The sequence below is a fragment of the Shewanella sp. 1CM18E genome (genome assembly GCF_023161665.1).
Classification (GTDB): domain Bacteria; phylum Pseudomonadota; class Gammaproteobacteria; order Enterobacterales; family Shewanellaceae; genus Shewanella.
Window position 1 is genome coordinate 57672 of the sequence record NZ_JALNTW010000002.1, and the last position, 57671, is coordinate 115342.

The window sequence follows — 57671 nt, forward strand, 5'->3', positions numbered from 1 at the left end:
TATTCCCTTGTGAGGCTGTTCAACGCAGAAGTAGGCAGCCAAAAACGCTCCAGAAGGGCGAGTTTTAGCGATTCTGATGCTGTGACTCTTACAAACAAAGAGGGAGCTTGAACCTAGTTCAACTATGCCCTTCACTCGCAGCGAATGTCATTAAAGCACGACTATATGGATATAGAAGGTAGAGTAACGCAGGAGCAGTTACCAAGGAGCACTTAATGATCTTGCCTCAAAACCGTTAAACTCTCGCTGAGCGACCAAATCTTTATACTGATAGGTATAACCTAGGTTAATTAAGGTTAGGTCATCACACAGGTAATCAAACTGGTAGGCAGAGACCTAAGATAGTACGTGCTTAACTTTAATACTGTTACGAAATGCACTCGGCGTGCAGCCTTTAATAGACAGGAACTGGCGATTAAAATTCGATGTATTATTAAAGCCACATTGGTCACTGATCACTGCAATAGGATGATTAGAATTAATGAGTAATTTACAGGCTTTGCCAATGCGTAATTGATTTATAAAAGTCGTTAAAGTTCGCTCTGTACGCTTCTTAAAAAAACGGTGAAAATGATTGGTACTCATATGCGCGATTTCAGCGAGTTCTTCTGCATAAATAGATCGCTCAAAATTATTATAAATATATTCAATTACTCTATCTAACTTATCTATCCCCACATCGGTACGATGGCCAAATGTAAAAAAGCTACTGGATAATGTTGCAACTAACGGATCAGCTTTCATTACATTTAATAAAGTTACTAACTGAACATAACGATTGAATGGATCTGCACTATCCATTGCCAAAAACAGCTCTTGCGCCCTTCTTGTACATTCTGCCCCAAACAATAGGCCCCTTGATGACAAGTCGAGCATAGACTTTAACTCTGTAAACTCCTTGTGTTCATCAATTAACCCCTCAATCCAAAGCTTAGGGATCTGCGCGACATAAACCGTTTGTATCGTTCCGTCACTATTCTCATCGGTATGCCATGTATGGGGCATGTTAGGCCCAACAAGCACTAAGTCTGCACCAGTATATTCTTCTATATTGTCACCAACATAGCGCAAACCAGAAGAATTTAATGTTAGGCAAATTTCATATTCTGGGTGGTAGTGCCAATTGAAATCAATATTGGCTAATTCATACTTTACAAAGCGCCACGAACAATTCGCCGATGGGATCACTTTTTCACACATAGGTTTCATTTTTTATAAATCCATTTATTTAGCGCATCCTAGCGATTAGGAACCACAACACCGTTTACATTGTTTGTTTAAGTTAGCTGTTGACCATGAATGTTATTCATAAAGTCGAATTCTAACTAGGGATAACCGATTGAATACTAGACTTAAGTTGAATAATCTTTTTGATTATATCTAATGAGAAAGTGGTCAGTTTTACATTGCAAAAATGGCTTTATAGTTAACAGCGCTAAATTCAAGCTAAGCCCAACCTAAGCTCAAGCCAAAATAAAATGTTAGAAAATAGATATTGCCAAAAACAAATACCGATAAAAATCAATAAATCACCTTACAAACCTGCCGCCAGTCTTATATAAGAATTAATACCTGATTTGAACTGAACTATCGATTACGCTGCCGCTTTTCGAAAATGTGTTAACGCTATTTGTTTAAAGTAGCCTTGGGCTTTTGCAATAAATTGTGGGTCAAGCTGGTTGTGTGGCATACAAAGCTTATCATTGCGGTAATCCATGCCAGCAAGTAGTGCATACCAAGAGGGACTAAAATAGGCCAGCTCAGCATCAAAACGGTACAGTAATGCGTCAAAGTCTTTTCCTGAACGCCAACAAGACAAAATTGACGCGAGTCGGGGCTGAATATGCGCTTTACTGGTGACCTGCTGCCAATAAGGGCTGTCTCTGCGAGGACTCGTGACATAGTGAGCGTGAATATACTCTTTTACCCCGAGCACTAACTGCGTTAGTTGCCGATTAAAGGTTGCACGAGACTCGGCTTGTGTTTCAACAAAGTCTGTCGTGGTCAAAACTTTTACAAATGACTCAATGCTCCATTGAGTAACCATTAATGCGGTTGCTTCTAAAGGTTCAACAAAACTATGAGATAACCCAATTGCCAAGACATTTTTTGTCCAAGGGCTAGAACGCATGCCTACTTTCATTTTTAAATGCTTAAAATCTACTGTAGTTGGATCAATATTTAGCTCTGCTGCTAACTCCTGCTCTGCTTCTCGCTGCGTTAAATGCCTAGAGCTATATACATAGCCATTGCCCGTCCTCGACGTCAGTGGGATCTGCCACATCCAACCGGCAGATAAAGCTTTTGACATTGTGTAATGCTTTGTTTGTTGCGGCTCCATTTTAGTGCTTACGGCAACAGCTGCATCATTAATAAGTTCAGTAGAAAAAGACTCAAAATCGACACCAAGCGCTTTTTCAATCAATACGGCTCGAAAGCCACTAGCATCAAAGAAAAAGTCAGCACTTAGCGCTTCACCACTTTCGAGATTGAGCTTTGCGACATTTCCATCTTGGGCCAACTCGCTTGCAATTACCTCATCAACTAAATGAGCAACACCTTTATCTAGTGCGTACTGTTTGAGCACCTTCGCGAGTTTTGTTGCATCAAAATGATAGCCATACTCAAGTTCTACAGGTAGAGCTTTATGCGGCTTGGGAGCTAAATTCATCTGTGCAAGCTGACCTGTAAGAAAAAAGTCATCACCAGTTGTGTGTGGGCCAACTCCGCGACGCCTTGCATTAGCAAGGTGGAAAAATACTTCGGCAGGTTTAACGTCAAAGGAGGTATAAAACGGGTGAAAATAACGGCTTCCCGGCACGCTCCAGTCGTCAAAGTAGATACCCGTCTTAAAACTCGCATCACAGTGAGTCATCCAATCACTCTCTGTGAACCCTAGCGACGCCATAAAGTGCTTTAAATACGGTGTGGAGCCTTCACCAACACCAATGGTTGCAATCTGGCTCGATTCAATGAGGGTGATATCTAGTGAAGCGCTACTTTTGGCATTTGCTAACGCAGCAGCAGCCATCCAACCTGATGTGCCGCCACCAACAATGACTATTTTCTTAATCGTTTCCATTTTATCGACTCCCAAATATTGATAACTCACCAGCTGGATAACGAAGCAGCTTTAGATAAAAACTCGCGTGATATTAGGCGTTCCGAGGCATACTGTTAAAACTACAAAAGGAGAGCTAATCTCAGCCTCTCCTCGTACAACAAATACCGATTAATTTGCAGTTACTAGAATTGGTAGCTGGCACCCAAATAGTAACGTGAGCCAAATTCAATGGTATTTTGAGTTAAGTCATAGGTAGTATCACGTGACTGAATGACTTCATTGGTTAAGTTAACCCCCTCAAGCGTAAGATTGAGGTTTTCTAATACATGCCAAGTAATAGAAGCGTCCCACTGGCTGTAGTCATCATTTAGTACAGTATTTAACGCACCAACACCTTGCCACTCTGTACGCCAGTTGTAGGCAACACGGGCAGTGATGTACTCATTCTCATAAAATACTGAGCCATTAAATGAGTTTTCAGATACACCAGGCACCATCTCTTTCTCACCAGCAGCATTAGTTTGTTCGCTATCAACATAAGTATAATTACTTAAGAAGCCCACACCGGAATCCCAAGTATGTTGCAGCTGCAGCTCAACACCGGTTACAGAGCCGTCACCACTATTTTGTGGACGTGTAACGCGGCACTCATCCCACAAATCTTCGCTTGGGCCACAAGTTTCAACGTATTCAGTGCTTTCAACCACATTGACAACGTTGTCAATTTCTTTGACAAAAACGGCTGCTGATAGCAAAGAAGACGGTGAGAAATACCACTCAACACCAATATCGGCTTGATTTGATTCGTAAGGCTGCAAATTAGGATTACCGCCATTTGCGCTGCCAATATTCGTTGCGATATTTAACCCAGGTTTCAAATCGCTATAGTTATTACGTGCCATCACTTTTGACGCTGCACCACGTAAAATCAAATCATCAGATAAGTTATAAGCAATGTTTAAACTGGGTAACCAATTATCGTAATCAACTGTTTCATTGAAAACATTGCCATCCGCATAACCCGTCGACTTTTGCTCTGTTGTTACATAGCGAACGCCTAAATTACCGCGGTAATTGTCACCCGAAAAATCAACTTGTGCATACAGTGCTAACATTTCTTCTTCAACAGAAAAGGTATTACCTTTATTGAGCACTTCAACCAGTTCGCCGTTTTGATATTTTTGGCTAATAAAGTCCCACCATTTGTTTTCATCTAGATAAGCGTATGAATTAAGCGTATTGCCAGATGATTGAGAATGAAGACCGCTTAATACACCGCCACTCCAATTTGCTAAGTTACCATCAGGTACAAAACCAATGATTTCACTCGGGTTACGGTTATAGGCCTCTCGAGAAAAGTCACTGGTGTTGTACTTAATGCCAGAAGCTATATTGTCGATATAATCATTATCAAGCTCGAAAACCACATCAAATTGTGCATAGGCAATATCATGATCTTGAAGCGAACTTTCATAATTTGCTTCTTGTGCATGTTTAAACTGCGACGCATCGGTTGCATCAAGAGAAGTTAACTGAACTTGATAAGGTCCTGTCGCATCGTAGCTAAAGCCACCATCGACACTTCCTTGACCATTTGGAAATGCTGGGTCACCAATTTTATCGCCTTCGTCAGTCGCAGGGATCCACCAAGAAGATGAGCCGCCTTGAGTGCCACCTTTAGATGTTGATTGGCCAACCACACCACTTAACGTATAACCATCACCACTATACTTACCGGTTAGGTTTAGCACATCTGCTTCCATATTAACGGCATGTCGCACAACAGGGTTATAAATGATTGACGCATAAGCGGGCTGGATTGTTGCTGACTCTGTGCCACCTAATGAGTTATTAACAACATTTGTCGCTTCTGAACCACGAGCGCTTACGGTTAAAAAGTTATGGTTAACATGCGGGTTATCAAACTCAAAATTAAAGTAATCTAAGGTCAATTCAAAGTCTTCAGTTGCCATGAACTGTAAAGTAAGTTGAGCACTAGTACGCTCACGCTCTGCTCTAAAGGCTTGAGAGCCTATGCCCCATGCACCAACAGCGGCCTCTTCACCCGTTTGATCATTGGCTTCAAAATAGGGGTAATAGCCACTTAACGATTCTAATACTTGACGGCCAGAAGTGAGCTTTTCGAATGAATACGCAGCTAAAATACCAAAACGCTCATCTTCATCTTTCCAACTTCCTAAAAATGCCGCTCCGGGGTCATTTTCTTCATACAAAGAGCTGCGAGCCACTTCAGCGGAAATCATATAAGTATTGGCATCTAAATCGAGCGGCTTACGAGTTTGCAAATTAACAGTACCACCTAACGCTCCCTCTTCAATTCTCGCTTCAGGCGATTTATACACTTCAACACCTGAGATCTGCTCTGCCCCCACAAGCTCCATATTGAAGGTTCTAGTAGCGGGCCCTAAGTCATACCAAGATGTATTTGCAACGGATTGACCATTTAGCAAAATTCGAGATTGCTCCGGCGCAGTACCACGAATCGTCACGCCACTGACCTCACCGTATTGACGATCAACTGTTACCCCGGAGATCCGCTGCAACGCATCACCGACATTTTTATCTGGAAACTTACCGATATCTTCAGCAGTGATAGCATCGACAACAGAATTTGCAAAACGCTTAGTATTGAGCGACTTTTGCAGCGAGCTACGCATGCCTTTGACCTCAATCACCTCAATATTATCATCCGCTTGCGGCCCCTCAACCGCCAGAACAGGGCTTGAAGCCCCCATCAACACACCTGTGACACAAAGTGCCAAACTAGAGCGCTTAAACATTTTTAAATTATTATTAGCTTTCATGGTTATTCCTGTATTCCCTACACGTCCAATGTTAAAAAACCATTACTAACTTATACTGCTCCCCTTATTATTTTAGGTACATTTCACCTAAGTAATGATACTTATCTATCTTAGTTGCTGAAAAAACCGACCAAAACAACATGCGATGTAAAAACAATGTAAACAAACAAGTGCGTTAATTGCGCTAACAATTCACTGGTAATGCACATTATTAGCTCAAGTTGTACGTTAAATATTGCACTCATATCGTGATATAAAAACTCATTCTGTAATTGCTAATACTGCAGTCGAACATTTATCTCGCTCGTAATTTTATGATTTCTAGACCTAGCAACTTCACTTTATCTATAAGCTCAGTTTTATATCGCTAGAAAAAAATCCTTGCTAACGAATTAGAATTTGAAGTTTATAGGTTTTCACCCTAGCTAAACTTAGACGCCTAACAGGCTTTACCACAAATAAAAGCAAAATCATTAATAACAACGGCTAAAAAACGATTAAAACACCTCCCAAAAGCCAATGATTGAATAGTATTACCATTTGATAATTACGTATCTCTACTCAAATAAAAGCTAGGCAATATATAACCAACTAACAATACTCGCTCGATCCAAACTTTATTAATCAACAGGATTTAGCACAGCAAAGGATGCTGTTAATGAATAAGAATTTATTTTTAGTAGGGATTGTTCTACTTACATTTTTTGTGGTTTCTTTTATAACGAATATTTTAGGACCAATATTCCCATCACTCGTTAGTGATTTTAATATTAGTCTTGCTATCGCAGGTTTTTTACCTTTCTCATTTTTCGCTGCTTATGGCGTCATGTCGATCCCAGCCGGGGTTTTAGTCGATAAATACGGTGAAAAAGCCGTGCTTTATATCGCTTTTTCTATGGCCGCATCTGGCGCATTACTCTTCGGCTTATTACCAAGCTTCTCTATGGCAATGCTGTCACTTTTCCTCATTGGTTCAGGAATGGCGATGTTACAGGTAGCGATAAACCCTCTATTAAGAGTTGTAGGAGGAGAGGAGAACTTTGCTTTTTACTCTGTTTCGGGACAACTGCTTTTTGGCGCCGCAGGCACACTTAGCCCATTGGTTTATAGCTACTTCGTTACAGGCCTCAATAGCCAATCAGCACAAGACCCTATAATTAATTTACTGTCCAACGTCGTACCAAGTGACATGAGCTGGTTATCTATGTATTGGCTTTTTGCAATCATTTCTATTGCTATGCTGCTAATAATCTCTCGCGTTAATTTTCCTACAGTTGAGCGCAATAGCAGTGAATCAGTCGGTACTCAGGCTGTTTATAAACAACTATTTAAGAACAAAACCGTGATTTTATTCTTTATTGCCATTGCCGCCTATGTAGGAGCAGAACAAGGGGTGGCTAATGCCATGTCATTATTTTTACAACAGCATCACGGGCTTGATCCTGTTACCCAAGGTGCAGCAATCGTTAGCCGATTTTGGTTGATGCTTACCCTCGGCTGCATTCTAGGGCTAGGGCTTGTTAAGTTACTCGATAGCAGGCTTGTACTCGTTGGCTTTTCGCTTTGCGCTATCCTCTCTTTGACCGCTGCAATTCTAGGCCCAACGTCGATTAGTGTTATTGCCTTCCCGCTTGTAGGTTTCTTCCTGTCTGTTATGTGGTCAGTGATTTTCTCTTTAGCCCTAAACTCTGTTAAACACCACCATGGTTCGGTTGCAGGGATCTTATGCACTGGCATTATTGGTGGTGGATTAGCCTCACCTCTTGTTGGTTTTATCGCAGATATTAGTGGTGACCTTAGACTTGGGCTACTAATCGTTTATGCGATGCTTTTTTATATCCTCAGTATCGGCTTTTGGGCCAAGCCTTTAATCACAAACAAAACCATACAAATATTTAAATCCAAAGGAGAAACAACAAGCAATATTTAAGTAAGTAATGACGCAGTGTTAGGTTTATTTCACTAAGTATCCATCTTATTCACTCTGTAAAAAGCAGAGTTATGACTAGGTTTAATATGAGTTTTCCTTCAATTGTCACCCTTGATATTGGTGGCACTAAAATCAATGCAGGCCGTTACGTTAACGGTGTAATCGAAGAATCACATTCATTTGAATTTCGCGCTAGCGCAAGCTCAGAAGATATTGAAGATTTTATTATTCACTGCATTGATACTTTTTTTATACACAGCACTGTCGGTATTGCCATCGGGGTGCCTTGTATAGTTGATACTCAGCTAGGGGTGGTATACGACGCTGTAAATATTCCAGCATGGAAAGAATTTGCGTTAAAGCAGCGATTGGAGCGCCATTACAACATTGAAGTTTATATTAATAATGACGTGAACTGCTTTACCGTAGGCGAGCACCTGTTTGGCGCAGGCAAGGGCTATAACGATATTATTGGATTGTGCTTAGGTACTGGTGTCGGTTCAGGTTTTGTTATCCAAAATCAATTATATCAAGGCCATAATTGCTCAGCAGGCGAAGTCGGTGAAATAGGTTATCTCAACTCTACCATTGATGATTATTGCTCTGGACGCTTCTTTGAATTGCAGTTTGGCATCAATGGCGCGCAGCTAGCCCAATCAGCTCGAGCCGGTGACAAAGAAGCCATTGATGCTTTTGAGCAATTCGGACAGCACTTATCCCATGCAATATCTCACTTACTTCTGGTGGTTGATCCACAAGTGATCATTATTGGCGGCTCTGTGGCTAAATCCTTTGACCTTTTCATCAAAGGGGTTTGGAACGGGCTGGCAGCGTTTCCTTATCAAAAGCTGGTTAGTAACCTCGTCATCGCGCCCTCCAGCCTAAGTGATAGCGCCTTACTTGGCGCAGCACAATTACATTTGGCCTCTAAAAGGTAAATACTATGCATAAAAAAATAATACTCACAGGTTTACTTTCGCTCTACTCTGTTACGACTTACGCTGAAGTCACTTACACAGAGCAAGCAACATTTACTCAGGCTAGCTTAGACAATTTAGCGCGTAATCTTGAAGTTAAGCATGAATTTGTCGACTCTTATCCAGAAAAATGTCCCAACAATCTTAACGAGTGCTACCGCTCTAAAATCCACCTTAAATATCCCCATGACTATCAAACTAAACTTGGTAATTGGGCTATTTACTTTAGCCAACTAACGCCGGTGCAAACTGTAAACTCAAGTGAATTTACCATCACTCATATAAATGGCGATTTACATAAAATCACTCCTACTGAGCAATTTTCAGGCTTTAATGCAAATCAAGCTATCACAATCGATTTTTATAGTTATGGCACTCAAATAACTCGCTCAGAGTTTATGCCTAACTACTTTCTGTACAGCGAAGGATTAAATGCTACGGTTATTGATAGTACGCGGACTGAAATCCACCCTGAAACAGGCTTAGAAACCCAAGGTTACCTATTACCTTTTACTGACAAGCAAGCACAGTTTAAATTATCGAAAACCGATAATACCCAGTGGGCAAGCGCTCAGCAGATTTACGCAACCACCCCAGAAGTGCCGCAAGGTTTAAATCTTAGTGCCCGCTTGATCCCTCAACCTGCATCTATTGAGATCACCTCAGATAAAACTGTCGATTTATCTAAAGGGTTGAGTTTTACGACCACTGGCGTGTCAACTACAGTGTTAGCCCCGGCAATTGAACGCTTAAATCTAGTTGGTTTAAAAACCTCTAAAGATGGCTTTCCTGTCAATATCATTGTTAATAGCAAAGCTAGTAATAGTAATACATCTGAAACAGCTGAAGATTACAGCCTCACAAGCACTTCCTCAGCTATTACTATTAAAGCAAGTTCTAATACTGGAGCGTTTTACGGACTAATGTCGCTAGCAGGCTTGGTAAGCGTAGATCAGCATATTATCCCTAGCCTAAAGATTAACGACTCACCGAGATACCGCTTTAGAGGACTGCATATTGATGTAGCGAGAAACTTTCTATCGAAAAACTTTCTCATAAAAACAATCGATCAAATGGCGGCCTACAAACTAAATAAACTTCACTTACACCTCGCTGATGATGAGGGCTGGCGTATCGAAATCCCCGGACTTCCTGAACTTAGTGAGGTTGGCGGAAAACGCTGTTTTAATGCGCCAGATAAGTGCTTAATGCCACAGCTTGGCAGCGAAATAACCGGAAACAGTCAAAGTGATGGCTACTATAGTGTAGAGGATTATCAAGACATTCTCGCCTATGCCAAAGCTCGTCATATTCAGGTCATTCCTTCCCTCGATATGCCGGGCCATAGCCGCGCAGCTATTCATGCAATGGAAGCCCGATACCAAAAATACCTCGCAAAAGGCGATGTCGAACTCGCGCAGCAATATCGTCTCGTAGAGCCCGAAGATAAAACCCAATATAGCTCAATTCAGCACTATTCAGACAATACGCTTAACGTCTGCTTAGATAGCACTTATCACTTTATTGATAAAGTGATTGCTGAAGTACAAGCAATGCACCAACAAGCCGGCACACCATTAACGACTTATCATATTGGCGCGGATGAAACCGCTGGTGCTTGGTTGGAGTCCCCTTCCTGCGATAAATTAAAGATAGAGCAAGCAGAAAAAGTGGCCGGGTTACACACGCTAAACGGTTACTTTATTGAAAGAATATCAGCGATGCTTGCCGCCAAACATATTAAGGTGGCAGGTTGGAATGACGGCATGGGCGAAACTCGTCCTCAAAACATGCCTAACAATGTACAAACTAACTCTTGGTCACTTTTGTTTGAAAAAGGTCATATTGCAACCCATCAACAAGCTAATTATCGCTGGGACACAGTGATCTCAACACCTGAAGCAACCTATTTTGATTTTCCTTATCAAGCACACCCTGAAGAGCGCGGTAACCACTGGGCTGCACGACATATCAGCACTCAAAAGGTGTTTGAATTTATGCCGGATAACTTACCAGCCCACGCCGAGTTTTGGTTTGACAGTACCGGCCACCCTTACCGCTCTGATGACAGCCAATCCTCCCTAGATCAAGGAGTCCGCTACAAAGGCGTACAAGGACATTTATGGAGCGAGATGCTAAGGAGCGATACGCAAGCAGAATACATGCTCTTTCCCCGTTTACTTGCGCTAGCAGAACGCGCTTGGCATAAAGCAGAATGGGAATTAGATTATAACTATTCGGGAATCATCTATGATGAAAACAGCGGTCACTTTAACGAAAAAGCGCAGCAGCAACGTGCCCAAGACTGGCAAAGTTTCGCCTATGTTCTCGGTGCTAAAGAACTTGCTAAGCTTGCAAAAGCCGACGTGTTTTACCGCATTCCAACTGTTGGCGCCACTGTAGAGAATGGCTACTTAAAAGTGAAAACCCCTTTCCCTTATATCGAAGTTGAATATAGAACAATTAAAGCGGGTACCGTTCAGTCAGCAAACAAGAACTGGCAGCCTTATACACCAAGTAGCAAGGTAACAGGTGCAATTGAAGTCAGAGCTATAGGAGCTGATGGCGTGCGAAAAGGCCGGACATTGAATTTGTAACTTAACCCATGATTTGCGCTGTACTAATGTGTTTATCTTTAGAAAACAAAAAACTTAAATAACAAAAGCCCACTATTGAGTGGGCTTTTTAGTTGCAAGCTCTGTCCCGTCCTGAGATAAGTTAAAGTTCAATGCTTACAAGATTAAATATTTGAAACTGAAGCTACTCTTCGAGCGTGTTTAAATATTTGACTAATTGCACTAGATCTTCCGGTGTTTTGCCTGGATTTTTAACCAGATACTTGCCGTTAACAACAATTGATGGCACACCACGAATTTCAGCTAATTGCGCTTGAGTGTCGTAATTCATCAGCGCTAACTTAGCATCGGTTGATTGCATCGCAGCTTCAACATCTTTGCCATCAAGACCTTGGCTTACAAAAAAGTCTTTTAGTTGTTCTGGGCGAGTAAATGCGCCTTCTTTTTCATGAATTCGAGTAAATATATTGCCATGGACTTGTTTAGTTACACTGAACTTTTGCGCTAAATAATAGGCTTCTTGACTTAAAATCCAGCTTGTACGACCAGCGCCAACTGGAGTACGTTCAAACTTAACATCATCACCTAAAAGGTGCGCCGTTTGTTCAAAAAATGGATCTTGGCGGTAACAGTGACCACAGTTATATGAAAAGAACTCACGCACAATGGGTTTTGTGCTTTCTGGGATCCCTGCGATTTTAACGTAATCCACACCTTCAACATAAGTGGTAGCCGCTGCAACTTGTAACGGTAACCACAGCATAGCAACCATAAAAATGTGACTAACCGCTTTGATTAATAATTTCATATTCATCCTTAATTGCTATTGTGACTTTAACTACACCTTTTGAGATGCCGCGAGCTTTAAATATTTTTGAGTTAGCGTATTTAAGAGTTTTAGAATTATTGAGCCAAACCAACTCTCTATTCACATGCTTCTAGCATATCCATAGGATCGCTAAATTGATACTCAAAATTAAGCTCTTCAACCAATCGTTGACTACAAATTAGCTTACCCGTTGCTGATGATAAAGCATGGTGATCTATCACCTCTTCCAAAAACTCAGGAGCTGTTAAGCCAAGCATATTAGCTGCTTTTACATAAAAAGCCTGTCTCGTTGGATGCTCCGGTGCGCACACATTATAAATACCACTGCCGCTAGACTCAAAAATCAACTGACTAACAGCCGCAATACAATCATTTAAGTGCACAATATTAACTGCACTCGTACCACCAGCAAGATCTTTTTTAGCCGCCAAGAATCGTCCAGGGTGTCTTTGAGGCCCAACAAGACCAGCAAAACGAACCACGCACATATTCGGCTTATCAGAAAATACTTGCTCAGCTTGTAATAACTTTTCACTAACTGGTGAGTGTGCCTGTGCGTCTTTTTCTGTAAGCACGCCATCAATTGCAGGGTAAACGCCAGTTGTACTGACAAAAATCAGCTTTTTATAATCTAATCCTGCGGTTAACTGCTTTAGTTTGGCAAGTCGCTGCAGATAGGCGTTAGGAGCCTTTGTTAATCCGGGGGGAATATTAACCACAAGACAATCAACATTAAGGGCATTAGTAATGGTTTGATGATTTGAAGCTAAATGCTCGTCATCATCTAAATCGAGTTGAAAACCATTAATGCCGAACACATTTAGTTCTTCAGCGGCAGACTGCGAACGCTTACTGCCATAAACTTTAGTGCCACGTTCTTGAAGGAATTGAGCAAGAGGTAAACCAAACCAACCGCAGCCTACGATACCTACAGTTTTGATCATATATTTCTCTTTATCTTGGTTATGAATCAGCTTTAATGAAGCTATAAGGTACTAAAATAAAAGCTAGCTGGCGAGTTTGCATCTAACGTCCTAATTGCCGCTGCTGACAATTGTTCAGCTTTAATGACACCTTTGATCTCGATATCTTCTTGTTGCAAAAACCTAAGCTGAGATTGCTGCCCATCTGCAGTACAACTACGGATAATCGGCTTTTTAAACTCTGCAGTCGTTACCATAACCTTAGCCACTTCGCCGTTAGACAGTTCCACTAAAGTTCCCGGCGGGTATATACCTAATACTTTAACCAAAGCCGAGATCATCGCTGCATCATGCTTTTGCACACGATTTTTAAATAGATACCCTAAAGCAATTTGCGGTGAACGCCCCTCTCCACGAAGTAATCGTTCAAAATCATTTGCTAAGCTAACTACCTGAGTTTCAGCCGCAATTTGTTCACCCTTAAGCTTGTGTGGATAACCACTACCATCAATCCACTCATGATGATGTAACACAATATCGAGCACTTTTTTAGGGAACAAACCTGATTTTTCCAACATGCTATGGCCAAATTGTGGATGCATATTTAGAAAATTGATTTCATGATCAGATAGGTTAGTTTTCTTACGGCGGATAACATCCGGAACTTTTTGTTTACCAATATCATGAAATAGCGCTCCTAGAGCGATATCTCTCAACTGGCTATGATTCATGCCTAACGTCTGCGCAATCATCATAGACAATACGGCAATTGACACCCCGTGCTGATTTATCGATATATCCACTCCAGCATCAACAATTGCCAAATAGGGTGTTTCAGTTTCTTTTAGGTGATCCATTAACTCTTCAACTAAGCTCGCAGCACTGCGGTAAGCACCTTGAGGATCTGAGCCTAATTTAGAAAAAACTGAGCGGCAATCGTTTGCTCCTTTAGTAAAACGTTGCTGACCTAGACGGATTGACTTCCTTACTACGCTTTTAGCCTGTTCGGCCAATTGCTCTGGAGTCAATTCTGGCACAACGACTTCTACTTCAGTTTTCTTAGGTAATAGCTCTTGGCCGGAAATAAGATAAACAAAGGCAACATCTAGGGTTTTAATCAACTCGATATGAGACAGAGATTCAATTTCAATGCGGTTAAACAGAAACGGGTGATTGGTCCATGCAAGCGGCAATTTAACCACCATGCCAACTTGTAGGTCTGACAAGGGCACTCTCACCTCGACAGCTTTTGACATTGATATCACTCCCAATTTCACTTTGCAGGCGGATTTATACCTGTATTGAATATCATCTACAAGGGAAGCGCACTAATCACTCAAAGTAGATGTGACTTGCTGGCTACCTATAGTTTATTAGGAAAAAGAATACACTAGCCTAATAACGATATATTATAGATATTTACGTTATAATAAACACCTAGCGCCAACTTTATGACAGCTAAAGTTAAATTGACAGGTCGATTTGAACGTTTAATCCACTCCTACCGAAAACAAGCAAATTCAATATAGGAATATCATATTCTAAATTTATTGAAAAATGCGCCAACACAGAATTGCATACAATATACCAAGAGTCTATACTGAACTTGTTCCTTAACGTTGGTCGCCCCGAAAGATCGTTATGGAGCAATACTGTCAATTGTCCTTTTACTTTGGGAGATCTAGGTTGGAGTAGAACCTAGGTTGAACAGTAAAGGTTTTATCGTAAACATAAGGCGTCTATACAGAGTGACTCTCTGTATAAACATCCCTATTTGACGCTGCTTGCAGCGTCTTTTTTTACTCTTTTTCTTTCCAATCGCTAAAGTACAAGTTTAAATGTTTAGATTTATACAAGTACAAACTGGCCCAGAATAAAAATAATGCGTCTAGGCCAATACTCCAGCTATAAACATAATAGGTGTGCAAGATCCGTTGAATGAGTAAACCACCATCAATCACTAACAGTAATGCCAATAGCCATTTCATGTATGGAAACAGATGACGAACCCATGCAGGTTTGCGTTTGCGCTCAGCAATTACCGCTGCATAAATAAACAGTGCTCCAGCTCCTGCCGCTAACGCCATTAAAAAATCATTTTTGTGAGGATAAAATAACGTCACTAAACCTGCGCGATCGCTAGCTTGTGTTAATGATGCCACAAAGACACACCAACCACGGGCGATAAACACTAGCAATAAATACAGCATAATTGGTGGCTTAACGTGGCCTTTATCATCGAGCCAGGTAATATTGCTAAAATTCACAAACCGTCCCTAATTGAAAGTCAATTATCAAAAGCTAATGCATATCGTGTTTTAGTTGTTCTATAGACCTGTGCAGTTTTACACATATTGGGCTGTAACAATCTAAAACCTATTTACTGAGGTCATATTAGATATGGTGCTTTTTAACGACTTTTCAAGACACTAGATAAACTAATAGCTGTTGTTCTCAAAGTCTATGCTATTCAAACCTATTGCAGCAAACGAACCTAACCCAAAAAACTGGCACCGCTGAAAGCACTAATTCTATTTAGCAATAACACAACTGTCTGCATTAATACCAATCAGTATCAACATTTAGTCACTCAGCGAGAGTTGAGCGGCTCTGAGGCAAGGTCATTAAGTGCTCCTTGCTTTAATGACATTCACCACATCCATGTGGTTTGCAACGAGTGAAGTGCATAGACAAACTAGGTTTAAGCTCCCTCTTGTTGACTAAGAGTCACAGCATCAGAATAGCTAAAACTCGCCATTCTGGAGCGTTTTTGGCTGCCTACTTCTGCGTTGATTAGCTTTATAAGGGAATAACCATTATTGCAGCTATTCGCCTTGAATTAGTTGGCCAAAAACCGCTCTGAGTTGATCAAATTCTTATACTGATTGGTATAACTCGCTATCAACTCACTCAAAAACCTAGTGCTGGGCAAATCAAACTTGCTAGTCAATCCGGACTAACAAAAAAGCTCCTAGCCAAAGGCCTAGGAGCTTTTTACTGCAAAATGTAACCCCAAGAAGCGAGTTACGATAAAATAGCGATTAGCGCTTCTTCATCAATCACTTTAACCCCAAGCTCTTGCGCTTTCGCAAGTTTTGAGCCAGCAGCTGCGCCCGCAACCAAGCAGTCAGTATTTTTAGATACGCTACCAGCAACTTTTGCACCTAGCGCCTGTAATTGAGCTTTAGCATCATTACGATTAAGTTGTGTTAGCGTACCTGTTAGTACCCAAGTTTGCCCTTTCAAAGACAGATCTTCTTCAGCAACCTCTTCAATGGCAGGCCAGTGAACACCTGCCTCAACAAGCTTATCAATCACCTCGAGGTTATGTGGCTGAGCAAAAAAGTGTTCTAAATGCGCGGCAACAATGGTACCTACATCATCCACTTTAATAAATGTTTCTGCATTAGCTGCTTTAAGCGCTTCCAGTGTTTTGAAGTATGCCGCAAGGTTTGCCGCTGTGGCCTCGCCAACTTCACGAATACCTAACGCGTACAAGAAGCGCGAAAATGTCGTTTGTTTAGCAACCTCAATTGCCGCGACTAATTTCGTCGCTGACTTCATCCCCATACGCTCTAACATAGTCAAAGCTGAAGCGGTTAACTTGAACAGATCTGCAGGGCTTGCAACGAGTTCTTTATCAATTAGCTGCTCAACAACTTTATCACCCATGCCGTCGATATCTAATGCTTTGCGCGAAGCAAAGTGCTTAATCGCCTCTTTACGCTGTGCTTCACAGAAAAGACCACCTGTACAGCGTGCAACCGCTTCACCTTCAACTCGTTCAACTTCACTTTCACATACAGGACAAAGCGATGGGAAAACGATATCTCTAGCATCATCAGGACGTTTTTCTGCAACCACTGCAACAATTTGTGGGATAACATCACCAGCGCGGCGGATAATAATGGTATCGCCAATCTTAACCCCCAGACGTGCGACTTCATCTGCGTTATGCAATGTGGCGTTCGATACCGTCACACCACCAACAAATACAGGCTTTAAGCGCGCAACAGGTGTTACTGCGCCAGTGCGACCGACTTGAAAATCAACGCCTTCAAGCAGTGTCATCTCTTCTTGTGCAGGAAACTTAAATGCAGTTGCCCAGCGCGGTGCTTTTGCCACAAAACCTAGGCTTAGCTGATGAGCGATTTGGTTAACTTTGATCACTACGCCGTCAATTTCAAATGCTAAGCTACTACGACGCTGTTGAATATCATTGTAATATTCAATTACTTCTGCAACCGAGCGGCATACTTTAACCTCTTGGCTGACCGGTACACCCCATGAACGCAGTTGCTCAAGTTGACCATAATGGCTATCAGCAAGTGGCCACGATTCAGGCTCTACTACACCTAATGCATAAGCATAAAAACCTAATGCACGGCTAGCCGTGATCTTGCTATCTAGCTGACGCAAACTACCAGCAGCAGCATTACGCGGGTTAACAAATAACTTTTCACCTTTGGCTCGAGCGCGATCGTTAAGGGCTTCAAATGCCTTATGAGGCATAATAACTTCACCACGCACTTCAACCAATGCAGGTAAGTTATCGCCACGTAGCGTTAACGGAATAGATTTAATCGTACGTACGTTTTCGGTGATGTCTTCACCAGTTTGGCCATCACCACGGGTTGCAGCGCGCTCATATACGCCATTGCGATAAGTGATACTCACAGCTAGACCATCGAGCTTTGGTTCACAACAGTAGCTTAAATCTTTACCCGTTTTGTCAAAAATACGCTGATTAAACGCGTTAAATTCTGCTTCATCAAACACATTGTCCAAACTCAGCATCGGCTTTAAGTGCTGAATTTGATCAAACTTAGCCAACGCTTCACCACCCACTCTCTGAGTGGGTGAGTCAGGTAAACAAAATTGCGGATGCTCGGTCTCTAAGGCTTTAAGCTTATGTAATAAGCGGTCGTACTCGGCATCTGGAATTGACGGGCTGTCATCGACATAGTAGCGATAGTTATGTTGATTGAGTTCAGCGGTTAACTGAGCAATTTCGGTTTGAATAGCTTGCATCTTAAATGTCCAAATAATAACAAAGGCCGCTGCTGCGGCCTTTCAAATTTTCTACGCTTACAGCCTAACAATAGGCACTGCCGTGTAATTATCTACACTTATACTAGCGCTCTGATCCGTTGAATATAATTCTGCTTAGTGCTTTCTAACCATGCATCACGGCCGCCATCAAGCACTTCACCACCTAGGTCATCAGCAATTTGATGCGCAGAATTAAGCATGATTGAAAAGTTCATTAGCGCATCGCCATAGCAAGGTAGAGTCATAAATAACACCACGCCTTGAGTGGTAAATTGCTCCATATTGTCAGGGTCAAACACACCTGGCTTAACCATATTAGCCATAGAGAATAATACTTTGCCCGTTCCTGCATTATCTTCATGGCGATGGAAAATGTTCATATCGCCATATTTAAAATTAAGCGTTAATAAGCAAGGTAGTAATTCTGCGCCGTGCAGTTCTTCACCCTCTTTGGCAACAACATGTAACACTAAAACATCTTGAGGCTCACCGAGCTCTTCTGCAGGTGAAGCTTCTTGTGCAGCCGCAACAGCTTGTGCGCTTTCGCTGTAAGCTTGATTATGAGGCTGGCTTTGAGCTTCGTTAGCTTGTTGAACAGGCGCTGTAACCGTTTGCTCCGAAGTCATCTCTTCTGTTGCGAATAATGACTCTTGCACAGGCGCTTGCTCTGCAAACTCTGTGTTTTCGGTCGACAATGATGGCTCGACTCGAGTTTTAGTGACTTTTTCTTGAGGAGTTTGAGTTAACTCAAATGCATTTTCTTTTACGGCAGGCTCTGAAGTTGCAGAAAACTTTGCTACGCCATCGTTTACAGTCGCTGCAGAGTCGTTATTAGTGGCATCATCAGCACCAACTTTTACCACTCTTACTTCACCAATTCCGTCGTTATCAAAACCATCCGCATCACGACGCTCACGATTGATGTCGGTCATAGGGCTTTGTTTATAACCCTTTGGTTGTTGTTTTCTTATCGACCAAAAACCATGCACAAGTACGGCGATAATGGCTATCGCACCTAAAAATAGCAATACCAGTTGCAAATTTTCCATTGGTTACCCTGTATCTCTTATGTTTATCCGGCGTCAGCTAGCGCCACCGCTTCATCAATATCAACAGCCACAATGCGTGAAACGCCGGGCTCATGCATAGTCACACCGATAAGTTGATCGGCCAATTCCATGGTGATCTTGTTGTGACTAATATATATAAATTGCACGCTTTGCGACATCTCTTTTACCAAACGACAAAAACGTTCGACATTGGCATCATCTAAAGGTGCATCAACTTCATCCAACATACAAAATGGCGCCGGATTCAGTCTAAAAATAGCGAATACTAATGATAAAGCTGTTAGCGCTTTTTCTCCACCAGAAAGAAGGTGAATCGTACTATTCTTCTTACCTGGCGGCCTTGCCATAATAGTAACGCCTGTTTCCAACAAGTCGTCATCTGTTAAGGCTAAATAAGCACTACCACCACCAAAAACCTTTGGAAATAACAAACCTAAATCGGCGTTAACTTTATCAAAGGTTTCTTTAAAGCGACTTTTTGTTTCTTTATCAATTTTTCGTATCGCTTCTTCAAGGCTACTAAGTGCAGCGTTAAGATCATCGTCTTGACTGTCTAAATAGCTCTTGCGTTGATTTTGTTGTTCAAACTCTTCAATAGCCGCTAAGTTAATTGCTCCTAAATGCGCAATTTGTGCACGTAGTCGCTCTAGCTCTTTTTGACGCCATAACGTGGTCTTATTATCGTCTAATGTTGATAATATTTGTGCAACGTCAACACTTTGCTCATCTAATATGCGCTGTTGGCTATCGATTTGTCCTTTCAAACCTTCACGACGTAACTTTAACGTGCTTGACGCTTGAGTCAAGTTTTCTAACTTCGCAAGCTGTTGTTTTTTATTCGTTCCTGCACTATCGCACAGTTCCTGAATCTTGGCTTGCTCTAAGCGGAGCTGTGCAAGAGCGTCTTGCTTAACTTTTTGCGCCTGCAGAGCTTGCTCAAGTTGTACAGTAAGTGGCTGAGAGTCGCCTTCCTGCTGCAAGTCTTCTTTATTTTGTAGTGATAACAGTTGTGCTTGAGTTTGTTCAAATTCAACCAAACGCTGCTGATGTTGACTCACTTGCTGCTCAATCAACATTAGTTGAGTTTGCAACTGATTTTCATTAACTGAAAGCTGACTCAACTTAGCGTCTAATTGCTGACGCTGAGGCCGCAAAATAGCAAGCTGTTCAACCGCTTTCGATTTCTGGGTTTGAGCCGCACTCTTTTGTGTGGCTGATTGCTGTAGCGCCACTTTCAGCTGCTCTTGCAGTTCCTTGCCTTGCTCAGCATTTAACAGTAATTGTTGCTGTTCCTGCTTTGCTTCCAGTAACTCCGTCTGAGTTTGACTCAGTCTTAAGGATGTATCCTTAATAGATTGCTGCTGTGAGCGTAACTGCGAGCTAATACTCGCTAGCTCAATCTGCTTAGTTTGAATTGACTGCTGTTTTTGGGCAATTTGTTCAGTTAACGGCACTAAATTTCGTTTTACATCGGCTACTGCATTATCAAGTTCAGCTAACTTACCTTGGTTAGCTTCAATATTTGTCTGAAGTGTAATTTGTTCGTTTTTCAGCTCAACGGTCGAGCCCGCAGCTTGAGTTTTCTCAATAATAAAGTCATTACCAACAAGGTAACCGTCCGCAGTCGCGATAAGCTCATCCTGTTTTAAGCTTCCACGTTGTAACAAAGCGTCATCCAAGGTAGCTAACCAGGTCACATGATTCAGCCAAGGCGCCAAATTTACCGGTGCGCGAATAATGCCATTATCGGTAGTTCCGGCCGTAAAGCCGTATCGAGTAGCATTGTCATCAGCGTGTTGTAGATCAGCTGCAAGCACCTGCGTGTTCAACACCCCTGATAATAAGATATCCACCGCAGATTCCCAGCCCGGAGACACCTCAAGTACCTGCCACAATGCTTGCTCACTGCCCGGTCTATCGACTGGTAATAATTGGCTAACAACAGCAAGTCGACCTTTTTCATCAGCAAGCTGCACTTTTAGTTTATCTTGCTCAATGAGCAAAGACTGCTGCTGTTGCTCCGCAGTTGTTAGCTTAAACTTAAGCTCATCAACTACTTCAAGCTCCTGCTCAACCGCTAGAGTCAACTCATGGACTTGTTGACTTATATCTTGCGATTGGATCTGTTGTAGCTCTGCTGTAGTGGCGTCAACTTGCAATTCTAAACGAGTCACAAGCTTGAGTTTATTGTCAATACCAGTTTGATAATGCGCTAACTGGGTTCGATTCATCTCAAACTTTAAATTCGCCTGAGTATAAATATCATTTAAGCCATTGAGTTTCTCTGTCAACGAGTCGAGTAAGTCAGTGGCAGAGTGCAGTTCAATATCAAAATCGGCTAACTGCTTACGCAGCAAATTAGCCTCAGGTGAAGCCTGAGTTTGCTTTTCTATCAGTAAAGCTTGCTTAACTTTATCTTCAGCTAGGCGGGCGCGATAGGCCGTTAACTGTGCTGCGACTTCTTGTAATCGCTCAGTTAAGCTTTCATTTTGCAACTGTCGATGTTTTAAGGATTGCTCAAGCTTAGCAATGTGAGTTTTGGTAAGATAAAAATCCTCAACTTGATGTGCTTCTTTCGCATCAAGCTCACTTAGCTTTAGTGTAAGTTCAGTTAAGCTCAGCTCGAGTGTTTGGTTTTCAGCAACAAATTTTGCTTGTTGTACCTCTAGCTTTGCTAGCTCTGCATCAATTTTGGCAATTTGCAACGTTAATTCATGGTAGCGTGACACAGATAACTCAGCGTCACACTTACGCTCAGCTTGCTTAAGCTCGCGGTACTTTTTAGCGGTTTTCGCTTGCTCTGCTAATTTTTCTAACTGTTTAGCTAATTCAGAGCGAATATCACCAAGACGAGCTAAGTTTTCGCGAGTGTGACGAATGCGGTTTTCGGTTTCGCGGCGACGTTCTTTATAACGCGAGATCCCCGCAGCTTCTTCAATGAAGACTCGGAGCTCTTGTGGTTTCGACTCAATTAGGCGCGAAATTGTCCCTTGCTCAATAATCGCATAGCTTCTCGGACCTAGACCCGTGCCCATAAAGAGATCGGTAATGTCTTTACGACGGCATTTTTGATTATTAAGAAAATAGTTAGAGTCACCATCACGGCTCACTTGTCGCTTAACTGCAATTTCTTGGTAACTTGAATACTGACCAAGCAAGCGGCCATCTTGATTATCAAAAATAAGCTCGACACTCGCCACCGAAACGGGCCGACGCGCAGTTGAGCCATTAAAGATGACGTCTGTCATCGAGTCGCCACGTAGATGTTTAGCCGAGCTCTCCCCTAACACCCAGCGCACAGCATCAATCACATTGGATTTGCCGCAGCCGTTTGGACCAATAATGGCACTTAATGGGTTAGGAAAAGGTATTTTGGTTGGATCGACAAATGACTTGAATCCGGCAAGTTTAATCTGTTTGAGTCTCATGGTGCCGTGTAGTCATTTCCTCGCTAAGCAGTAGCGATTAAGTTTGAGGGCTAACCTTTGCATCAAGCAAACTATCTCTAGTCAGCATGTGCGTGTTAATGAGCTAACTTTACCAAAGCTCACTGCATTTTGTAACGTTTTTATCGTTGATTAAGCGCTTTTAACTTGTGATTAAATACCGACTGACTCACAATCGTACTAATGCGCATTTTTAACAACCTAGTATTTCTATGAATAAAACCAATCAAGTACAAAAAAAAAGCGGTGTTAATTATTTTCTCGATGGCTTCAGCCTTATCAAAACCAAGGGTCTGAGGAAATTCGTTTTTATTCCATTATCAATCAACTTACTGCTGTTTGGTGGCCTCATCTATTTTGCTATTGGTCAATTAGAAAACGTATTTGCTTGGCTATCAGGACAACTACCAGAATATTTAAGTTGGCTTAACTTTATTTTATGGCCGCTAGCCATTTTAACTTTGCTGGTTGTGATGTCGTTTATTTTCAGCTCAGTGATGAACTGGATAGCCGCGCCATTTAACGGATTACTTGCCGAAAAAGTGGAGCAACAACTTACCGGTAAACCACTAAACACCGGTGGTAATATCGATTTAATTAAGGATTTACCGCGAATTTTAGGCCGAGAATGGATCAAGCTAAAATACTACCTGCCGCGGGCGATAGTATTTTTGTTGCTGTTTTTAGTGCCTTTTATTGGCCAAACCATAGCGCCGGTTTTATGGTTTTTATTTAGTGCATGGATGATGGCAATTCAGTACTGCGACTATCCATTTGATAACCACAAAGTACCGTTTAACGATATGAAATTCGCGCTAAACCAAACTAAAGGCTCCAGCTTTAGCTTTGGTGCTGCGGTTACCCTGTTTTCAATGATCCCAATTGTGAACTTTGTGGTTATGCCTGTGGCGATTTGCGGCGCGACTGCCATGTGGGTCGACAAGTACCGCAGCGCGTATAAAAACGATGACATCGCACCGGATTAATACCTAGCAATAGCGACCATTAAAGCCATGTTCACATGGCTTTTTTTATGGCCGAATTCATCACTTTTATGATTAATCAGGCTCACCCGACAAGTTTTGTAACAAATTCACCACAAGCTAAGGCTCTATCAAAGGAGTAATTCTGGCACAATTTGCGCAACACAAAATAAACATAAATAACAAATGATTAAACCTGCAGCTAAACGTCGTTTTCTTCCATTCGTCTTATTTTTTAGTGCATCCTCCGCCTTTTATGCCCAAGCTGGCGAAACAACGCAATTTAATATTCAAATCCCGACAATCGAAGGTGAAGTTGAAATTGATGGTGAGTTTGATGAAGCTCAATGGCAACAAGCAGCAACTGCAACATTAGCGTTTGAAACCAGCCCAGGTGAGAACATCGCAGCTCCGGTTAAAACAGATGTAAAAATATTTGCTACCAAATCAAGTCTGTATCTTAGCTATCAAGCAGAAGATACAAATCCAGCGCAGATCCGTGCCAACTTAAGTGATAGAGATAGCGTGTGGGGCGATGATTTGGTCGGTATTAAACTCGATACCTTTAACGATGCACGGCTCGCTTACCAGTTCTTTGTCAACGCTTACGGCGTGCAAATGGATTCGATTGAAAATGAACTTACCGGCAGTGAAAGTGATGCTTGGGATGGCATATGGTATAGCGCTGCCAAACGCACAGACACCGGCTATCAAGTTGAAATAGAGTTGCCGCTGCGACTACTCAACTTCGATAACAAAGATAAGCAAACATGGGGCATTGAGTTTATTCGTTTCTACCCACGTAACGAAGAACACCGCCTATCAAGCCACCAAATCGATCGTAATAATAACTGTACGTTATGCCAACTTGGCATTGCCACAGGCCTTGCTAATATCGAGCAAGGTAACGACTTACAGATCACCCCATCATTAGTACTCAACCGCACAGGCAACCGACCCCATGAAGAAAACAGCGAATGGGAGAAGGACAATAATATTGAACCGAGTTTAGATGTGCGTTGGGGGATCACTCCTAGTACCTTACTTAGTGCAACCCTGAATCCTGATTTCTCCCAAGTTGAAGCCGATGCAGGTCAACTAGACATCAATAGTACATTTGCATTGTTTTACCCGGAAAAACGCGCGTTTTTTCTTGATAACAAAGATTACTTCGATACTCAATTAAACCTGTTGCACACTCGTAATATCGGCGCTCCAGACTATGGTTTAAAGCTTACTAGCAAGCTCGGTGACCATACCTTTGCCACGCTTATTACTGACGATACCAACATCAACTTTTTGGTGCCTGGCAACCTCAGTTCAGATATAGCCAGTATTGACCAGAAAAGCCATAACTTTGCTGGTCGCTATCGCTTTGATTTTGGTAAACCGCTATCTATTGGCGCATTAGTTACCGCCAAAAAAAGCGATGATTACCACAATTATGTCAGCAGTGTGGATGTAAAATATCAACCCAGTGATCATGATACGTTTATCGCGCAATATGTGGTTTCTGATACCGAGTACCCAAGTGATCTATTTAAAGAATTTTGTAATACCGATGATTGCTTACCAAAACAAAACTGTGATTTAAACGATTGTGGCGTAAATGAGCGCGTATTAAGAACCCAAAAGAATGGCAGCTTTAGTGACGATATGTACCTGCTCAAGTACCAATATGATTCTCGAAATTGGGACGCTTTTGCGCAATATATTTCGATAGGCGAGGACTTTAGAGCCGATTTAGGTTTTGTCGATCAAGTCGACTTTAATAAATTTGTCACCGGCGGTGGTTATACTTGGTATCCAACATCGGGCTTTTTTAACGAAGTACGACTTAGCGGCGACTGGGATATTAGCCATAATCAAGCTGGCGATAAACTAGAGCAAGAAGCTGAGGCTCGTGTACAAGTAAATGGTCAGTGGCAAAGCTACGCCACCTTTGGTGTAGTACATAGAGATCGTGTCGGCCGTCGTCATAACGGCGCTTCATTAGCCATAGATGGTAATACTCAAATGTTTACCGAAACCATGGGCTGGTTCTATGGCAACATCAAACCAACACGTACTCTCTTTATGGAAGTGGACGTTAACTATGGCGACGACATTGACTTTGCCAATGACCAATTGGGTACCAGAGTGAAATTCAACCCAGGTATCAACTGGAAGATCACAGACTCAATTGAAATGGACCTATCTCACGTATATCGCACCTTGGATGTTGATGAGGGGCGTTTATTTACCGCAAATTTAAGCGATTTACGCCTCAGCTGGTATATCGATATCCATAACTTCATCAGAATTTCGAGTGTATATACCGATATTGAGCGTGACACTAGCTTATATAAATACAGCACGCCCAACGCACAATATCAGCAATTGGGTAATGAGGTGCTATACGGCTACAAACTCAATCCACAAAGCGTGTTTTATTTAGGCTACTCGGACGGCTTAAAAGCAGATGATGACGTTGATTCTCTGATGAAAACCGAAGAAACCTACTTTATGAAAATCAGCTACGCATGGTTACTTTAGCCAAAACACTAACCTGCACGATAAGCCAATAAAAAGCTAACGTCAGCAATAACAAAAAAGCAGCCATATTGGCTGCTTTTTCATTAATGCATCATTGTTAATCTTGTGCAATACACACTAGATTTCGGCCATTAGCTTTCGCTTCATATAAACCAATATCGGCGCGGTTAAGTAACGCATCGACATTTTCATCCAGAGTAAACTCAGTCACTCCAGTGCTAACAGTTATATTTAGTAAACCTTTAGATGTGGCAATCGGTGTTACCTCAAGCTGCATTCTAAAGCTATCTAATAAAGCATAAGCTTTTTCAACGTTCAGTCCTTTAAAGCCTACAACAAACTCTTCACCACCAATGCGTGCTACCGTAAAGTGCTGAGAAAAAGACTGTTGTAACCTGCTAGAAAACTCAATCAACACCTCGTCACCCACATCGTGACCATAGGTATCGTTAACCTTTTTAAAATAGTCAATATCAAGCAGTGCCAGTGCCAATGAGCCTTTTTTCTGAGCTATGGTATTGAGCTTCTCTTCATACATATTGAAAAAATAACGACGATTAAACACGTTAGTAAGGTAATCAAGGTTTGCTTGTTCCCAGAGCCTTGTCACCATATCTAAGGCATCTAATGTAGTTAATACTCGGCAGTGAAACTCTTCATGGACAAACGGCTTTTGTAAAAAGTCATTGGCGCCGTTTTTAATGAAACGCGCAGATAGGCTTTCATCGCTATCGCTAGATAAGCCAATAATAGCAAGCTCTTCACGACTCAGTTGCTCACGCACCTTAATGATCAAGCCAAAACCATCAAGTCTCGGCATATTGTAGTCTGTGATTAACAGTTTGATGTCGGGATTTTCGCTGAGGGTTTCCAGTGCAGACACGCCATCATCAGCTTCGATAACCTGAAAAAGATGTTGCTCAAGTAAGCTACGGATAAACTTACGACTAACGACAGAATCATCTGCGACCAGCACTTTTACGCTTTGATTGCGACAAAGACGTTTAACTAACTTAGCCGTATATTCGTAACTAAATCGATTTTCTTTAAATACATAGTCTACAATACCCAACTGCAATAAACGCGCTCTTTGCTCAGCATCCCAGCTTCCAGTTAATACAATACAGGGGATCTGTTTTGCTAAAACAAACTTAACTATCTCGCCTTCTTGTGCATCGGGTAGATTCAAATCGGTAATAGCAACGAAGTATTCGTTTTCAGCCAGCAGCGCTTTAGCACTGTGCATGTCTGGTGCGACATCAACTTCGCAATTTAGCTCCTGAGTTAGCAAATGCCGCATAACCCGAGAAACCACTTGGCTATCTTCAACCACTAAAATTCGCAAGCTGCTCTCCTCCTTCCGAACGCTTTCAACATTACAAATAGCAATCGCCATTAATTATCTTTCTATTTTGGCAACCTAGTCCGCCTTCTGCGGTGACATTTCGCTAAATATCAATGTTGAAACGGAAATTTTATCCAGTCACATATTTTCTATATGCGTTTATATACGGCAGCTTACCCCGTGTTGATACAAAACGGTATAACTAATGTCAGATGTCTGCTGCATTATTAATTAAAAAATTAACATCTTCATTATCACTTTGCAGCTCTTATGCCGCTTGATGCTTGTTTTTACGCACGTCAATAATAACTGTGGCAGAGATCTTATCTTGAATCGCTTGACGGTTAGCATCCCAATAAATCGGCATAAAACCCAAAAGACCAGTGGTAAAAACGATAACCGCCATAACTAATTAAAATAACATAATGCTATAGATAGCCCATTTAAATAACTTGTCGGCAGGTTAATGATTAACTTTCCATTAACGCTAATTTTAGGCAGAATCAAGCGCAAGCATTTAGCTTTAAAAACATTGTATTTTCTGTAAGTTACATTACATTAACACGTTAAAGTAGTAATAAAATCTTCATTTACGAATAACAGCAAACGCTTTAATAACCAAAAAGAATAAAGAAGAACAAACAATCACTTCTAATGTGGCCAAAGGCGATTATGATTTAGCTGTGCATATAAAGGAGCAAGCAACCCATGAGCAAAATTTTCGAAGATAATTCACAAACGATTGGTAACACCCCTCTTGTCCGTCTTAATCGCGTTAGTAATGGTAAAGTGCTTGCTAAAGTAGAAGCACGTAACCCAAGCTTCAGTGTTAAATGCCGTATCGGCGCTAACATGATTTGGGATGCCGAGAAGAAAGGCATTTTGACCCAAGAACAAGAGCTTATTGAGCCAACATCTGGCAACACAGGTATTGCCCTTGCTTATGTAGCCGCCGCTCGCGGATATAAGTTAACACTGACTATGCCTAACACTATGAGCCTAGAGCGTAGAAAGTTACTTAAAGCCCTTGGTGCAAACCTTGTACTGACTGAAGGCGCTAAAGGCATGAAAGGTGCTATCGATAAAGCAGAAGAAATTCGCCAATCTGCACCTGAAAAGTATGTATTACTGCAGCAATTTAATAACCCTGCAAACCCAGAAATTCATGAAAAGACCACAGGTCCTGAGATCTGGAATGACACTGACGGAAGTGTGGATGTTGTTGTCGCGGGTGTAGGTACTGGTGGCACTATTACGGGTGTTAGCCGTTACATTAAAAACACTCAAGGCAAAGCGATTACCTCAGTTGCAGTAGAACCAACGGATTCACCCGTTATCGCGCAAACATTATCAGGTCAAACAGTACAACCTGGACCACATAAAATCCAAGGTATTGGCGCAGGCTTTATTCCTGGTAACCTAGATCTAAACCTTATTGACCGTGTTGAAGCGGTAACTAACGAAGAGTCAATTGAAATGGCTCAACGCTTAATGAAAGAAGAAGGTATTTTAGTCGGTATTTCTTCAGGCGCCGCAGTCGTTGCAGCTAACCGTATCGCTGCATTACCTGAATTTGAAGGTAAGAACATTGTTGTTATTTTGCCATCAGCTGCAGAGCGTTATTTATCATCTGCTCTATTCCAAGGTCAATTTAGCGACGCTGAAAACGTTCAATAAGTTAAATCAAACATTTATAGAACTTAAAACCCAAGCCTAGCTTGGGTTTTTTATTGCATTAACAATGTAGCTAACTGTTGCTTGTACTGTGGTCAGTAGCTGCTCTTCATCCATCGCTTCACGAATTAGATATTGATATTCAAAAAATTTAATTACCGACAATATTTGATTAGCATCTGTTTTTGCAGTATCTGAGCCCATCGCAATAAAAAACTGCTTAATACTGGTTAAAAATGTACTGTCTAACGCCCTAATAGCTGTAGCTAATTGCGGATTGCGCAGCGCCTCTTCATGAAAGGCCGCTTCAAGTATTCTATCGTCTCGTAGCGCCACCTGCCCTTTTATGTGTTCGCAGATAAATAAGCTCAGTTCTTTGATGATTATCGACTTTATTTGCAGAGCATTTGTTGTTTGCTTTGCCTTCATTAACCCTTCTAAAAGCCCATAGCTTTTTTGCTCTAGCACTTTATTCATCCAAAGGTTTTTCTCCGCAAAATAGGTCAACGAATCGCTAATGAGATCTTTGATATCGTCAAAATAGTAGGTGGTTGACGATAATGGAACCTGCGCTTCTGTCGCCACGGCTCTGTGGCGTACACCGCGGATCCCCTCTTTAACAATCAGCCTCAGTGTAGCCTCTAAAATTGCGACTCTTCGTGCTTGCCCATCACTACGGTTTGATTGCCGTCCAACGTAAGTTAATGGTACCTGCATTTTACTTTCCTATCGGCTAAACATTGAGAATTATCGGCGGTTGCCGTGCGCTTGCGTGCAGTTGATAAAAATACGACTTTACGCATGAAGTCGGATCAAGTTCAAACAATAAACAAACTGTAACATGTAAAATCGCCCCCCTACTAATTACGATGTCGTTCACCTCGGTTTACTTATGCCTTTTTATCGTTCTCCCCTTGCTATTAGCGCGTTTGACGCAAAATTCGAAGCCCAAAAAATTGCTTTTGCTCCTATCAGTTTCCAAGTGGCTCGTTGCTTATTAAAGTTTAATTTATTACAGCTGATCTCTGATTGTGGCAATAAAGGCTGCAGTATTTCACACTTAGCTCAACAGACTGAGTTGTCAGAGTATTCAATAGGTGTGCTAGTCGATATGGGATTAAGCATGGGGTTACTGTATCTCAATGACGATATGTATACCTTGGATAAAATAGGCCACTTCTTACTCCATGATGATATGGCTCAGGTGAACCTCAATTTCACCCACGATGTATGTTATCAAGGACTATTTGAACTTGAAGCCTCGCTGTTAGAGGGCAAACCTAAAGGTCTGAGTTCACTTGGTGATTGGCAGACAATTTATCCAGGCTTAAGCCAATTACCAGAGCAAATTAAGAAAAGTTGGTTTGAATTTGATCATTACTATTCAGATCATGCCTTTGAGTCATTGTTACCGCTAATTTTTCAGGCTAAGCCGCAACATATCGTTGATGTAGGCGGCAATACTGGCAAGTGGGCACTGGCATGTACCGGATATAATAACGAAGTTCAAGTCACCATTATGGATCTCCCAGGCCAACTTAAGGTGGCAATGGAAAATGCTGCCAATGCAGGCGTAGCAGAGCGAGTACATGCATTCGAGACTGATCTGTTAGACGTGCAAAAGCCATTTTGTGAAAATGGTGACCTTTATTGGATGAGCCAGTTCCTTGATTGCTTCTCTGAGTCTGAGATCTTAAGTATTTTGACCCGTGCAGCTAAAGTGATGCAACCCAATAGCGAGCTATGCATCTTAGAAACATTCTGGGATCGCCAACCATTTGAAGCAGGCGCATTCTGTGTGAATGCCACATCACTGTATTTTACAGCGATTGCTAATGGTAATAGTCGTATGTACCACAGCAAAACCTTACTCAAATTGATAAGTCAAGCAGGCTTATTCGTCGATGAAGATATCGATAACATTGGTCTAGGGCATACATTGCTTCGCTGTAAACGTAAGCCTTAATTTTAAATAGTGAACAGAGCACCGAGATTAAATAAAATTGAATGCAAGGTTAACTCAACTTCAATTTTTATTATCAAAGGGTCGAGTTAGAATAAAACCATAAAGATTGTTTCAAGGATTTTATTATGACCAGCACACAAAATCACAAGCTTAGACATAGAGTTTCACGTCTACCAAGCCCAATGGCAGGACTAGCATTAGCAATTGCAAGCCTTGGCTGGGCTTGGGAAAGTATGGTTCCTAGCTTAAATGGTCAAGGCCAATTAATCGGTGCATCAATTGCTAGCGTAATGTTGCTATTATTAGTAGCTAAATTTGTTCTGCACCCTAAGGTACTCATAGAAGAACTCACCCACCCTGTTGTTGGTAGTGTAATACCAACATTCGCGATGGGACTAATGGTCGTTTCTGCAGCCGTGGGTCAATTTAACCATGGGGTTGCTGTTGCCTTATGGCTTACGGCTATTGCGATTCATATCGGCTTTCTAAGTATGTTTATTTATTATCGTGCAATCGATTTTAAACTTGAACATATGGTGCCAAGTTGGTTTGTACCACCTATTGGGATTATCGTTGCAGCCGTCTCTTTTCCACATGGTTCAGAAATGCAATATCAATGGTTAGCGGATGCTATTTTGATGTTCGGTATGCTGAGCTACTTAGTGATGCTCCCAATAATGCTATATCGTTTAATCTTTTGTGAACCGATTGCCGATGCAGCAAAACCAACCATTGCGATTATGGCTGCTCCTGCAAGCTTATCACTTGCAGGCTACTTAACTATGACCACACAACCATCATTGATTATTGTGGGCGTGCTACTTACTTTGGCGCTATTGATGACAAGTGTTATTTACTTAGCTTTCTTTCACTTGCTTAAATTACCATTTTCACCAGGATACGCTGCATTTACCTTCCCTATGGTGATAGGTGCCACAGCTTTATTTAAAACAGTGAATTGGATTGTTGCGACATTCGGGGTAAGCAATGTGTCAGCGGATCTACTAATAACCGCTAAAGTAGAGCTTGTTGTGGCAACCCTTGTTGTCGGTTATGTTGCCACAAAATACTTACAACACTACAAAGCGAGTATTTTTACAAAAATAAGCCTCTAATAATGCGCTATCTTACTCGATAAGATCTCAATCAAAAAATAATGTTAATCACACCAACAAGGCTAATTCAGTCATAGAGAAGACTTAACAATTACCCTTACCGGTGTGATTAACATCACAATTTAAAGTTTTTAAACTGCGAGATACACACCTTATTACACTGCAATCTTTAACTCCACAATCAAAAACAAAGTTGCAACCACAAAGCACCAAAATAGAAACAACCACCACAACCAGAAAACAACTCAAAACGCAAAACCACCCACCCTGCAACCAAATCAAAACAAACCAGCAAAGTAATCGAAACATTCCATTTTATTTGAATTTCCTTATATAGATAACAGCTGTAAATAGCATGTTGCCCCAGTTAACCCTTTGTGCTCTCATCCCGTTCAAGCACCCACTTCTTAACATATATTTACATTCGCTTAAGAAGTGGCGGCTAAATAAAAATAACTATATAAGTTCCAAGGGAGTAAAAAAGATATGGCACTTAACTCAAGATTGGCCAAAGCAATTCGCTTTGCGTTAGCAACAGGTGCAGCAACAGCAGCACTAAGCTCGCCAGTAGTTCTTGCAGCAGATGATGAGAATGTTGAGCGCATTCAAGTAACTGGTTCACGTATTCAACGTAGTGATATGGAAACAGCAACGCCTGTTACAGTACTAAGCGCTGATGAAATGGCTAAACAAGGCTTTACTAGCGTACAAGAAGCTCTAGAAAGTCTAACCTCAACCACTGGTGCAATGACAACTCAGTCTGTACACGGTTTTACACCAGCAGCCTCTTCAATTAGCTTACGTGGTGCAGGTGCAAACCGTACTCTTACGCTAATTAACGGCAAACGCTTAAACCAATATCCAAAGCCAGCTGGCGGTACTGACAACTTTGTTGATACAGCTAACCTACCTATGGAAGCGGTGCAACGCATTGAAATTCTTCAGTCAGGCGGTTCGGCTATTTACGGTGCTGACGCTGTTGGTGGTGTAATCAACATCATCTTGAAGAAAGACTTTGAAGGTGTTGCAATTAAATATCGCCATGGTGATACCTCTAATGGTGGCGGTGCCAATGATCGTATCGCATTATCTCTTGGTGCCTCATCAGATAAAGGTAATGTATCAAGCTTTATCGAATTTACAGATAACGAATCACTATTAGCGACAGATAGAGACAACTTTGGCCTACACACTGACAAAGTTCCTCACAGCCAGTATTCACAATACAGTTCATACGGCGCACGCATTGCGGGCACAGGTGCAGGTGCTCGCCAGTTAACTCCTCAAGAGTGCACTGATGGCGGTTTCCTATGGGATGAAGCCCGCAACATCTGTGGTTTTGACCGTTCAGCATGGCGTGATCTACAGCCAGAAAGTACGCGTTTTATCAGCTCAACTAACTTTAACTATGAGTTAGCTGAAGATATGACTTTCGTTGGTCGATTAGACTTCTCAGAAGGTAAATCAATCACTAACATTGAACCATCTGCAATTGATGATTACGACATTACAGTCGCAGGCGATAAGTTAACCGTTAGCTACGGCCAAGCAGGCCAAGACGGCTACATGAGCAAAGAGTTCGACAAAGATACCGGCCTTGGTGGTGACTTTGCTAACGCGGAAGATGGTTCTTACTATTATGCTCGCCGTTTACATGAGCTAGGACACCGTTCAACTGAAACTAAAACTCGTAACTACTTCTTTACTGCTGGTCTAGAAGGTGTAATTGCTGATGAGTATAACTGGGACGCTTCAGTTAACTACGGCCGTACAAGTGTAGATGTATTCGGTACAGGTAATGCTACCGTTGGTGGCATGTTCAACTACATCACTGCTGGTGAGAACGGTAACTCACTACTTGAAAACATGTCTCCAGAGGACGCAGAGAAAGCCTCTTATAGCTCATTTGAACGTGCTCAATCAACACAAAAGAACGTGCAAGCAAACATCACAGGCTCATTGTTTGAGATGGATGCAGGCGACGCAATGTTCGCATTTGGTGCTGAATACACAATTCAAGACTATGAAACTGACTCTGATTCTGAATCTAAGAACGGTAACATCTTAGGTAAAGGTGGTTCATCAGGTGCTGGTGAGCGTAAGAACTGGGCAACATATGCCGAAGTGAGTATTCCTGTATTAGATGATTTAACTATCGATGCAGCATTACGTTACGACCATTACGATAACTTCGGTGGTAACCTATCACCACAAATCGCAGTTGAATACCGTCCTGTTCGTGAATTACTTGTTCGCGGTTCTTGGAGTTCGGTATTCCGCGCACCTGACATGCACCGTGTATACGGCGACCCAACCGATGGTTTTACAACTGTTATCGACTTTAAACAGTGTGCCGCAATGGGCGGAACACCAGGTACAGTTTACCCTGATGAACAGTTAAACGCTGTGTGTAATGAGCTACATATTGATACCACAACTGGTGCCAACGAAGATCTGGATGCAGAAACAGGCTACACAGCAAACATTGGTGCGGTATGGGGCGGCGATGCATTTGACGCTTCATTCGACTTATGGGAGTGGAAGCTAGATGACATGGTAAGTGATATTAGTGCTTCTCAAGCTGCCCGCGATTGGCAGCTATATGAAGACATGATCACCCGTGACGACCAAGGCACAATTACTCATGTTAACGCTGTAGCACAAAACTTAGCGTACCAAAAAGTTCGCGGTTTAGATTTAACAGCGGGTTACACTTGGGATCTAAACAGCTTTGGTGAGCTTAAGCTTAACTTTAGCGGTACTTACATCCTAAACTCTGAGTACCAGCTAACATCAACTGACCCTGTTGAAGATGATATCGATAACGGTGGCTTACCTCAGTACCGCGCTAACCTAATCCTTGGTTACTTCATTGACGATTTTGAAGCAACACTTGGCGCATACCACACTGCACGTATGCACGGTGTTCAGTACAAGTCTTTCAAAGAAGCTGCTGAAGCAAATGGCGATGTGTTCATTGAGGAAGATCATGAAGTTGCATCACAGACTAAGTGGAACCTAACTGCAGGCTACACTATCTCTGAGTCTATCAAGCTAAAAGCCGGTATTATCAACTTGTTTGATGCGGGTCCAAACTTTGACCCAACTGATACTCAGTGGCCTCACTACCCGCGTGGCATTTACAATGCTCGTGGCCAAGAGTACTTCATTGAAGGTGAAGTGAAGTTCTAAACTGAACTCACTTAATCTAATATAAAGTGATTGAATAAACGGCACCTCGGGGTGCCGTTTTTTTGTATCTGTTATTATCTCTTAAGTGAGAGCAATCGACATCAGCCACAGCGCTAATTTCACTTAAAGCCCAAGGATTGAAATGGAATTTCAAATAAGACAAGCCACGATTGAAGACGTATCAGATATCGCCAATATACATGTAAGCTCTTGGCAATCAGCCTTTGATGGCCTGCTACATTGATAGTTATACAGCAGACAAAAGAGAAGCCGAGTGGCGACAAACAATTGAAACAAACTCAGAGACGATATATGTAGCGGTAACTCAAAACCGAGTTGCAGGCTTTATATCCTACTTTATGAGACCAACTTCATCTGACACTATTGAGCTCAGCAAACTATATCTTTGTCCCAGCGTTTATGGAAAAGGCTTAGGCAATCAATTAATGCGACATTTTGAGAAAAACATTGAACTGACGTCTGCGAGCGCAATTAGCTTATACGTACTTGATTGTAATGCGTCCGCTATTAAGTTTTACAAAAACCAAGGATTCGTATTTGGTGATGATAGCATGACCGATAGCTACGAGGGACAAAGGATTATTGATGTGCAAATGATTAAAAACCTAATAAAAAGCTCCCAATAAAGGGAGCTTAGCGGTTTGAAAATATCTGCTCTTATGCCTTGGTTTATTGCTAGCTAAAGCCTAAGTAATGCGCGCTAATAACGATAGCGCTAGATACCGTAAAGAGCGTCAACATAAAGCGCCAGATAAACTTAAGCCATTGTCCCCAATCTACGCGGCAAACGCCCAAGGTTGCCATTAATGAGGCTGATGTTGGCACTAAAATATTAGTAAAACCATCACCAAGCTGAAAAGCTAACACAGCAACCTGTCTGGTGACTCCCACAAGATCCGCGAGCGGTGCCATCAACGGCATCGTTAATGCGGCTTGACCTGAGCCTGAAGTCACAAAAAAGTTAAACACCGATTGGAACACATACATAAACCAAGCTGACATTACACTTGGCAACTGACCTATAAATTCACCAGCTTTGCTTAGAATGGTGTTAAGTACGCTTGGAGTCGCTGCATCTCCACCACCAAGCAATAATAAAATACCTGACGCACAACCAACCAGTACTGCAGGCTCGAGCATGGTTGCTGCGCCCTGCTTAAAGCTACTGGCTACGGTATTAATATTCATATTATTGAGCTTAAACACCACACCGATAATACCTACCACTATTCCCATAGTAAAAAACTGACTGGCGATCTCCGGGATAAACCAAGCTTGGGTAACCACTCCCCAAATAATCCATGCTACCGTGGCAAAAATCGTCAACAACACCAACATATCGCCGAGATTGAAACGGCTATCAAGTGATGCTTGCTTTTGGTTCTCTCTGAAATAACTATCGCTGTAGAAGCTATAAGAGTGCGTTGGCGTCGCCTTTACTTTTGCACCATAGCGCATGGTAAAAATCAAGCCAAGCAAAGTAAAACCTGACCACATAGCAAAACGAAATCCAGAACCCGACAGCACAGGGACACCTGCAATGCCCTGAGCGATAGCCACACTAAATGGATTCATCCAAGACGAGGCAAAACCAATTTGTGTTGCAACGTAAGTCACCATCACAGTGGTAATACCGTCATAACCTAAACGGATCATCAAGGGGCAGATAATAATTGCAAATGCTATGGCCTCCTCCCCCATACCAAAAACTGCACCACCAAGGGAGAACAACACAAAAATAACCGGGATAAACAGGCCTTGCTTGCCCTGAGTGATATCTATCAGTTTTAAAATGCCGTTATCTATGGTGCCAGTCGCCATTACAATGCCAAAAGCACCGCCAATGACCAGCATAAACATGATAACACCAAGGGCGCTGCCCCATTTAGAACCAGATGTTAACCCTTCAAAAGCAAAGTTAAAAAAACCTACGCCACCGTGACCTTCAAATAAGGCCACCGGCTTTAAGACTGGCTCACCAGCAGCATCGACTTCATAAGTAAATGAATTGGGATCAATCACGCTACGACTCTTCTCTACTCCATCGACAACATAATTGACGTCTTGAGTTTGAAAAGAACCTATGGGAATGAAATAAGTTAGGATTGCTGCGGCAATTGCGACAAAGAAAATTATCACTAAGGTGTCAGGCATTCTTAAGGTTTTGCCTTGTGAAACGGCCTGATTATCGATTGTATTTGAGGGGCTTATAGGGTCCATTTTACCACCATATTCTTATTATATGGCGGCAAATATAAACCAATGGCTACGCCTTGACCAGCGCGGAGTTACCCCTTGGTTACAAGGTTGATGCAAATCACAACAAAGCCACAGCAAAACAGTGTGTTTACTAGCAACTAAAGCACAGTTTACTAATCTACTTAGCTTTTAGCGTTCTGTTTATAAAAAAGCGTTCGCTACAATGAGTCAAGACCAACATCATCAATGAAAATAACAATGCTGGCACAATTGGGTGAATTCCTGCTTGTAGCGGAATGTGTAACTGCAGACTCAAATAGCTAGCCATACCGCTACACATAGCGATAAGTGCACTTCTGCCACTCACGCTAGGCCAGAATAATCCGGCAATAATAGGCCATAAAAATACCGCTTGTAACGCGCCAAAGGCAGCTAAGTTAATCCACACTATCATATCCGGTGGATTTATTGCCCAAAAACAGGCTAATGCGGTGATCACCACCATCACAACCTGAGTTAATCGCACTTGCCGAATTGCTGCCATATTTGGATAAGCTCGAACCAAGCCGTCACGTACTATGCTTACCGCTGATTGTAATAACATAGAGTCAACTGAGGACATAACCGCAGCAATCGGTGCCGCCAATAAAATACCTGCCCAAAAAGGCGTCATCAGTTCAGCAATGAGCGTGGGCATAATCTCGTCAGGTATAGCGAGTTGTGGAAACAGTACCCGCCCCAAAAAACCACATAAATGAGGAATTAAAGTCATTAAAAAGCAAATAATGGTGCCCCAAATCATGCCACGTTTTAACGACTTCGTGTCCTTAACCGCGAGCAACCTAACAATGGTATGGGGCAGTCCCATAGTACCAAAGCAGATTAACACCCAAAAAGACAGCATCATTGGCCAACCTAAAGCTGCCCCCACCCCATGAGGGCTAACAAGTTCTGGAGTTTTGTTTGTGGTTTGCTCAAGCAAGCTGCCTAGCTGCGGTTGGCTTAAGATCACCCCTAGCAAAATAAACAAGCCAAGTAACATCACCATGCCTTGTAGTGCGTCAGTAAGTACTACCGCCCTAAAGCCGCCAGTGAGTGTATAGGCCAAAACGGTCAATACAAAAACAGCAAGGCCGAGCTCATAACTTATTCCAGTAACCCCCGAAAGCAGCCTAGCTCCGCCAATAAACTGCACCGCGATCATCGCAATAAAACCTATCACTAAGCTCAACATCGCTATCATGCTTAGCCAATGGTTGTTATATCGCTGATCGAGCCATTCTATAATAGTGCTGTAGCGCTGCTTCTGTGCCAAAAACTTAGGCCCTAATACGCCTAGCGCTAACATCACCACTGGCACCTGAATAACCGCTAACCATACCCAACCTAAACCGAACTTATATGCAGCCCCTGGACCACCAATAAATGAACCTGCACTGGTATAAGTCGCAACCAGGGTTAATGCTAACAATGGCCCACCTAGAAAAGCCCCGCCAATAAAAAAGCGCTTTGCTTTATCGTCACAAAATTGCTGAGACTGCTTTGCTTGTCGTGCACTCCATACGCGGGTTATCAGCAAACTTAGTGCTAAATAAACTAATACTGGCAGTAAACTAGTCATTATCTTTGCCTACCACTTCTGCTACACGAGTAAGTAAAAAGCTAAGACTGACTATTACCAATATTGGCGCGCCAATGCATGAAAACCAAAACCATAAGGGTAAGCCTAACCAATCGCCATAGTCTGTTAACACTAAGGGACCAAAGCACCAAAGAAAAAAGTAACTAAACGTGAGAGTCAATGAGGTTTTGGTTAGCAAGCTCATAAATGAAAGGCCGTAACAGGTAATAGAGCAGGAATGAACCCGCGAATTTTAATCAATCTTGATCTGTGTTGCCAGCAGCAGTCAAATCCTTGATCTAAAAACATGATGCACACATGATTGTACACGCCACAAATTTGTCGACACCGCAATAAAATGCAGTCAATCCATAAAGCGATTAAAGCAAAAAGCAGCCCATTAAAAGAGCTGCTTTTGCATTGGATATGACGCTATCTCAGTCAAAACTGAGTAGCGAACTTAGTTATCCGCTTTCGTGCTAGCGTCTACAGATTGTTCAACAGGCTCAGCAGTTACGTGCTTTTTCCCTGAATTATCAACTAACCAATAACCTAAACCCACAAACACACCACCACCAACAATGTTACCTAGGGTGACTGGAATTAAGTTATTCAACACAAAATTCATCACAGTTAAGTCAGCAAATTTGTCACGACTAACATTTAGCGCTTCAAACCATGCAGGATCAGCAAATTGATAAATACTGATGCCTAGCGGCACCATAAACATATTGGCAATACTATGTTCAAAACCACTGCTAACAAACATAGCCACAGGCAACATGACTAACACAACTTTAGTAAGTACGTCTTTAGTCGCGAATGTCATCCACACACCTAAACACACCATCATGTTACATAAAATGCCCAATACGAATGCTTGAGTCCAGCTATGGTGGAGTTTGTGCTGCGCAATGTTTAACGCGCTTAAGCCCCAGCGTCCGCCATCTAATTGGTGCATGCCGGCTAAAAAGATAAGTAACACCATCAACATGGCACCGACAAAGTTACCCGCGTAAACTCGGCCCCAGGTTTTGATTAAATCACTGTTAGTGACCTTTTTCTGCGCCCAGGCAACGGTACTCAATACTGTACTGGTAAATAGCTCACCACCACACACAACCACAAGAATTAAGCCCAAACTAAAGGCAAGACCGCCAACAAAACGAGTCATTCCCCAAGAGCCTTGGCTGCCTGTAGTCACAGTGATGTAAAAAACAAATGCAAGGGCGATAAATGCACCAGCAAATATTGCAAGACCAAATGACTGCTTGCTCGACTTCGCCACTTTATCTAATCCATAACCTTCAGCAACCTGCGTAAGACTTGCTTTGGTTTGGGCTGGCATATTTGCATTTTGACTTGGTTGGTTAGTCATTTTCATTTTGTTAACCCAGCCTTAATACATACGTCAAAACTGCACATTAATTGCATAAACTTTCTCCACACCACCAAAAATCAACAATCACTATCAATAATAAAAGCTAGAAAATTGCTAGCTAAGACAATCCCCTACAGTTGATTAATCAACCCGAGAGGTAAATTGGTCAGACCAATTTTAAAATAACTAGCTAAAGATACCACAGCCTCGTAATAAAGGCATTAAAAACGCCTTACTAATGTAGTGAAATGTGATAATTGTTTAACCTAGATCTAGTTATCTATAAATATGTGCTTCAGTACCACATCAACTCTACTACCGACGCCCAGCCTCTTTTGGTCTCTAATTAAGTTTAGACAATAATGACCACAAACCAAAAATTGCTCAGTATCGGCATCATATACTGTATAAATAATTGAATATTTATCTGATCATCTGCTGGCTTATCTAACATTAAATTGCCGTTAAATTGAGGACGATATAACGCGTTACCCTCAGCGTAAACATAATGATAATCGCAGCGAAAATAGCCATTTTTTAAGCTTGGCAAATGGCGATAACACTCAACTTGATTAGTTAAAAAGCGGTTCATTCTTTCAAGAAAACAATGTATACCCACCTAAAACTGGGTTGCAAAAAAATCACTATTTGTATGTTCAAAACCGCAAAAAAATCAGTAAAAAACGGTCTATTAGTCAGATTCAAATAGCTGTTAAAAACAACTATATCAACACAATAAAATGCGTAGGTAATTAGAAGATAAAGCAAGCAACCTGTAAAGCTTTTGCGGGAATGCAAGCCTTAACACAAACAGCAAGAAGCGAGTTTAAAGAGGTTAATAAAAACGAGTTAATAAAAAGAAAATAAGTAACACATCTAAAATTAGGCTCGATAAATGAATGCCTCTAAGGCTCGTTCAGCCTCAAACCTATGCGGCCCAGTGCAAGCGATATATAACAACTAAAATTAGCCTTAACGAACAGCTAAATCAGCACGTATATTGAAGCTAGTAGGTAATTGGCGTTATTCCCCGCAGCTTGCTTTCGACAAATTTATAGCTTAAATCCCTACCTTTAATTGCATGTACAGCCTATAAAATCCGGATAAACACTTTGGTCAGAGTGATCACCTTTAAATAATCCTCCACTGCTAACTCAACAACAAACGTAGCTTCTGCCTAGCGTGACGATAGTGTAACCAAGTAAAGGGATTAATTGAGCAACAAAAAGTACGCAAATAAACTGTGTGCTAAACAACGACAAAACCAAAAAGTAAAGTCGCCAATACATGTTTATGATGCTGCCGAACCGCTAACACAGAAGAAAGGCCTGCCATCACAATATCGACAATTGCTTAATAGTTATCAGTATTGACTGAGTACTCAAAAACTAACATTTACATGGAAAATATTTGCAAGTTACTGCGGCAATTAACAAGTTAAATATCACAGAGGCTGGCCCTATGCATCGAGCAACATTGGCTTGAACTCAATGCTCATTCTCTAGTCATACAGCGATGATGAACTAAAACCAAAGAGATAAATAATCTGTCTTTAACACTTGTGTGAAGCAACCTAGTCTTACTCAGTAAATAGCCTTGCTGTTGAGTCTGAAAGCATTCATTTTTAGTCGTAATTTTTTCATTGATAATTCACATTCTGTTCATAGTATTGACTACCCAAATGCAGCGTAATCATCTACTGTTTGCAATTAATCGTAGGCTAAAGTGTATACAAGGTAAAATCCCTACCCCGGCCTTAAAAAAGCCATTAAAGGGGCGAGCTGTTCTGCGGCAATTTATTTCAGCATTCGCTTAAGAATCAGCCTATGCTTTTGGTGGTGACAATTTGAGACAGTGTCTTTATTAGTCAATCGCTTAAAAAATGCTACCTTGGTAACAGTTTTTGCATTTACAGAGCATTTCGAGATTGATTTGGATGCAGCGCATCCTCGCTTATGCTAATATAATATTGGTTAATTGGTCTTACCAATTTAAATTCTTTGGCCAGAGATGAGTGCTGAAGATGTCAAGACAATTGAACTGAACAGATTACAGCGAAGTGAAATCACTTCGAAGCGTGTAATAAAGGCTCAAGGCCAACTACACGTTTAAGACTTTACTATTGGTGTATCGCACGCCTCGTTTTAGAGCCAATATCGATACCCAATAACCTTATCTCAAACAGAAGGTAATAGTACGATGACCGAAAAAACTGAACAGTTTGCAGCCGCGTGGGAAGGTTTCACCGCTGGCGATTGGAAAACTGAAGTCAATGTGCGTGACTTTATTCAAGCTAACTACACTCCTTATGAAGGCGACGAGTCTTTCCTTGCTGGCGCAACTGACGCTACAACCGAACTTTGGGACAAAGTTATGGTTGGTATTAAGGAAGAAAACCGTACTCACGCTCCAGTAGATTTTGATACCAAGCGTGTATCAACTATCACTTCTCACGAAGCCGGTTACATCACTAAAGATCTAGAAACTATCGTTGGTCTACAAACAGAAGCTCCGCTTAAGCGCGCTATGTTGCCAAACGGTGGTATTCGTATGGTTGAAGGTTCTTGCGCTGCATACGGCCGTGAACTAGACGCTGACGTAAAATACGTATACTCAGAATTACGTAAAACACACAACCAAGGTGTGTTTGACATCTACACGCCAGAAATCATGCGTTGTCGTAAGTCTGGCGTATTGACAGGTTTACCAGATGCATACGGCCGTGGTCGTATCATTGGTGACTACCGTCGTATCGCGCTATACGGTATCGACTTCCTAATGGCGGACAAGTTCGCACAATTTAGCTCTCTACAAGCTGATTTCGAAACAGGTGTTGACTTGTCTTACACTATGCAACTTCGTGAAGAAATTGCAGAGCAGCACAAAGCACTAGGTCAAATGAAGAAGATGGCAGCAAGCTACGGCTTCGACATCTCTCTACCTGCGACTAACGCTCAAGAAGCTATCCAGTGGACTTACTTCGGCTACCTAGCTGCAGTTAAGAGCCAAAACGGCGCGGCTATGTCTTTAGGTCGTACTTCAAGCTTCCTAGACATCTTCATTGAACGCGACATCAAGAATGGCGTGATCACTGAACAACAAGCTCAAGAAATGGTTGACCACTTCGTAATGAAGCTACGTATGGTTCGTTTCCTACGTACTCCAGAATACGATGAGTTATTCTCTGGCGACCCAATCTGGGCGACTGAGTCTATCGCTGGTATGGGTCTTGACGGTCGTACACTGGTTACTAAGTCTAGCTTCCGTTTCTTACACACTCTATACAACATGGGTCCTAGCCCAGAGCCGAACATCACGGTTCTATGGTCTGAGCAACTACCGCTAAACTTCAAGAAGTACGCGGCTAAAGTATCTATCGATACTAGCTCAATCCAGTACGAAAACGATGACCTAATGCGTCCAGATTTCGAATCTGACGATTACGCTATCGCTTGTTGTGTAAGCCCAATGGTTGTTGGTAAGCACATGCAGTTCTTCGGCGCGCGTGCAAACCTTGCCAAGACTATGCTTTACGCTATCAACGGTGGTGTTGACGAAAAACTTAACGCTCAAATCGGTCCTAAGTCTGCACCAATCACAGACGAAGTATTGAACTACGATGACGTTATGGGTCGCTTAGACACTATGATGGACTGGTTAGCTACACAATACGTGTCTGCACTAAACGCTATCCACTTCATGCACGACAAGTACTCTTATGAATCTGCTCTAATGGCACTTCATGACAGAGACGTACGTCGTACTATGGCGTGTGGTATCGCAGGTCTTTCTATCACTGCTGACTCACTAGCTGCGATTAAGTACGCAACTGTTAAGCCAATCCGTGATGAAAACGGCATTGCTGTAGACTTCGACATCGAAGGCGACTATCCAAAGTTCGGTAACAACGACCCACGTGTTGATGATATCGCAACTGAATTGGTTGAGCGCTTCATGGCTAAGATCCGTAACATGAAGATGTACCGTAACGCGATCCCAACTCAGTCTATTCTTACTATTACGTCTAACGTTGTATACGGTAAGAAGACAGGTAACACACCTGACGGTCGTCGCGCTGGCGCACCATTTGCTCCAGGTGCTAACCCAATGCACGGTCGTGATGAGAAAGGCGCAATCGCATCTTTAACATCAGTTGCTAAGCTACCATTTGCTCATGCACAAGACGGTATCTCTTACACATTTTCTATCGTACCTAACGCACTAGGTAAAGATGATGATGCACGTAAGGCAAACCTTGCAGCACTTATGGATGGTTACTTCGCTCACAACGAAACTCGTGAAGGTGGTCAACACTTAAACGTTAACGTTATGAACCGTGAAATGCTTGAAGATGCAGTTATCCACCCAGATATGTATCCACAGCTAACTATCCGTGTTTCTGGTTACGCAGTTCGTTTTAACTCGCTAACACCAGAACAACAGCAAGACGTTATTACCCGTACCTTTACTAAAGGTCTGTAAGTTTTCTTAAGTGTCGATTGAGCTGATGCTAGGCTAAGCCAGCATCAGCTAAACAGGAGTTTAAATGGCAGTAATCGGTCGGATTCATTCAATTGAATCTTTTGGAACAGTAGATGGCCCCGGCATTCGGTTTATCACCTTTATGCAAGGCTGCTTAATGCGCTGCCTATACTGCCATAACCGCGACACTTGGGACTTACACGATGGTAAGGAAATGAAAATCGATGACTTAATGAGTCAAATCATTAGTTATCGACCTTTTCTTGAAGCCAGTGGCGGTGGTGTGACCGCAAGCGGCGGTGAAGCAATTTTACAAGCTGAGTTCGTGGCTGAGCTATTCAAAGCCTGTAAAAAAGAAGGTATTCATACCTGTCTTGATACTAACGGTTTTGTTCGCAAACACACACCTATTATCGATGAGTTACTCGATAACACAGATTTGGTGATGCTAGATATCAAACAGATTGATGATGCAAAGCATATCGATCTAACCAATGTCAGCAACCAGCGCACGCTACAGTTTGCAGAATACCTGCACAAGCGTGGGCAAAAAACCTGGATCCGCTATGTGGTCGTTGGTGGCTATACCGACGACATACCATCAGCGCAAGGGTTAGCAGAATTTATTAAACCTATGACTAACGTGGAAAAGGTTGAGTTACTCCCTTATCACGAGCTAGGCAAACATAAGTGGGAAGCCATGGGTGAGAAATACGAACTAAACAGTATTTCTCCACCAAGCAGAGAGACCATGGAACAGATTAAGAAAGTCTTTACCGATATGGATATTAACGCAGTTTACTAACTGCGTTAGCCGTGAAGCGCTAAAGCTCTTCCCAATAGCTGGCATCTAAACGTTCAAATGCCGCTTTTAAAATTAGCGCCATATCGAAGTAACACGCTTTAGCACCTAGTGGGCGGCAGTTAACCCCCATTTGGATTAACTTTGCAGATAACTGATTCCCCCAGTCGAGCAAAGATAAAGGTAAAGGGTGGCGAGAACGCCATCCTAACCAAAGTAAGCCTTGAATGGGCAAGCTAATAAAGAATAACGCGATTGTTATCGCTTGGGGTAAGTAACTCCAGCCATGCAAGTATAACTGACTCGCTGCCGCTAATATGGCCAACAAGGGCATTAACGGCAGCGCAAGTTTAGTGGCTCGCATGACCCGATACTCAGGAAAATAAAAACTGAGTTGACGAACCATAGGCCAAGTCTTCATATAACGACGACCTTCACCTAAGGTTTTAAGAACTTGAATGCTCAATGATGGCACCTATAAATAATAATTCAGCCTAATTTTAGCATAAACACTCAGTCGCCCCTAATTCATCGCGCTGGGTATGACACAAATTTTGCTCTTTTAAAGAGCATACTTTACGACTTCGGCTATAGTTGCCATAGAAGTTTTGTTACTGGGTGGATCAAACGGATCCACTATTTATTGCAAAAGGTTTAAACATGTCAAACAAACTGGTACTGGTACTTAACTGTGGTAGTTCATCTCTAAAGTTTGCAGTTATTGATGCGCTAACTGGCGATGACCAAATTTCAGGTCTAGCTGAGTGTTTTGGTCTTGAAGATTCAAGAATCAAATGGAAAGTTAACGGCCAGAAAAGTGAAGCTAGCCTAGGTGCGTTCACTGCTCACAGAGAAGCTGTTGAATACATTGTTAACGACATTCTAGGTGCTCACCCAGAAATCGCTGCTGAGATCCAAGCAATTGGTCACCGTGTTGTACACGGCGGTGAGAAATTCACTCGCTCAGTAATCATTGACGAAACAGTTATCCAAGGTATTGAAGACTGTGCAACTTTAGCACCACTTCACAACCCTGCTCACCTAATCGGTATTCGTGCAGCGCAAGCGTCTTTCCCAGCACTTCCACAAGTAGCTGTATTTGACACTGCGTTCCACCAAACTATGCCTGAAAAAGCGTACATTTACGCGCTTCCATACAAGCTATACCGCGAAAACGCTATCCGTCGTTACGGCATGCACGGTACTAGCCACCTATTCATCAGCCGCGAAGCTGCTGCTGCACTAGGTAAAGACGAAGCTGACACAAACATCATTTGTGCTCACTTAGGTAACGGCGCATCTGTAACTGCTATTAAAGGCGGTAAGAGTGTTGATACTTCTATGGGTCTGACTCCACTAGAAGGTTTGGTAATGGGTACACGTTGTGGTGACCTAGACCCTTCAGTTATCTTCCACCTAGTTAACCGTTTAGGTTACACACTAGACGAAGTTGAATCAGTACTTAACAAGCAAAGTGGTCTGCTAGGTATTTCTGAACTAACTAACGATTGCCGTGGCATCGAAGAAGGTTTCGAGCAAGGTCACAAAGGCGCGACACTAGCACTAGAAATCTTCTGCTACCGTCTAGCTAAGTACATCGCTTCTTACACTGTGCCACTAGAGCGTCTTGACGCAGTAGTGTTCACAGGTGGTATCGGTGAGAACTCTGACCTAATCCGTGAGAAAGTACTTAACTCTCTAGCTATCTTCAACTTCAACGTTGATAAAGAGCGTAATGCTGCTGCTCGTTTCGGTAACGGCGGTAAGATCACGACTGATGAAGGTACTGTTGCTATGGTTATCCCAACTAACGAAGAGTGGGTTATTGCGCAAGACGCAATCGAACTAATCAAGTAACTAAGTAAACCCTTTCAGCAGCTAATACTTTGTATTAGCTGCTATTAGCGCAAGTTAGTTTTCAGTCATACTTTGTATGACATTTTCAGTTTCAAGAGGTCATTATGTCTCGTAACATTATGCTCATTCCAGTTGGTACAGGAGTTGGTTTAACTTCGATCAGCCTAGGTATGGTGCGTGCACTAGAACGCCACGGCGTTAAAGTTCGCTTTTTCAAACCAATCGCTCAGCAACGTCCAAACGATACCGGTCCAGAGCGCTCAACGACAATTTTGAGCAAGTCTCCAACCGTGAATCCGCTTGAGCCATTCGAGATGGAACATGCAGAAAAGCTAATCCGTGCAGACCAAACTGACGTATTAATGGAGCAAATTATTGCTCGCGCAACAGAATGTGCTGATGATACTGAAACTTTGATCGTTGAAGGTTTGGTGCAAACTCGTAACCATCCTTTCTCTAGCGATGTTAACCATGCAATCGCCAAAGCGCTTGATGCAGACATTATTTTTGTTGCTACACCAGGTAACGAAAGCCCTACAGCGCTAATGAACCGTCTAGAGATCTCTCATAATTCTTGGGGTGGTTCTGACAACAAGCGTCTAATTGGTGCCATTATCAACAAAATTGGTGCGCCAGTTGATGACGAAGGTCGCGCACGCCCTGACCTATCAGAAGTATTTGACCATGACGAAATGCCGCGTCCAGACGCAGCGAGCATGTTCCAACTTCCAGGTAAGAGCCCACTACGTATTTTAGGTAGCGTACCTTACAATCTAGACCTAGTTGCACCACGTGCATCAGATCTAGCTAAGCACTTAAGTGCAAAAATTATTAACGCTGGCGAGATGAATACTCGTCGTATGCGTAAAGTAACATTCTGTGCGCGCAGCATCCCAAATATGGTTACCCATATTAAAACTGACTCACTACTAGTGACTTCAGGCGATCGCTCAGACGTTATCGTATCTGCATGTTTAGCTTCTATGAACGGCGTAAAAGTTGGCGCCTTGTTGCTAACTGGCGGCTACGAGCCAGAGCCACAAATCATGGAGCTTTGTGAACAAGCTTTCGAAACTGGCCTACCAGTATTCCTAATCGATACTAACACTTGGCAGACAGCGCTAAACATCCAGCGTTTTGACCACGAAGTGCCTGTAGATGACGCTGTACGTATTGAACAAGTTCAAGAATACGTTGCAAGCCATATCGACCAAAACTGGGTTGAGAGCATCACTAAGAATTCTCCACGTGAACACCGTCTATCGCCACCAGCATTCCGTTACAAGCTAACTGAACTTGCTCGTGCTGCACGTAAGACAGTTGTACTACCTGAAGGTGATGAGCCAAGAACAATCGAAGCAGCAGCAATTTGTGCTGAACGTGGTATCGCTCGTTGTGTGCTTTTAGGTAACCGCGAAGAGATCGAACGTATTGCTAGCCAACAAGGCGTTGTATTAGGTGACGGCGTAGAAATCGTTGATCCAGAAGCATCACGCAGCCGTTATGTTGAAGCTATGCTTGAACTACGTCGCGGTAAAGGCCTAACTGAAGTTGTTGCTAAAGAGCAATTAGAAGACAACATGGTACTAGGTACTATGATGCTTGCTCAAGGTGAAGTTGACGGTATCGTATCTGGCGCGGTAAACACCACAGCTAACACTATTCGTCCACCACTACAGTTAATCAAAACTGCACCAGGCTCTAGCCTAGTATCGTCTATCTTCTTCATGCTTATGCCTGATCAAGTATACATCTACGGTGACTGTGCGATTAACCCAGATCCAAATGCAGAGCAGTTAGCAGATATCGCAATCCAATCAGCAGAATCTGCAATTGCATTCGGTATTGAGCCACGCGTTGCAATGATCAGTTACTCTACTGGTAGTTCAGGTACTGGTTCTGATGTTGATAAAGTACGTGAAGCAACTCGTATCGCTAAAGAGAAACGTCCAGATCTAATGATCGACGGTCCTCTACAGTATGATGCAGCGGTAATGCCAAACGTAGCACGCTCTAAAGCACCTAACAGCCCTGTTGCTGGTCAAGCAACTGTATTCGTATTCCCAGATCTAAACACAGGTAATACAACGTACAAAGCGGTACAACGTAGTGCTGACTTGATCTCTATTGGCCCAATGCTGCAAGGTATGCGTAAGCCAGTAAACGATCTATCACGTGGTGCCCTAGTTGACGATATCGTTTACACCATCGCGCTAACAGCGATTCAAGCGGCTCAAAACGAACAAGCATAATTTGTGCAGTTTGTTTTAACCACTTAATGAAAAAGCCTGCATTTGCAGGCTTTTTGCTTTTAAATCTGTTTATAAACATTAATCGGCAGGATTATTTGTAAATCGGACTATCGTAATGGTGCCCTTCATCACTGTAAGCGGTAACGATTGCATCCTCCACTAAGCCTGTTTCAGCTTGCACTTGAGTTTCAAAAAAGTTTTTAATTTGCTGACGGTTGCCGTGAGCAGCCCAGGCTTCAGCATTTTGCCAGATCTCATTAAACACAATAGGATACTCATTACGTGTCGCACTCGGATGATCAATCTGGCGTGTTAGCATATATTGAATACAGCCCTCTTCTCGATATGAATCTGGCTCTAACGCTTTCAATACCTCAAATAATTCTTGTTCTTTCCCTGCTTTTGGCTTGAATTGAGCTAAAACATACACCCGACTAGACATACTAACTTCCTTATATTTATACACTTCAGCCGATAATAGATGACTTTATTGATAAAAAACAACCTATACACCAAACAGGTTTAAGCTCCATTTACCACTGCAATAATCAGTGTATTAGTAACAATCTAGCCAGTTAGGGTTCTAAACAGTGATTATGGTGAGAGCAGGTCCACTTTATGTATTGCGTAAGTTTTAGGAGTTTGCTTATTGAAGTAACCAATTAAATCGATCGAAGGATCGCTGCTTTGGCTAAGTAAACGTTATTTAATGGGGAGAATAGACAAGAAAATTTAGGCGAAACAAAGATGAGTCAAAAAATAACCAGCCATTTTAACTCTTAATAATTAGCGACTTATGTATGTTAAAAATAGTATTCAACATGCTTATCCACAGATTCTGTGGATAACCTTTATAAGTCATTCATACAGATATGCCTCAGATCCTTTGCTAGGTCAAGCTTTAGATAAGATCTAAGGCTTATTTTGTTGCGTTAACCACTGATAATGGTGATACTGCAACAAACTCCTAATCAATTAGAATATGATTAAACGCATCCTAGTTAGCATTATTATCTTAGGACTCACAGCTTGCAGCCCCTCAGAGCAAGTTGACGATGATGCATCAATATCGGCTAAACCTTCCCTTCGTTCACCAGAGTTAACCTCTTTAGGCTTCTTAGAAGCCGTTTATAATGAAAGAAGCGTCAATAAGGCAAAATTATTTGTTAACGAACCCCTTCAAGAAATTTTAAGCCATTACTATATTGCAGCCTCAGTCCAGCGTAATATGCTTAACCTTTCAATGACAGATGTTGAATTGGAAGTTGATGAAGTCGATATCGACTTCTTTCGTAAATTTACCGATGACGTTACCGTTATAGTTAAGATTAAAGGTTTACGAAATGGCCAACACTGGGTCGATGACCGCACCTTAAGGCTGAACAAATACAAGGGAAATTGGATTATTGTCGAGATTGTGCCTGAAAAGCGCCAAGTAAATGGATAGTTTGTCTAGTCTAGTCTAGCCTTGCCTTGCCTTGCCCTAACTAAATACGTTAGTTAGCAGACCTACATTCTTTATTATTGATAGGTTTTCCAAACAAAAAATAGCAACCCTTGGGTTGCTATTTTGTCTTTTAACTCAACATCATTGAGCTATTAGCGATTTTCCTTAATCTAAAAACGCTTCTTCATCCATTTCAACTGGTAGAGACTCTAACATCTCATCTTGTAGTTGATAATATGCGCCTTCATATTCCTGAATTTCCATAACGACTCCGGATCTTTGATTAAGGTGTAGGGTACAAAGGCATGCCATCGATATCGTGACATTTAGCCTTTTTTAAAAACATGCCAACTATGCATCGTTCTTACTGACGAGTATAACAGCCAAAGCCACCGACTTACAGAAAACTTTCAGAATAAATACACCAAAAACGCAAAAAGAGTCACAAAACCAACTAAAACCCCATAAAACCGTTTTAAAAACTGAAAGACTTTCACTTTCTAATTCGGTTTAGCACTTAAAAAACATCTTTTAGCGCCCAATAAATATACAACTCCTATCTCAAACAGATAAATTCCCCACGTCTACATGGATAGGCTCGTTATCCAAATCTATAGATCTAAACACTAACCCCAAATCTCTAAACTCAAACCTCTGAACTCAAGCTTATGCTGCTAAGGAACTAAGCCGAATTGCCTAAAGCTAGCTACCATGCTCTAGCTGCCAGAGCATAATCTCGAAACTTATACCAATTAGTTAAATGATATAAACCAAGGTATCTATATCTGGTGTTCTAAACACTGTTAATAAACTCTTGATCGCAATAACTTATTTTCACCAATAAAAAAGGCCAAACATAAAGTTTGGCCTAGTCAATTTAACGGTTAACCCACAACAAACACTATACGCGTTTACGGTACCTAAGCACCTTAAGCGCCTTATTTGGGTCAATATCTTCAAATACTGCAGGGTTTGCCAGTTGCTCACAGAAAACCAGACTTGGACTGAACTCCTCAACCTGCTGCATTAAGAAATCAATACTCAATTCTGGCGCATTAAGGCACAGCAACATATCACCATCATCGGTTAATAACTCAGGCAAACGTTTTAGTAATCGAGCATAATCTTTGGTCGCCACAAAACTGCCCTTTTGATTACTTGGCGGATCGGCAACGATTACCTCATAAGGCCCAAGCTTCGTTAACTTGCCCCATGATTTAAAAATATCATGACCTAAAAAACGCGCGCCAGATTTAAAGTCATTGAGAATGTGGTTTTGCTTACCAATTGATAACGCACCTTTGCTCATATCAATGTTAACCACTTCATCGGCTTTCCCTTGCAGCGCTGCCACCGAGAAACCACAGGTATAAGCAAAAAGGTTAAGCACTTTTTTATGAGCGCTATTTTCACGCACCCACTGGCGACCATTTGCCATATCCAAAAACAAGCCATGGTTTTGGCCACGCATTAAGTGCACCTGAAAACACGCGCCATTTTCTGTGACGATATGTTTTTCAGGCACTTCACCTCTGATAATTTCAGTATGAGTCTCACCACCGCGGCGATATTGAAACACTAAGTTTAATGGCTCATTCCCCTTAACGGCTTGCCAGCGTTGTTCTATTGCCGTGCACAACGTCTCAAGCTCACTTGGCTCTAAGCCTTTAAAGCTGGTTAATAGCAATACTGGCGAAAACCAATCCAAACATAAGTGTTCACAACCAGCGAAACGCCCGCCTCGCCCGTGAAATAAACGCGTAACATCTTCAGGAAACTCTACTTGTTTTACTGCTTCAATAAATAACTGCATCAAACTCACTTTTCACTATTTCTTAACTGATTACTGTCTTGCTGCTCGCTCGCTGCTGCAGATTGCTCTACATCAGACTGCACTGGCGATGTATTCTGTAATGCTGTCGTCGCGCTAACTTTGGCTTCTTGTAATTGCTCCTCAGACACATCATCACCTAGCAGCACCGCCAACCAACGTCCACCAGAGCTAGACTCAAGAGCGATTTTCACAATCATGGTCAAAGGTACAGATAACAACATGCCCACAGAGCCTAATAACCAGCCCCAGAAAATTAACGACAGGAACACCACCAATGTCGATAAACCTAAACCTTTACCCATGTATCTCGGCTCAACGGCGTTGCCCATGACCGTATTGGTACCAAGATAAAGTAATGCCACCCCACCAGCGGCCCCAGGGCCTAATTGAATAAAGGCCAATAGCACCGATGGAATAGCAGCAATGATAGAACCGATATTGGGAATATAGTTAAACAAAAACGCAATCACGCCCCATAACAATGCGTAATCAACACCAATAAAGTACAAACCAACACCAATGATTAAGCCCGTTGCTAAACTGACTAATGTCTTTATCACCATGTACTGGTTTACAGAATGTAAGAAACGGTCCACCTGCTTTAAACGCATATCAGGATCGTCAAGGGCTAAATGCATTTTGGTTGAAAAACCGTTCGACTCAAACAACATGAATACCACGGTCAAAATAATCAAAAACAGGTTAGCCATCACACTACCTACACCTGACAACATATTTGTTGTCATCGACAGCGCAACACCTGGGTCGAAATAAGCCAAAATCTGTTCTTTGGAAATTTGAATATTAAACGCCGCTAGCTTTTCAACAATCCAAGAGAACTGATCGATTAATTGGTCACGATAAAAAGGTAACTGCTTGGAGAATTCATTAATTGAAGTGCCAACAACAGAGGCTAACCACAAGCCCAGTAACACAATAAACACCATCAACAGCAGTACAGCTAAACCGCGTGGTGTACGATGACGTGTCATCCAACTGATCATCGGATTACAGATCACCGCAATAAATACTGATAATACAAACGGCACCACAATCGGGCTTGCCGCTTTAATGCCTGCCAAAATCACCACAATAAATGCTGATATGGCAAAACCTTTAAACGCCACGCCTTGATTCTCGAATCGAGTCATTACAATAAAGTCCTTCTTGATTCACTATAATATTGATAGGGTTATACAAACTGCTTCTAACATGAACTACAACAGGGACATCGTTTTTTATGAAACCAGAAATCGCCGTGATCCGCATTAAGAACCTAAGATTACGTACCTACATTGGCATTAAAGAGGACGAAATTCAAAATAAGCAAGATGTCACCATTAACACTGTAATTCATTACTGCGCAGATAAAGCCAGAAACAGTGACAATATGGATGATGCTTTGAATTATCGCACGATTACGAAAAAGATCATTGCTTTAGTTGAAAACAACCGCTTTTCTTTACTAGAAAACCTTACCAGCCAAGTGTTAGATATTGCTAGCGAGCATACTTGGGTTGATTTTGCCAAGGTTGAAATTGATAAACCCCATGCATTACGTTTTGCCGATTCAGTATCACTAGAGCTATGCTATCAAAAGCAAGAGATCTAATATTACCAATCTAGCGTACTGATAAATATATAATTAACGCTATAGAATCTGAGATTAAGCCTATGAAAATTTTACTAACTGGCGCAAGCGGATTTATTGGTACCCAATTAGTTAGCGCCTTAAAGCAGCACCAATTAACCATTCTTAGCCGAGATCCACAACGCTCGGCCAACAAACTAGGTAGCCAACATCAGTATTTAGGCACATTAAGCTCTCTTAGCGACCTGAATGATTTTGACGCCATTATCAATTTAGCCGGAGAACCCATTGCCGGAAAACGCTGGAGCGATAGCCAAAAGCAAGCTATTTGTCAGAGCCGCTGGACAATAACAGCCAAGCTTACCGAACTCATAAAGCAAAGTGATACCCCACCGCATAGCTTTATTAGCGGATCTGCAATTGGTTATTACGGTGATCAAAAACTACAACCCATAGATGAAAGCTTTGAGGTTAATCAACACACTCAGGCAGAGTTTGCCCACCAAGTTTGCAAACGCTGGGAAGATGAAGCGCTAAAGGCGCAAAGTGAGCAAACTCGTGTTTGTATTGTGCGAATAGGCTTAGTATTGGGTAAGCAAGGCGGTGCGCTAGCTAAAATGCTCCCAGCATTTAAACTAGGTTTAGGCGGACCCATCGCCGATGGTCAGCAAGGCATGAGTTGGATCCATCAAACCGATATGGTGCGTCTACTGGTTCATCTCACCGAGAACAACAGCTGTAAGGGCGTGTTTAACGGTACAGCGCCAAATCCAGTCAGTAATAAGAGTTTCACTAAAGCGTTAGGAAAGGCTGTTAACCGCCCTGCTTGTATCCCAGCTCCCGCCTTTGGTTTAAAGCTAGCACTCGGTGAAATGTCGACACTCTTAATTGAAGGACAATATGTAACGCCAAAGCATGCATTGGCTGCAGGCTTTGAGTTTCAATACACAGAGTTAGATGACGCATTAACACAAATATTAGCCTAGGCATAATCGCAAAACACTTTCGCAAACACTTTGGCTAACATTGAGATGACAGCTTAAGCGTTAAACAAAAAGGATAACCACATGAGTTATCCTTTTTTGCTTTTACTTATTCGGATGCTTAACCTGGCTTAAAGCCATTACAATATCCTGGTAATTAACGCTCTTAAGCCTGTATTGAGCAAGCCACTAGTGGCCTTTTAATAACTCACCACAAGACTTATTAAGTAGCTGCCTACAACGCCAAATCCCCAAGGTTGCAACCACTAAACCTCCACATAATGGCGCTATGCCCCACCATGGCCAATGCATATAAACATTAAGTTCAAATACCTGTGTTTTAAGCAGGTAAAGGGTAAACTCAGCAACAATTACCGCCAAGATGCCGGCAATGGTACCAAGTAGCGCAAATTCAAGTCCGGTCGCAGCACGAAGCAGCCAACCTGAGGCGCCGAAGGTACGCAGCACAGCTAACTCACGTTGTCTGGTTGCCATGCCCGCCTCTGTTTGGGCGATCATCACTAGCGCACTGGCAAGTAGCACCAACACCAAAACTAACGATAAAGATAAAGACACTTGGTCAATGATCTGCCTTAGCTGACTTACCATAGCACCAACATCAATAATCGATACCGTAGGGAATTGCTTGATAAGATCTAAAATAACCCCACGCTGAGAGTCATCGAGGTGAAAACTCGACATCGAAGTATAAGCAAAAGGCGCTAATGCTTCTTGAGTAAAGATCATAAAGAAATTAGGCTGCAGAGTTTCCCAGTGCACTGCGCGAATACTGGCAACCTTCACCGTTAATTCTTGATTATCAATAGTGTAAGTAAGCGTATCGCCAAGGGATAAATCTAATCTTTCAGCCACACCCGACTCTACCGAGACATCGTACTTATCTTGGTTAAACTGGCCCTCTAGAAGCTCGTTATTAGGCGGCATAGTGTCACGATAAGTCAGATTTAACTCACGTGAAATACCCACTCGTCCCTCAATACCGTCTTGTTTTTGATCGCGTGAAATCAGCACTTCATCATTAATAGCCGTTAAACGGCCTCTAATTACCGGATAAATAATCGGTGCAGACTTAAGCTCTGGCGCTAAAAAGTCACTAATAGGCTGAGTTTCTTCCGGGGCAATGTTAACTAAAAAGTAATTAGGTGAGTTTTCAGGTAACTGTTTTTGCCACTCATTGAGTAAGTCCTGGCGCAGTGCAAAAATGGTCAAAAGCAATACCAATGCACTACTAAAACCAACTAGCTGCACCGCATTTTGTTTAGCGCGACGTCTAAGCCCCGCCAATGCTAACTGCAATGGATTGGTGGTTTTCATGCCCACACTGTGGCCAAGTCGGATCATAAAGAAGCCAAGAACACTTAACAATACGCCCAGCAATAACACAGCAGCAACCACTGTTAAGGTAAGAGCCAAACTTTGAGAGTAAAGATAACCCAAAACCGCCATAGCACTTAAGCTTAAAACGAGGTGCAACCACATGCCCAATTGCAAACCTTCAAGCTGCCGCTGCAACACCCTAAGTGGTGGGATCGCTAACAAACGCATCAAAGGATAAGCCGAGAACATAAACGCGCTAATAAAACCCGTGCCTAAACCTAGCATTACGGGGCGCATAATAGGCGGTGTATAAGCAGCAATTTCTGCAGGTAAAAATGCGGTAATCGCTCTATCAAGGCCA

37 protein-coding genes and 1 pseudogene (1 of these 38 only partly in view) are annotated in these 57671 nt (G+C 42.1%); 16 read left to right on the plus strand and 22 right to left on the minus strand.

From position 1 onward, the window contains the following. Positions 1-336 precede the first annotated feature (336 nt). From MSG37_RS03575 to MSG37_RS03585, 3 genes are all read right to left on the minus strand, one after another. Positions 337-1209 carry an AraC family transcriptional regulator gene (locus MSG37_RS03575; protein WP_248469203.1) on the minus strand — a complete coding sequence of 291 codons (873 nt, stop codon included), beginning with the start codon at positions 1207-1209 and terminating at the stop codon, positions 337-339. Between the two features lie 385 nt (positions 1210-1594). Next, positions 1595-3082, minus strand: a complete 1488-nt coding sequence (locus tag MSG37_RS03580; protein WP_248469204.1) for a tryptophan halogenase family protein — start codon at positions 3080-3082, stop codon at positions 1595-1597. Between the two features lie 164 nt (positions 3083-3246). Beyond that, the gene (locus MSG37_RS03585) at positions 3247-5889 is read right to left on the minus strand and encodes a TonB-dependent receptor (RefSeq protein WP_248469205.1); all 2643 of its coding nucleotides are present in this window, start codon (positions 5887-5889) and stop codon (positions 3247-3249) included. Between the two features lie 658 nt (positions 5890-6547). Between MSG37_RS03585 and MSG37_RS03590 the strand changes: the two genes are divergently transcribed. The 3 genes from MSG37_RS03590 (at position 6548) to MSG37_RS03600 (ending at position 11393) form a co-directional block, all read left to right on the plus strand. Continuing rightward, positions 6548-7819 (plus strand): MFS transporter, encoded by a 1272-nt coding sequence (locus MSG37_RS03590; protein ID WP_248469206.1) that lies wholly within the window; start codon positions 6548-6550, stop codon positions 7817-7819. An 86-nt stretch (positions 7820-7905) separates the two neighbouring features. Beyond that, positions 7906-8757 carry an ROK family protein gene (locus MSG37_RS03595; RefSeq protein WP_248469207.1) on the plus strand — a complete coding sequence of 284 codons (852 nt, stop codon included), beginning with the start codon at positions 7906-7908 and terminating at the stop codon, positions 8755-8757. A 5-nt stretch (positions 8758-8762) separates the two neighbouring features. After that, positions 8763-11393 (plus strand): family 20 glycosylhydrolase, encoded by a 2631-nt coding sequence (locus MSG37_RS03600; protein ID WP_248469208.1) that lies wholly within the window; start codon positions 8763-8765, stop codon positions 11391-11393. Positions 11394-11556: 163 nt separating this feature from the next. Here MSG37_RS03600 and MSG37_RS03605 read toward each other — a convergent pair whose 3' ends face one another. The 7 genes from MSG37_RS03605 to smc form a co-directional block, all read right to left on the minus strand. Then, entirely contained in the window at positions 11557-12144 is a 588-nt protein-coding gene (locus tag MSG37_RS03605) for a thiol:disulfide interchange protein DsbA/DsbL (RefSeq protein WP_248469588.1), read from the minus strand. A 152-nt stretch (positions 12145-12296) separates the two neighbouring features. Then, the gene (locus tag MSG37_RS03610) at positions 12297-13145 is read right to left on the minus strand and encodes an SDR family oxidoreductase (protein WP_248469209.1); all 849 of its coding nucleotides are present in this window, start codon (positions 13143-13145) and stop codon (positions 12297-12299) included. 41 nt (positions 13146-13186) lie between these two features. Next, entirely contained in the window at positions 13187-14380 is a 1194-nt protein-coding gene (locus MSG37_RS03615) for an HD domain-containing phosphohydrolase (protein WP_248469210.1), read from the minus strand. Positions 14381-14923: 543 nt separating this feature from the next. After that, positions 14924-15391 carry a DUF2919 domain-containing protein gene (locus tag MSG37_RS03620; protein ID WP_248469211.1) on the minus strand — a complete coding sequence of 156 codons (468 nt, stop codon included), beginning with the start codon at positions 15389-15391 and terminating at the stop codon, positions 14924-14926. A 757-nt stretch (positions 15392-16148) separates the two neighbouring features. After that, positions 16149-18155 carry an NAD-dependent DNA ligase LigA gene (ligA, locus tag MSG37_RS03625; protein ID WP_248469212.1) on the minus strand — a complete coding sequence of 669 codons (2007 nt, stop codon included), beginning with the start codon at positions 18153-18155 and terminating at the stop codon, positions 16149-16151. A gap of 98 nt (positions 18156-18253) precedes the next feature. After that, the gene (zipA, locus tag MSG37_RS03630; RefSeq protein ID WP_248469213.1) at positions 18254-19225 is read right to left on the minus strand and encodes a cell division protein ZipA; all 972 of its coding nucleotides are present in this window, start codon (positions 19223-19225) and stop codon (positions 18254-18256) included. A gap of 23 nt (positions 19226-19248) precedes the next feature. Continuing rightward, entirely contained in the window at positions 19249-22674 is a 3426-nt protein-coding gene (smc, locus tag MSG37_RS03635; RefSeq protein ID WP_248469214.1) for a chromosome segregation protein SMC, read from the minus strand. Positions 22675-22904: 230 nt separating this feature from the next. Between smc and cysZ the strand changes: the two genes are divergently transcribed. After that, entirely contained in the window at positions 22905-23678 is a 774-nt protein-coding gene (cysZ, locus tag MSG37_RS03640) for a sulfate transporter CysZ (protein WP_248469216.1), read from the plus strand. A gap of 183 nt (positions 23679-23861) precedes the next feature. Continuing rightward, complete coding sequence (locus tag MSG37_RS03645) at positions 23862-26210, plus strand: DUF5916 domain-containing protein (RefSeq protein ID WP_248469217.1); 2349 nt, start codon at positions 23862-23864, stop codon at positions 26208-26210. Positions 26211-26307: 97 nt separating this feature from the next. Here MSG37_RS03645 and MSG37_RS03650 read toward each other — a convergent pair whose 3' ends face one another. Further along, a complete protein-coding gene (locus MSG37_RS03650) occupies positions 26308-27555 on the minus strand; it encodes a response regulator (protein ID WP_248469218.1) in 1248 nt (415 codons plus the stop codon). A gap of 268 nt (positions 27556-27823) precedes the next feature. After that, a pseudogene (locus MSG37_RS03655) lies at positions 27824-27962 on the minus strand (RDD family protein); the annotation flags it as partial. A gap of 301 nt (positions 27963-28263) precedes the next feature. On the opposite strand from MSG37_RS03655, the gene cysK reads away from it, so the two are divergent. After that, entirely contained in the window at positions 28264-29232 is a 969-nt protein-coding gene (gene cysK, locus MSG37_RS03660; protein ID WP_248469219.1) for a cysteine synthase A, read from the plus strand. 36 nt (positions 29233-29268) lie between these two features. Here the strand turns inward: cysK and MSG37_RS03665 are convergent, their stop codons facing one another. After that, a complete protein-coding gene (locus MSG37_RS03665; protein ID WP_248469220.1) occupies positions 29269-29946 on the minus strand; it encodes a TetR/AcrR family transcriptional regulator in 678 nt (225 codons plus the stop codon). A 175-nt stretch (positions 29947-30121) separates the two neighbouring features. Between MSG37_RS03665 and MSG37_RS03670 the strand changes: the two genes are divergently transcribed. The 3 genes from MSG37_RS03670 to MSG37_RS03680 all read left to right on the plus strand — a co-directional run bounded on the left by MSG37_RS03670 (position 30122) and on the right by MSG37_RS03680 (position 35502). Continuing rightward, on the plus strand, positions 30122-31195 hold the full coding sequence (locus tag MSG37_RS03670; protein WP_248469221.1) for a class I SAM-dependent methyltransferase: 1074 nt from the start codon (positions 30122-30124) through the stop codon (positions 31193-31195). Positions 31196-31320: 125 nt separating this feature from the next. Then, complete coding sequence (locus MSG37_RS03675) at positions 31321-32310, plus strand: TDT family transporter (protein ID WP_248469222.1); 990 nt, start codon at positions 31321-31323, stop codon at positions 32308-32310. Between the two features lie 486 nt (positions 32311-32796). Next, positions 32797-35502 (plus strand): TonB-dependent receptor, encoded by a 2706-nt coding sequence (locus MSG37_RS03680; RefSeq protein WP_248469223.1) that lies wholly within the window; start codon positions 32797-32799, stop codon positions 35500-35502. Positions 35503-36198: 696 nt separating this feature from the next. Here the strand turns inward: MSG37_RS03680 and yfcC are convergent. From yfcC to focA, 4 genes are all read right to left on the minus strand, one after another. After that, a complete protein-coding gene (gene yfcC / locus MSG37_RS03685; RefSeq protein ID WP_248469224.1) occupies positions 36199-37743 on the minus strand; it encodes a putative basic amino acid antiporter YfcC in 1545 nt (514 codons plus the stop codon). 157 nt (positions 37744-37900) lie between these two features. Continuing rightward, on the minus strand, positions 37901-39343 hold the full coding sequence (gene panF, locus MSG37_RS03690; protein WP_248469225.1) for a sodium/pantothenate symporter: 1443 nt from the start codon (positions 39341-39343) through the stop codon (positions 37901-37903). Further along, positions 39336-39548 carry a DUF997 family protein gene (locus MSG37_RS03695; RefSeq protein ID WP_248469226.1) on the minus strand — a complete coding sequence of 71 codons (213 nt, stop codon included), beginning with the start codon at positions 39546-39548 and terminating at the stop codon, positions 39336-39338. The genes panF and MSG37_RS03695 overlap by 8 nt, the downstream gene beginning before the upstream one ends. A gap of 255 nt (positions 39549-39803) precedes the next feature. Then, entirely contained in the window at positions 39804-40727 is a 924-nt protein-coding gene (gene focA, locus MSG37_RS03700) for a formate transporter FocA (RefSeq protein ID WP_248469227.1), read from the minus strand. Positions 40728-42923: 2196 nt separating this feature from the next. Here focA and pflB point away from each other — a divergent pair. Both pflB and pflA read left to right on the plus strand, forming a co-directional pair. Then, positions 42924-45206: a formate C-acetyltransferase gene (pflB, locus tag MSG37_RS03705; RefSeq protein ID WP_248469228.1), complete on the plus strand. Its 2283-nt coding sequence runs from the start codon at positions 42924-42926 to the stop codon at positions 45204-45206. Between the two features lie 64 nt (positions 45207-45270). Beyond that, entirely contained in the window at positions 45271-46011 is a 741-nt protein-coding gene (gene pflA / locus MSG37_RS03710) for a pyruvate formate lyase 1-activating protein (protein ID WP_248469229.1), read from the plus strand. Positions 46012-46030: 19 nt separating this feature from the next. On the opposite strand, the gene yfbV is transcribed toward pflA, so the two are convergent. Next, the gene (gene yfbV / locus MSG37_RS03715) at positions 46031-46474 is read right to left on the minus strand and encodes a terminus macrodomain insulation protein YfbV (protein ID WP_248469230.1); all 444 of its coding nucleotides are present in this window, start codon (positions 46472-46474) and stop codon (positions 46031-46033) included. 194 nt (positions 46475-46668) lie between these two features. On the opposite strand from yfbV, the gene ackA reads away from it, so the two are divergent. Continuing rightward, complete coding sequence (gene ackA / locus MSG37_RS03720) at positions 46669-47865, plus strand: acetate kinase (RefSeq protein ID WP_248469231.1); 1197 nt, start codon at positions 46669-46671, stop codon at positions 47863-47865. 104 nt (positions 47866-47969) lie between these two features. Further along, positions 47970-50117: a phosphate acetyltransferase gene (gene pta, locus MSG37_RS03725; protein ID WP_248469232.1), complete on the plus strand. Its 2148-nt coding sequence runs from the start codon at positions 47970-47972 to the stop codon at positions 50115-50117. 91 nt (positions 50118-50208) lie between these two features. Here the strand turns inward: pta and MSG37_RS03730 are convergent, their stop codons facing one another. Continuing rightward, positions 50209-50559: an antibiotic biosynthesis monooxygenase gene (locus tag MSG37_RS03730; RefSeq protein WP_248469233.1), complete on the minus strand. Its 351-nt coding sequence runs from the start codon at positions 50557-50559 to the stop codon at positions 50209-50211. 540 nt (positions 50560-51099) lie between these two features. Between MSG37_RS03730 and MSG37_RS03735 the strand changes: the two genes are divergently transcribed. After that, positions 51100-51564: a hypothetical protein gene (locus MSG37_RS03735; RefSeq protein ID WP_248469234.1), complete on the plus strand. Its 465-nt coding sequence runs from the start codon at positions 51100-51102 to the stop codon at positions 51562-51564. Positions 51565-52465: 901 nt separating this feature from the next. On the opposite strand, the gene MSG37_RS03740 is transcribed toward MSG37_RS03735, so the two are convergent. Both MSG37_RS03740 and MSG37_RS03745 read right to left on the minus strand, forming a co-directional pair. Next, complete coding sequence (locus MSG37_RS03740) at positions 52466-53377, minus strand: class I SAM-dependent methyltransferase (RefSeq protein WP_248469235.1); 912 nt, start codon at positions 53375-53377, stop codon at positions 52466-52468. Positions 53378-53382: 5 nt separating this feature from the next. Continuing rightward, the gene (locus tag MSG37_RS03745; RefSeq protein WP_248469236.1) at positions 53383-54549 is read right to left on the minus strand and encodes an AI-2E family transporter; all 1167 of its coding nucleotides are present in this window, start codon (positions 54547-54549) and stop codon (positions 53383-53385) included. An 89-nt stretch (positions 54550-54638) separates the two neighbouring features. Here MSG37_RS03745 and folX point away from each other — a divergent pair, with 89 nt between their 5' ends. Next, positions 54639-55010, plus strand: coding sequence for a dihydroneopterin triphosphate 2'-epimerase (folX, locus tag MSG37_RS03750; protein WP_248469237.1), 372 nt, complete (start codon positions 54639-54641; stop codon positions 55008-55010). A 62-nt stretch (positions 55011-55072) separates the two neighbouring features. Then, complete coding sequence (locus MSG37_RS03755; RefSeq protein WP_248469238.1) at positions 55073-55975, plus strand: TIGR01777 family oxidoreductase; 903 nt, start codon at positions 55073-55075, stop codon at positions 55973-55975. 186 nt (positions 55976-56161) lie between these two features. On the opposite strand, the gene MSG37_RS03760 is transcribed toward MSG37_RS03755, so the two are convergent. Then, positions 56162-57671: the 3' portion of an FtsX-like permease family protein gene (locus MSG37_RS03760; RefSeq protein ID WP_248469239.1), read on the minus strand. 944 nt of this gene lie beyond the right edge of the window; 1510 of the gene's 2454 nt are visible here — the last part of the coding sequence; its start codon lies beyond the right edge, outside the window — the gene reads right to left on this strand; the stop codon is at positions 56162-56164.

What these genes read in the sequence shown, in the direction of transcription:
- MSG37_RS03585 (WP_248469205.1), bottom strand. Translation starts at nt 5,889, where the DNA reads ATGAAAGCTAATAATAATTTAAAAATGTTTAAGCGCTCTAGTTTGGCA.
- cysK (WP_248469219.1), top strand. Translation starts at nt 28,264, where the DNA reads ATGAGCAAAATTTTCGAAGATAATTCACAAACGATTGGTAACACCCCT.
- MSG37_RS03595 (WP_248469207.1), top strand. Translation starts at nt 7,906, where the DNA reads ATGAGTTTTCCTTCAATTGTCACCCTTGATATTGGTGGCACTAAAATC.
- MSG37_RS03590 (WP_248469206.1), top strand. Translation starts at nt 6,548, where the DNA reads ATGAATAAGAATTTATTTTTAGTAGGGATTGTTCTACTTACATTTTTT.
- ligA (WP_248469212.1), bottom strand. Translation starts at nt 18,155, where the DNA reads ATGCAAGCTATTCAAACCGAAATTGCTCAGTTAACCGCTGAACTCAAT.
- MSG37_RS03645 (WP_248469217.1), top strand. Translation starts at nt 23,862, where the DNA reads ATGATTAAACCTGCAGCTAAACGTCGTTTTCTTCCATTCGTCTTATTT.
- MSG37_RS03740 (WP_248469235.1), bottom strand. Translation starts at nt 53,377, where the DNA reads ATGCAGTTATTTATTGAAGCAGTAAAACAAGTAGAGTTTCCTGAAGAT.
- panF (WP_248469225.1), bottom strand. Translation starts at nt 39,343, where the DNA reads ATGACTAGTTTACTGCCAGTATTAGTTTATTTAGCACTAAGTTTGCTG.
- MSG37_RS03610 (WP_248469209.1), bottom strand. Translation starts at nt 13,145, where the DNA reads ATGATCAAAACTGTAGGTATCGTAGGCTGCGGTTGGTTTGGTTTACCT.
- MSG37_RS03575 (WP_248469203.1), bottom strand. Translation starts at nt 1,209, where the DNA reads ATGAAACCTATGTGTGAAAAAGTGATCCCATCGGCGAATTGTTCGTGG.
- pflA (WP_248469229.1), top strand. Translation starts at nt 45,271, where the DNA reads ATGGCAGTAATCGGTCGGATTCATTCAATTGAATCTTTTGGAACAGTA.
- MSG37_RS03675 (WP_248469222.1), top strand. Translation starts at nt 31,321, where the DNA reads ATGACCAGCACACAAAATCACAAGCTTAGACATAGAGTTTCACGTCTA.
- MSG37_RS03755 (WP_248469238.1), top strand. Translation starts at nt 55,073, where the DNA reads ATGAAAATTTTACTAACTGGCGCAAGCGGATTTATTGGTACCCAATTA.
- pta (WP_248469232.1), top strand. Translation starts at nt 47,970, where the DNA reads ATGTCTCGTAACATTATGCTCATTCCAGTTGGTACAGGAGTTGGTTTA.
- focA (WP_248469227.1), bottom strand. Translation starts at nt 40,727, where the DNA reads ATGAAAATGACTAACCAACCAAGTCAAAATGCAAATATGCCAGCCCAA.
- MSG37_RS03615 (WP_248469210.1), bottom strand. Translation starts at nt 14,380, where the DNA reads ATGTCAAAAGCTGTCGAGGTGAGAGTGCCCTTGTCAGACCTACAAGTT.
- smc (WP_248469214.1), bottom strand. Translation starts at nt 22,674, where the DNA reads ATGAGACTCAAACAGATTAAACTTGCCGGATTCAAGTCATTTGTCGAT.
- folX (WP_248469237.1), top strand. Translation starts at nt 54,639, where the DNA reads ATGAAACCAGAAATCGCCGTGATCCGCATTAAGAACCTAAGATTACGT.
- zipA (WP_248469213.1), bottom strand. Translation starts at nt 19,225, where the DNA reads ATGGAAAATTTGCAACTGGTATTGCTATTTTTAGGTGCGATAGCCATT.
- MSG37_RS03745 (WP_248469236.1), bottom strand. Translation starts at nt 54,549, where the DNA reads ATGACTCGATTCGAGAATCAAGGCGTGGCGTTTAAAGGTTTTGCCATA.
- MSG37_RS03680 (WP_248469223.1), top strand. Translation starts at nt 32,797, where the DNA reads ATGGCACTTAACTCAAGATTGGCCAAAGCAATTCGCTTTGCGTTAGCA.
- MSG37_RS03600 (WP_248469208.1), top strand. Translation starts at nt 8,763, where the DNA reads ATGCATAAAAAAATAATACTCACAGGTTTACTTTCGCTCTACTCTGTT.
- MSG37_RS03665 (WP_248469220.1), bottom strand. Translation starts at nt 29,946, where the DNA reads ATGCAGGTACCATTAACTTACGTTGGACGGCAATCAAACCGTAGTGAT.
- MSG37_RS03670 (WP_248469221.1), top strand. Translation starts at nt 30,122, where the DNA reads ATGCCTTTTTATCGTTCTCCCCTTGCTATTAGCGCGTTTGACGCAAAA.
- MSG37_RS03605 (WP_248469588.1), bottom strand. Translation starts at nt 12,144, where the DNA reads ATGGTTGCTATGCTGTGGTTACCGTTACAAGTTGCAGCGGCTACCACT.
- cysZ (WP_248469216.1), top strand. Translation starts at nt 22,905, where the DNA reads ATGAATAAAACCAATCAAGTACAAAAAAAAAGCGGTGTTAATTATTTT.
- ackA (WP_248469231.1), top strand. Translation starts at nt 46,669, where the DNA reads ATGTCAAACAAACTGGTACTGGTACTTAACTGTGGTAGTTCATCTCTA.
- MSG37_RS03730 (WP_248469233.1), bottom strand. Translation starts at nt 50,559, where the DNA reads ATGTCTAGTCGGGTGTATGTTTTAGCTCAATTCAAGCCAAAAGCAGGG.
- MSG37_RS03580 (WP_248469204.1), bottom strand. Translation starts at nt 3,082, where the DNA reads ATGGAAACGATTAAGAAAATAGTCATTGTTGGTGGCGGCACATCAGGT.
- MSG37_RS03695 (WP_248469226.1), bottom strand. Translation starts at nt 39,548, where the DNA reads ATGAGCTTGCTAACCAAAACCTCATTGACTCTCACGTTTAGTTACTTT.
- MSG37_RS03735 (WP_248469234.1), top strand. Translation starts at nt 51,100, where the DNA reads ATGATTAAACGCATCCTAGTTAGCATTATTATCTTAGGACTCACAGCT.
- pflB (WP_248469228.1), top strand. Translation starts at nt 42,924, where the DNA reads ATGACCGAAAAAACTGAACAGTTTGCAGCCGCGTGGGAAGGTTTCACC.
- yfcC (WP_248469224.1), bottom strand. Translation starts at nt 37,743, where the DNA reads ATGGACCCTATAAGCCCCTCAAATACAATCGATAATCAGGCCGTTTCA.